Source organism: Kitasatospora sp. NPDC057965, assembly GCF_042887135.1.
In the GTDB taxonomy this organism is placed as follows: Bacteria; Actinomycetota; Actinomycetes; order Streptomycetales; family Streptomycetaceae; genus Kitasatospora.
Genome location: NZ_JBHVPZ010000008.1, coordinates 113105 through 168535, shown reverse-complemented (window position 1 = coordinate 168535; position 55431 = coordinate 113105). Strand labels below are relative to the sequence as shown.

Annotated in this window: 55 protein-coding genes (2 of these 55 only partly in view); 27 read left to right on the top strand and 28 right to left on the bottom strand. The window is 74.2% G+C overall.

Annotated features, from left to right (window positions below):
- Positions 1-1024: the end of a flippase-like domain-containing protein gene (locus ACFVVU_RS13005; protein WP_387789748.1), read on the top strand. The gene continues 1796 nt to the left of window position 1, outside the view; 1024 of the gene's 2820 nt are visible here — the last part of the coding sequence; its start codon lies off the left edge, out of view; its stop codon occupies positions 1022-1024.
- 96 nt (positions 1025-1120) lie between these two features.
- Here the strand turns inward: ACFVVU_RS13005 and moeZ are convergent, their stop codons facing one another.
- From moeZ to ACFVVU_RS12980, 5 genes are all read right to left on the bottom strand, one after another.
- A complete protein-coding gene (gene moeZ, locus ACFVVU_RS13000) occupies positions 1121-2299 on the bottom strand; it encodes an adenylyltransferase/sulfurtransferase MoeZ (RefSeq protein WP_380680566.1) in 1179 nt (392 codons plus the stop codon).
- A gap of 264 nt (positions 2300-2563) precedes the next feature.
- Positions 2564-3562, bottom strand: coding sequence for an NAD-dependent epimerase/dehydratase family protein (locus tag ACFVVU_RS12995; protein WP_387789746.1), 999 nt, complete (start codon positions 3560-3562; stop codon positions 2564-2566).
- A gap of 156 nt (positions 3563-3718) precedes the next feature.
- On the bottom strand, positions 3719-4723 hold the full coding sequence (locus ACFVVU_RS12990) for a hypothetical protein (RefSeq protein WP_387789744.1): 1005 nt from the start codon (positions 4721-4723) through the stop codon (positions 3719-3721).
- Positions 4723-6762 carry a DUF3492 domain-containing protein gene (locus ACFVVU_RS12985; protein ID WP_387789742.1) on the bottom strand — a complete coding sequence of 680 codons (2040 nt, stop codon included), beginning with the start codon at positions 6760-6762 and terminating at the stop codon, positions 4723-4725. Before ACFVVU_RS12985 ends, ACFVVU_RS12990 begins: the two co-directional genes overlap by 1 nt.
- A gap of 452 nt (positions 6763-7214) precedes the next feature.
- Positions 7215-8144: an alpha/beta fold hydrolase gene (locus ACFVVU_RS12980; RefSeq protein WP_380680554.1), complete on the bottom strand. Its 930-nt coding sequence runs from the start codon at positions 8142-8144 to the stop codon at positions 7215-7217.
- Positions 8145-8377: 233 nt separating this feature from the next.
- Here ACFVVU_RS12980 and ACFVVU_RS12975 point away from each other — a divergent pair, with 233 nt between their 5' ends.
- From ACFVVU_RS12975 to ACFVVU_RS12965, 3 genes are all read left to right on the top strand, one after another.
- Positions 8378-9040 carry a TetR/AcrR family transcriptional regulator gene (locus ACFVVU_RS12975; protein ID WP_380680551.1) on the top strand — a complete coding sequence of 221 codons (663 nt, stop codon included), beginning with the start codon at positions 8378-8380 and terminating at the stop codon, positions 9038-9040.
- Between the two features lie 131 nt (positions 9041-9171).
- Positions 9172-9399, top strand: coding sequence for a DUF3107 domain-containing protein (locus ACFVVU_RS12970; protein ID WP_380680548.1), 228 nt, complete (start codon positions 9172-9174; stop codon positions 9397-9399).
- Positions 9400-9557: 158 nt separating this feature from the next.
- A complete protein-coding gene (locus ACFVVU_RS12965) occupies positions 9558-9887 on the top strand; it encodes a hypothetical protein (protein ID WP_380680545.1) in 330 nt (109 codons plus the stop codon).
- A gap of 96 nt (positions 9888-9983) precedes the next feature.
- Here ACFVVU_RS12965 and ACFVVU_RS12960 read toward each other — a convergent pair whose 3' ends face one another.
- A complete protein-coding gene (locus tag ACFVVU_RS12960; RefSeq protein WP_380680543.1) occupies positions 9984-10715 on the bottom strand; it encodes a ferritin-like fold-containing protein in 732 nt (243 codons plus the stop codon).
- Positions 10716-11369: 654 nt separating this feature from the next.
- Here ACFVVU_RS12960 and ACFVVU_RS12955 point away from each other — a divergent pair.
- The 5 genes from ACFVVU_RS12955 to ACFVVU_RS12935 all read left to right on the top strand — a co-directional run bounded on the left by ACFVVU_RS12955 (position 11370) and on the right by ACFVVU_RS12935 (position 16697).
- On the top strand, positions 11370-13130 hold the full coding sequence (locus ACFVVU_RS12955) for a DEAD/DEAH box helicase (RefSeq protein ID WP_387789739.1): 1761 nt from the start codon (positions 11370-11372) through the stop codon (positions 13128-13130).
- Between the two features lie 171 nt (positions 13131-13301).
- Positions 13302-14192, top strand: coding sequence for an alpha/beta fold hydrolase (locus tag ACFVVU_RS12950; RefSeq protein WP_387789737.1), 891 nt, complete (start codon positions 13302-13304; stop codon positions 14190-14192).
- A gap of 371 nt (positions 14193-14563) precedes the next feature.
- Complete coding sequence (locus ACFVVU_RS12945; protein WP_350563393.1) at positions 14564-14710, top strand: hypothetical protein; 147 nt, start codon at positions 14564-14566, stop codon at positions 14708-14710.
- A 387-nt stretch (positions 14711-15097) separates the two neighbouring features.
- Positions 15098-15736 (top strand): DUF6758 family protein, encoded by a 639-nt coding sequence (locus tag ACFVVU_RS12940; RefSeq protein ID WP_355363707.1) that lies wholly within the window; start codon positions 15098-15100, stop codon positions 15734-15736.
- Between the two features lie 100 nt (positions 15737-15836).
- On the top strand, positions 15837-16697 hold the full coding sequence (locus tag ACFVVU_RS12935) for a PHP domain-containing protein (protein ID WP_387789734.1): 861 nt from the start codon (positions 15837-15839) through the stop codon (positions 16695-16697).
- Positions 16698-16730: 33 nt separating this feature from the next.
- Here the strand turns inward: ACFVVU_RS12935 and ACFVVU_RS12930 are convergent, their stop codons facing one another.
- Positions 16731-17372, bottom strand: a complete 642-nt coding sequence (locus tag ACFVVU_RS12930; RefSeq protein ID WP_380680530.1) for a suppressor of fused domain protein — start codon at positions 17370-17372, stop codon at positions 16731-16733.
- Between the two features lie 491 nt (positions 17373-17863).
- Between ACFVVU_RS12930 and corA the strand changes: the two genes are divergently transcribed.
- Positions 17864-18988, top strand: a complete 1125-nt coding sequence (gene corA / locus ACFVVU_RS12925; RefSeq protein WP_387789731.1) for a magnesium/cobalt transporter CorA — start codon at positions 17864-17866, stop codon at positions 18986-18988.
- Positions 18989-19040: 52 nt separating this feature from the next.
- On the opposite strand, the gene ACFVVU_RS12920 is transcribed toward corA, so the two are convergent.
- The gene (locus ACFVVU_RS12920; RefSeq protein ID WP_387789729.1) at positions 19041-19985 is read right to left on the bottom strand and encodes a DMT family transporter; all 945 of its coding nucleotides are present in this window, start codon (positions 19983-19985) and stop codon (positions 19041-19043) included.
- A gap of 151 nt (positions 19986-20136) precedes the next feature.
- Between ACFVVU_RS12920 and ACFVVU_RS12915 the strand changes: the two genes are divergently transcribed.
- From ACFVVU_RS12915 to ACFVVU_RS12900, 4 genes are all read left to right on the top strand, one after another.
- The gene (locus ACFVVU_RS12915; RefSeq protein ID WP_387789727.1) at positions 20137-20697 is read left to right on the top strand and encodes a hypothetical protein; all 561 of its coding nucleotides are present in this window, start codon (positions 20137-20139) and stop codon (positions 20695-20697) included.
- Positions 20698-20885: 188 nt separating this feature from the next.
- Complete coding sequence (locus tag ACFVVU_RS12910) at positions 20886-22205, top strand: magnesium transporter MgtE N-terminal domain-containing protein (RefSeq protein ID WP_387789725.1); 1320 nt, start codon at positions 20886-20888, stop codon at positions 22203-22205.
- A 76-nt stretch (positions 22206-22281) separates the two neighbouring features.
- Entirely contained in the window at positions 22282-22836 is a 555-nt protein-coding gene (locus ACFVVU_RS12905; protein WP_380680596.1) for a DUF1003 domain-containing protein, read from the top strand.
- A gap of 56 nt (positions 22837-22892) precedes the next feature.
- Positions 22893-24053 carry an Mrp/NBP35 family ATP-binding protein gene (locus ACFVVU_RS12900; RefSeq protein ID WP_380680515.1) on the top strand — a complete coding sequence of 387 codons (1161 nt, stop codon included), beginning with the start codon at positions 22893-22895 and terminating at the stop codon, positions 24051-24053.
- Positions 24054-24851: 798 nt separating this feature from the next.
- Here ACFVVU_RS12900 and ACFVVU_RS12895 read toward each other — a convergent pair.
- Both ACFVVU_RS12895 and ACFVVU_RS12890 read right to left on the bottom strand, forming a co-directional pair.
- Positions 24852-26087 (bottom strand): XRE family transcriptional regulator, encoded by a 1236-nt coding sequence (locus tag ACFVVU_RS12895; protein ID WP_387789723.1) that lies wholly within the window; start codon positions 26085-26087, stop codon positions 24852-24854.
- Between the two features lie 147 nt (positions 26088-26234).
- Positions 26235-26612 carry a GntR family transcriptional regulator gene (locus ACFVVU_RS12890; protein WP_387789721.1) on the bottom strand — a complete coding sequence of 126 codons (378 nt, stop codon included), beginning with the start codon at positions 26610-26612 and terminating at the stop codon, positions 26235-26237.
- A gap of 173 nt (positions 26613-26785) precedes the next feature.
- Here ACFVVU_RS12890 and ACFVVU_RS12885 point away from each other — a divergent pair, with 173 nt between their 5' ends.
- The 4 genes from ACFVVU_RS12885 to ACFVVU_RS12870 all read left to right on the top strand — a co-directional run bounded on the left by ACFVVU_RS12885 (position 26786) and on the right by ACFVVU_RS12870 (position 31274).
- Complete coding sequence (locus tag ACFVVU_RS12885; RefSeq protein WP_387789719.1) at positions 26786-27187, top strand: hypothetical protein; 402 nt, start codon at positions 26786-26788, stop codon at positions 27185-27187.
- A 671-nt stretch (positions 27188-27858) separates the two neighbouring features.
- Positions 27859-28158, top strand: coding sequence for a helix-turn-helix domain-containing protein (locus ACFVVU_RS12880; RefSeq protein WP_387789717.1), 300 nt, complete (start codon positions 27859-27861; stop codon positions 28156-28158).
- Positions 28159-29626: 1468 nt separating this feature from the next.
- Positions 29627-29860: a helix-turn-helix domain-containing protein gene (locus ACFVVU_RS12875; protein ID WP_387789715.1), complete on the top strand. Its 234-nt coding sequence runs from the start codon at positions 29627-29629 to the stop codon at positions 29858-29860.
- Positions 29861-30035: 175 nt separating this feature from the next.
- Positions 30036-31274: a tyrosine-type recombinase/integrase gene (locus ACFVVU_RS12870; protein WP_387789713.1), complete on the top strand. Its 1239-nt coding sequence runs from the start codon at positions 30036-30038 to the stop codon at positions 31272-31274.
- Between the two features lie 132 nt (positions 31275-31406).
- On the opposite strand, the gene ACFVVU_RS12865 is transcribed toward ACFVVU_RS12870, so the two are convergent.
- The 4 genes from ACFVVU_RS12865 to sigE all read right to left on the bottom strand — a co-directional run bounded on the left by ACFVVU_RS12865 (position 31407) and on the right by sigE (position 34798).
- Positions 31407-32081: a hypothetical protein gene (locus ACFVVU_RS12865; RefSeq protein WP_380690146.1), complete on the bottom strand. Its 675-nt coding sequence runs from the start codon at positions 32079-32081 to the stop codon at positions 31407-31409.
- A gap of 342 nt (positions 32082-32423) precedes the next feature.
- Positions 32424-32906, bottom strand: coding sequence for a sec-independent translocase (locus tag ACFVVU_RS12860; protein ID WP_387789711.1), 483 nt, complete (start codon positions 32904-32906; stop codon positions 32424-32426).
- A 141-nt stretch (positions 32907-33047) separates the two neighbouring features.
- Entirely contained in the window at positions 33048-34058 is a 1011-nt protein-coding gene (locus ACFVVU_RS12855; RefSeq protein ID WP_387789709.1) for a zf-HC2 domain-containing protein, read from the bottom strand.
- Positions 34055-34798, bottom strand: coding sequence for an RNA polymerase sigma factor SigE (gene sigE / locus ACFVVU_RS12850; RefSeq protein WP_380686370.1), 744 nt, complete (start codon positions 34796-34798; stop codon positions 34055-34057). The genes ACFVVU_RS12855 and sigE overlap by 4 nt, the downstream gene beginning before the upstream one ends.
- A 332-nt stretch (positions 34799-35130) precedes the next feature.
- Here sigE and ACFVVU_RS12845 point away from each other — a divergent pair, with 332 nt between their 5' ends.
- A complete protein-coding gene (locus tag ACFVVU_RS12845) occupies positions 35131-35763 on the top strand; it encodes an O-methyltransferase (RefSeq protein ID WP_380686369.1) in 633 nt (210 codons plus the stop codon).
- A gap of 142 nt (positions 35764-35905) precedes the next feature.
- Here ACFVVU_RS12845 and ACFVVU_RS12840 read toward each other — a convergent pair whose 3' ends face one another.
- Positions 35906-36073, bottom strand: a complete 168-nt coding sequence (locus ACFVVU_RS12840; RefSeq protein WP_014137929.1) for a DUF3117 domain-containing protein — start codon at positions 36071-36073, stop codon at positions 35906-35908.
- Positions 36074-36371: 298 nt separating this feature from the next.
- Between ACFVVU_RS12840 and ACFVVU_RS12835 the strand changes: the two genes are divergently transcribed.
- Positions 36372-37172 (top strand): enoyl-CoA hydratase-related protein, encoded by an 801-nt coding sequence (locus tag ACFVVU_RS12835; RefSeq protein ID WP_380686365.1) that lies wholly within the window; start codon positions 36372-36374, stop codon positions 37170-37172.
- Between the two features lie 3 nt (positions 37173-37175).
- Here ACFVVU_RS12835 and ACFVVU_RS12830 read toward each other — a convergent pair whose 3' ends face one another.
- The gene (locus ACFVVU_RS12830; protein WP_387789707.1) at positions 37176-37769 is read right to left on the bottom strand and encodes a DNA-3-methyladenine glycosylase I; all 594 of its coding nucleotides are present in this window, start codon (positions 37767-37769) and stop codon (positions 37176-37178) included.
- On the bottom strand, positions 37766-38218 hold the full coding sequence (locus ACFVVU_RS12825; protein ID WP_380686361.1) for a DivIVA domain-containing protein: 453 nt from the start codon (positions 38216-38218) through the stop codon (positions 37766-37768). The genes ACFVVU_RS12830 and ACFVVU_RS12825 overlap by 4 nt, the downstream gene beginning before the upstream one ends.
- Positions 38219-38374: 156 nt before the next feature.
- Between ACFVVU_RS12825 and folP the strand changes: the two genes are divergently transcribed.
- Entirely contained in the window at positions 38375-39187 is an 813-nt protein-coding gene (gene folP / locus ACFVVU_RS12820) for a dihydropteroate synthase (RefSeq protein WP_355364020.1), read from the top strand.
- Between the two features lie 13 nt (positions 39188-39200).
- Here folP and ACFVVU_RS12815 read toward each other — a convergent pair whose 3' ends face one another.
- Together ACFVVU_RS12815 and dapE are read right to left on the bottom strand one after the other, a co-directional pair.
- Positions 39201-40010: a TIGR00730 family Rossman fold protein gene (locus ACFVVU_RS12815; protein ID WP_380686359.1), complete on the bottom strand. Its 810-nt coding sequence runs from the start codon at positions 40008-40010 to the stop codon at positions 39201-39203.
- 99 nt (positions 40011-40109) lie between these two features.
- Positions 40110-41183 carry a succinyl-diaminopimelate desuccinylase gene (gene dapE / locus ACFVVU_RS12810; RefSeq protein ID WP_387789704.1) on the bottom strand — a complete coding sequence of 358 codons (1074 nt, stop codon included), beginning with the start codon at positions 41181-41183 and terminating at the stop codon, positions 40110-40112.
- A 136-nt stretch (positions 41184-41319) separates the two neighbouring features.
- Here dapE and ACFVVU_RS12805 point away from each other — a divergent pair, with 136 nt between their 5' ends.
- A complete protein-coding gene (locus ACFVVU_RS12805; protein ID WP_387789702.1) occupies positions 41320-42369 on the top strand; it encodes a hypothetical protein in 1050 nt (349 codons plus the stop codon).
- Between the two features lie 312 nt (positions 42370-42681).
- Positions 42682-43470 carry a hypothetical protein gene (locus ACFVVU_RS12800; protein ID WP_380690284.1) on the top strand — a complete coding sequence of 263 codons (789 nt, stop codon included), beginning with the start codon at positions 42682-42684 and terminating at the stop codon, positions 43468-43470.
- A gap of 110 nt (positions 43471-43580) precedes the next feature.
- On the opposite strand, the gene dapC is transcribed toward ACFVVU_RS12800, so the two are convergent.
- Together dapC and fdxA are read right to left on the bottom strand one after the other, a co-directional pair.
- Positions 43581-44744: a succinyldiaminopimelate transaminase gene (gene dapC, locus ACFVVU_RS12795; protein WP_387789699.1), complete on the bottom strand. Its 1164-nt coding sequence runs from the start codon at positions 44742-44744 to the stop codon at positions 43581-43583.
- Positions 44745-44764: 20 nt separating this feature from the next.
- A complete protein-coding gene (fdxA, locus tag ACFVVU_RS12790) occupies positions 44765-45091 on the bottom strand; it encodes a ferredoxin (RefSeq protein WP_030061559.1) in 327 nt (108 codons plus the stop codon).
- Between the two features lie 265 nt (positions 45092-45356).
- On the opposite strand from fdxA, the gene ACFVVU_RS12785 reads away from it, so the two are divergent.
- Both ACFVVU_RS12785 and ACFVVU_RS12780 read left to right on the top strand, forming a co-directional pair.
- On the top strand, positions 45357-46268 hold the full coding sequence (locus ACFVVU_RS12785; RefSeq protein WP_380685350.1) for a GNAT family N-acetyltransferase: 912 nt from the start codon (positions 45357-45359) through the stop codon (positions 46266-46268).
- 92 nt (positions 46269-46360) lie between these two features.
- A complete protein-coding gene (locus ACFVVU_RS12780; protein WP_387789697.1) occupies positions 46361-47242 on the top strand; it encodes a transglutaminase family protein in 882 nt (293 codons plus the stop codon).
- 13 nt (positions 47243-47255) lie between these two features.
- Here the strand turns inward: ACFVVU_RS12780 and ACFVVU_RS12775 are convergent, their stop codons facing one another.
- Both ACFVVU_RS12775 and ACFVVU_RS12770 read right to left on the bottom strand, forming a co-directional pair.
- Positions 47256-47888: a response regulator gene (locus ACFVVU_RS12775; RefSeq protein WP_380685346.1), complete on the bottom strand. Its 633-nt coding sequence runs from the start codon at positions 47886-47888 to the stop codon at positions 47256-47258.
- Between the two features lie 11 nt (positions 47889-47899).
- Positions 47900-48529 carry a hypothetical protein gene (locus ACFVVU_RS12770; protein WP_387789695.1) on the bottom strand — a complete coding sequence of 210 codons (630 nt, stop codon included), beginning with the start codon at positions 48527-48529 and terminating at the stop codon, positions 47900-47902.
- Between the two features lie 66 nt (positions 48530-48595).
- Between ACFVVU_RS12770 and ACFVVU_RS12765 the strand changes: the two genes are divergently transcribed.
- Positions 48596-49543 (top strand): MerR family transcriptional regulator, encoded by a 948-nt coding sequence (locus ACFVVU_RS12765; protein WP_387789693.1) that lies wholly within the window; start codon positions 48596-48598, stop codon positions 49541-49543.
- A 106-nt stretch (positions 49544-49649) separates the two neighbouring features.
- Positions 49650-50510: a GNAT family N-acetyltransferase gene (locus ACFVVU_RS12760; RefSeq protein ID WP_380685341.1), complete on the top strand. Its 861-nt coding sequence runs from the start codon at positions 49650-49652 to the stop codon at positions 50508-50510.
- Here ACFVVU_RS12760 and ACFVVU_RS12755 read toward each other — a convergent pair.
- From ACFVVU_RS12755 to ACFVVU_RS12735, 5 genes are all read right to left on the bottom strand, one after another.
- Positions 50470-50610 (bottom strand): hypothetical protein, encoded by a 141-nt coding sequence (locus ACFVVU_RS12755; protein ID WP_380685338.1) that lies wholly within the window; start codon positions 50608-50610, stop codon positions 50470-50472. The two genes, ACFVVU_RS12760 and ACFVVU_RS12755, sit on opposite strands and share 41 nt — an antisense overlap.
- 79 nt (positions 50611-50689) lie before the next feature.
- A complete protein-coding gene (locus ACFVVU_RS12750; protein WP_380685335.1) occupies positions 50690-51931 on the bottom strand; it encodes a sensor histidine kinase in 1242 nt (413 codons plus the stop codon).
- An 8-nt stretch (positions 51932-51939) separates the two neighbouring features.
- Positions 51940-52662, bottom strand: a complete 723-nt coding sequence (locus ACFVVU_RS12745) for an ABC transporter permease (protein ID WP_380685333.1) — start codon at positions 52660-52662, stop codon at positions 51940-51942.
- Positions 52659-53645, bottom strand: coding sequence for an ABC transporter ATP-binding protein (locus tag ACFVVU_RS12740; RefSeq protein WP_387789689.1), 987 nt, complete (start codon positions 53643-53645; stop codon positions 52659-52661). The genes ACFVVU_RS12745 and ACFVVU_RS12740 overlap by 4 nt, the downstream gene beginning before the upstream one ends.
- 126 nt (positions 53646-53771) lie before the next feature.
- Positions 53772-55431, bottom strand: the 3' portion of a protein-coding gene (locus ACFVVU_RS12735; RefSeq protein ID WP_387789687.1) for a prolyl oligopeptidase family serine peptidase. Its footprint extends 518 nt past the window's final position; the window shows 1660 of its 2178 coding nt (coding positions 519-2178); the start codon falls outside the window, past its right edge; the stop codon is at positions 53772-53774.

Below are 55431 nucleotides of genomic sequence, written 5' to 3'. Positions count from 1 at the left end.
GCAGGCCGAGGAGGACATCGCGGTCGCCGGCGAGGACCTGCTCAGCCGGATCCGCGCCCAGATCCTGCAGATCGCCCCCGAGGCTCCGATGGAGCCGGCCAAGCTGGAGCGGCTCAAGCCGAAGAGCCTGATCATGGTGGTCGCGCTCACCTTCGCCGCCTACCTGACGCTCACCACCGTCAAGCCGGCGCAGCTGAAGCTCTCCCAGATGAACTGGGCCTGGGCGGCGGTGGCACTCGCCGCGGCCGCGTTCTCCTACGTCGCCGCGTCGATGAGCCTGACCGGCTTCGTCCCGGAGAAGCTGCCGTTCCGCCGCACCGTGGCCGCCCAGCTCGCCGGGTCCTTCGTGAAGCTGGTCGCCCCGGCCGCGATCGGCGGCATCGCGCTGAACACCCGCTACCTGCAGAAGGCGGGCATCCGCTCCGGCCAGGCGGTCGCCTCGGTCGGCGCCTCCCAGCTGGCGGGCCTGGCCGGGCACCTGCTGCTGCTGTTCAGCTTCGGCCTCATCACCGGCAGCCAGACCAACGGCGACCTCTCCGCCTCCCGCGCGGTGATCATCGGGGTGCTGAGCGCCGCCGTGCTGGCCCTGGTGGTCGCGGCGGTCGCCCCGCTGCGGCGGTTCGTGCTCAACCGGCTGCGCTCACTGTTCTTCGGCGTGGTGCCCCGGATGCTCGACCTGATGCAGACGCCCAGCAAGCTGATCACCGGCTTCGGCGGCATCCTGCTGCTGACGCTGTCCTTCACCGCCTGCCTGGACGCCTCGGTGCAGGCCTTCGGCGGCTCGATCTCCTTCTCGGCGGTCGCCGTGGTCTTCCTGACCGCCAACGCGGCCGGCTCCGCCATCCCCACCCCCGGCGGCATCGGCCCGGTCGAGGTCGCGCTGATCGGTGCGCTCACCGTCGCCGACGTGCCGCCGGCCGTCGCCACCCCGGCGGTCTTCCTCTACCGGGCGCTGACCTTCTGGCTGCCGGTGCTGCCCGGCTGGATCTCCTACAACGTGCTCCAGCGCAAGGGCGCGCTGTAGGCGGCCGGTTCCCGCACATGTGAAAGGGCCCGCCGAAGCGGGCCCTTTCACGCGTTCTCACGCGGTTTCACGCGGTTTCACGCGGTTTCCGGATGATCAGTACACCGGCTTGTGCGGCTCGATCTGGTTGACCCAGCCGAGCACGCCGCCGCCCAGGTGGACGGCGTTGGCGAAGCCGGCCGACTTCACCACGGCCAGCACCTCCGCCGAGCGGACGCCCGACTTGCAGTGCAGCACGATCTTCTTGTCCTGCGGCAGCTGCTCCAGCGCGTTGCCCATCAGGAACTCGTTCTTCGGGATCAGCACCGCGCCGGGGATGCTGACGATCTCGTACTCACCGGGCTCGCGGACGTCGATGAGGTAGATGTCCTCCTCGTCGTCCTGCCACTGCTTGAGCTGCTTCGAGGTGATCGTCGAACCGGCGGCCGCGGCCTGCGCCTCCTCGGACACGACGCCGCAGAAGGCCTCGTAGTCGATCAGCTCGGTGACGGTCGGGTTCTCGCCGCAGAGCGCGCAGTTCGGGTCCTTGCGGACCTTCACCTGGCGGTAGTTCATCTCCAGGGCGTCGTAGATCATCAGCCGGCCGACCAGCGGGTCGCCGACCCCGGCCAGCAGCTTGATCGCCTCGGTGACCTGGATCGAACCGATCGACGCGCAGAGCACGCCCAGCACGCCGCCCTCGGCGCAGGACGGGACCATGCCCGGCGGCGGCGCCTCCGGGTAGAGGCAGCGGTAGCAGGGGCCGTGCTCGGCCCAGAACACGCTCGCCTGGCCGTCGAAGCGGTAGATCGAGCCCCACACGTACGGCTTGCCGAGCAGCACCGCGGCGTCGTTCACCAGGTAGCGGGTGGCGAAGTTGTCGGTGCCGTCCACGATCAGGTCGTAGCCGGAGAAGATCTCCATGACGTTGGAGTTGTCGAGGCGCTCCTCGTGCAGGATCACGTCGACGTAGGGGTTGATCTCCTTGACCGAGTCCCGTGCCGACTCGCCCTTCGAGCGGCCGATGTCCGACTGGCCGTGGATGATCTGGCGCTGCAGGTTCGACTCGTCGACCACGTCGAACTCGACGATGCCGAGCGTGCCCACACCCGCCGCCGCCAGGTACATCAGCGCGGGCGAGCCCAGGCCGCCGGCGCCGACGCACAGCACCTTGGCGTTCTTCAGCCGCTTCTGCCCGGCCATGCCCACATCGGGGATGATCAGGTGGCGGGAGTACCTGCGGACCTCGTCAACGGTGAGCTCGTCGGCCGGCTCGACCAGGGGTGGCAGCGACACGGGGACTCCGATGGTCGTCAAGTTCAGGTGGCCAGGGCCAACCTCTAGGGGCTTGTTGCTCCGCCACCGAGGTGGCTCTGCTACGCCAACAGTGTCATGCCGCTCCGGTATTCCGAGACAGCTCGTCCGATGGGCGAGACGGGCCGAGCCGGATGGTGGGACCACGGAACAGGCCCCGGAGCGGCCCCCGTGGGGGCGTCCGGGGCCTGTCGGGGCCCTGCGCGCGGGCCCGCGGGTCCGGCCGGGACCCACGGTGCCGGAGGATCAGACCCGGCAGGCCGTCTCCAGCCAGACGTCCCCCAGCGACTCCTCCAGCGGCACCTGCGTCCGCCAGCCGAGACGGTCCCGGGCGGTGCGCACGTCCGCCTGCCGCCACGGCACCGGCTCGCCCGGGGCCGCCCGTCCCTCGCCCGGCCGCGGCTCCGGACGGTGGCCCGGCAGGTGGTGCGCGAGCACGTGCCCCGGCACGTGCTCGACCGGCCCGCCGGCCTGCGCGGGCAGCACGACCTGCCGGTTCTCCTCCACGATCGCCCCTTCGAACCCGGACGCCCGGACCAGTAGCTGGGCCGCCTCGCGCGCCCGGACGGCGTGCCCGCTGCCGATGTTGATCACCCCCGTCGCCGCCGACACCGCCGCCGCCTGGATCGCCCGCGCGACGTCCCGGACGTCCACGAAATCCCGGTATCCGGACAGGTCCGGCATCCGCACCTGCGACTCCTCGCGCTCCAGCGCCCGCCGCAGGCCCTCCGCCAGGCGCCCGAACAGCGAGGCGGTCGGCGCCCCGGGCCCCACCACGTCGAACACCCGCAGCACCGCCGCGTCCAGCCCCGAGGCCAGCACCAGCTCCGTCCCGGCCAGCTTCGACACCCCGTACGGGCCCACCGGGCGCGGCTCGGCGCTCTCCGACACCGGGACCCCGCCCGGCACCGGCCCGTACTCGGCCGCCGAGCCGACGTGCACCAGCCGGGCGGGCTCCCGGCTGCGCCGGATGCCCTCGCAGACCGTCGCCACGGCGAGCGTGTTGGCCCGGATCAGCGTGCGCGAGCTGCCGTAGGTGGCGCCCGCGCAGTTGATCACCACCTGCGGCGCGACCGCGTCCAGGAACCGGGCCAGGGCCCCCGGACTGCCGGTGGTCAAGTCGAAACGGATGTCGGCGGAATCACGCCGGCCGAGCACCGTCACCTGCAACTCCGGATCCACGAGCAGGCGGTCGGTGACCCGACGGCCGATGAAGCCGTCGGCGCCCAGCAGCAGCACCCTCATCGGGGGTGTCCTTCCACGAAGCCAGACCTGGTGCGGCCTGGCGGGTCCGAGTGAACAACGGGAGATCGAGCGGAACGAACGGACAGAGCGGGACGTGCGGAGCGGGCGGAACGGGCGGGTCGACCGGTCGGCGCGCACGGGTGTGCGCGGGACGGGTCACCGGTGCGCCTCGGGACGGCCCAGCACCGGCCACGCGTACACCAGCAGGGCCAGCGCCACCGCGCCACCCGCGAACGGTGCGGACACCGCCGCGCCCGCCGCCCCCGCCAGCGCGCCCAGCGCGGCCGCCCCCGTCCGGCCGCAGCACGCCAGCAGCACGGTCAGCACCAGCAGCAGGCCGAGCACCCCCTGCCCCGCCCACTGCGCGGGCCCGGCACGCTCGACCGCCAGGTGCAGCAGACCGCCGCCGTGCCCCGGCCCCGGGCGCGGCGCGAGGGCGGTCAGCACGGCGAGCGCCGCGAAGGTCAGCACGGCCAGCACCGCCAGGTGCAGCGCCAGCGCCACCGGGAGCACCGGCCGCATCCGGGAGCGGAACTCGGCCAGCGTCGCCGCCGCCCCCAGATGTCCCCGGCCGACCTGCCGGAACCACCGGGCCGCCCACTGCGCCGACCCGGCCGACAGCGCCGCCGCCAGCACCAGCGCCACCGTCACCCGCCGTTCCCCCGGCCCGCCCGCCGCCACCGCCGGCGGCACCAGCAGCAGCGCCGCCACCCCCGCCCCGCGCAGGCGCCCGGCCGGGCCGGACGGCCCCGCGGCCACCGGCACGAACGCGAGCGGAACGGCCGCCGCCGCCAGAGCGGGCCGGCCCCCGCCGAGGGAAACCGCCGCCGCACAGGGCAGCACGGCCGCCACCGCCGTCCGCACCGCGGCACCGCACCGCCGCTGCCAGCTCTCCTCCGGCCCGGCCGCCGCCTCGGCGGGCGGGCGGCGCGGCACCCGGGCGTACAGCTCCTCGGCGAGCGAGAACAGATCGGCGTGCCGGCACCGGGCCGCGACCGCCGGGCCCAGCCCGGCCTCCTCCAGCCCGGCGGCGATCTCCAACGGGTCGACGGCCCGCTCGCAGAGCAGCCGGTACTCGGCCATCACCTCCCGGACCGGGTCCCCCGACACCTCCCCGAACCGCACCGCCTCCCCCACCCCGGCACCCCCGCCCCCCGCCATCAGACCGCCTCCGCAAACGCCCCGGCCCACCCGGCCGCCCCACCCACCACACCCGGATCGGACCCCCCACCGCACGGACGCCCCGCCGCCCCCACTCCCCCGGAGCGGTCCACGGCAGCAGCAACGCCCACCGCGCACCCCACCACCCCGGCGGAAGCACCCCCCAGCCCCGAACCCACGACGGCACCCACAACGCCGGGCTGCCGCACACCACCCGCCACGCACCCCACCACCCCGGCAACACCAACGCGCGCACCGGCGGCAACACCCCCCACCCCACGGCTCCCGCTCGACGAACCCGCCGAGGCCGGCGCGGCACCGGCCTGCGCCGCGCTGGCGGGGCCGGCAGCCGGGGCCGGAGCCGGAGTCACAGGACCGGAGCGGGCGGTCGCGGCTGCCACCGGGGAACGGCCGCCCGGGGCCGGGGCGGGACCACGACGACCGGCCGAACCGCTGTCCGGCACCGGCGGCCCCGCAGCGGAGCGGGCGGTCACCGGGGATCGGCCGGCGGAACCGGTGTCCTGTGCGGGCGGCACCGGACCGGAGCGGGCGGTCGCGGCTGCCGCCGGGGAACGGCCACCCGGGACAGGGGCAGGGCCGCGGTCGGTGAGCCAGTACTCGGCGGGGCGGGTGAAGGGGCGCGGGGCAGGGGCCGGGGTCGGGGTCGGGAAGGCCGGCCAGTGGGAGACGAGTTCCAGGTAGATCTCCCGGAAGGCCCCGGTCACCGGCTCGACGGCGAAGCGTTCCTGCGCCCGGAGGCGGCCGGCCAGCCCCAGGCGGGCCCGACGCTCCTCGTCGCGCAGCAGGGCGAGGCAGGCCCCGGCCAGGGCCTGCGGGTCGCGGGGCGGGACGAGCAGCCCGGCGGGGCCGAGCACCTCGCGGGCCACCCCGACGTCGGTGGCGACCACCGCGCGGCCGCTCAGCATCGCGTCGGCGAGCGGCCCGGGCCGGCGCTGGGAGAGCGCGGAGAAGACGACGACGGTGCCGTCGGCCCAGACGTCGGCCACCGAGCGCGGCCGGCCGGCGAACTCGACCGCCCCGGCCACCCCGAGCCGTTCGGCGACGGCCGCGCAGTGCGCCCGGTAGCCGGGGGCGGTCTCCTCGCCGTGGACGACCAGGCGCGCGGCGGGCAGCTCGGCGCGGACCCCGGCGAGGGCGTGCAGCGCGAGTCCGGGGTCGCGGCCCGGTTCCAGGGCGCCCGCCCAGGCCAGGGTGGGTGCCGCCGGTTCGGGGCCGGCGGCGGGGCGGTCGACCGCCGGGGTGCCCTCGTACACCACCCGGGTGCGCGCCGGATCGGCCCCGCAGCGCACCTGCCACTGCTGGTCGTGGACGCTCCCGGGGGTGAGTATCGCGGCCTGCCGGTAGGTCTCCTCGGTGAGCGCCCGGAAGAAGGCGAGCAGCAGCGCCCGCACCGGCCACCCGTGGCGGGCCTCGTGGTGGTCGAGGTACCGCTCGCGCAGGTGCTGCCCGTGCTCGGTGACCACGAACGGGACGCCGTGCAGCTGCTTGGCGACCAGCGCGGGCAGCGCGGCCGGGCCGCCGCCGACGACGTGGCAGAGGTCGGCGGCGCCCAGGCCGCCGGGGGCGGCGCCGTACCAGGGGGCGGACAGCGGGCGCAGGCACTGTTCGAGGAGGTCGGCGGCGACCAGGACGTCGCGGACCAGGGGCCGGCCGGCGGAGGTGTCGGCACCGGGCGCGCGCCAGACCCGCTCCAGGACGCGGCGGGCGTGGGCGGAGACCAGGAAGGCGGGCAGGGCGCGGTCGGCGCGGGCGAGGTCGGCGAGCCGGTACAGGCCGGGGCCGAAGGCGGCGCGGTCGGCGGGGTGCAGCAGGGCGCGGACGAGCTGCTCGTAGGCGGCGGCGCAACGACGGCCGCGCAGCGCGCCGGGGGTCCGGCCGGCCGGACGCGGCACCCCGACGGCGACGTCGTACCGCTCGAAGTCGTGCTCGCGCAGACCGTCCACCAGCCGGTCGCACCAGCCGCCGGTGCCACGCGGGGCGTGCGGGCGCACACCCTCGGTGAGCAGTGCAACGCGCACGGGGGACCTCCAGAGCAGAGCGGATCGACGGGTGGCTGGGCGGACCTGGCGGATGTGGAGGGCTGAGCGGGCCGAGCGGGCGACGCGTCGGGCGCGTGCTCCGCGGGGGCGGTCCGGGGGAGGGCGGTCCGTCGCAGGGCACCGCGACCGGGCCGGCGACCGCCACCGGCTGCCGGAGTCCCCCGCGCGGCCGCCCTCCGGGTTCTCCGGCGGCCGCGGCTCCCCCACACCTGTTCGGTCCGACAGCAGAAAGGTAGGTCCGGCCCGGGGCAATCCATCGGTCACATGCCTGGCTGCCACCTGAACGAGTGAACCGGAGTGACCTCGTCCCGATCACGGCGTTAACGCCGGCCGATCACGGGGTGTCCGTCGGACCCCGCCGTCGGGCCCCACCGTCGGGCCCCGCCGTCGAGCCCCACCGTCGGGCGGGGCGGTTCTGCCGGGCGCGGGCGTCAGACCCGCCGGAGCAGTTCGCGCACGGCGCGGGCGACCGCGTCGGGGTGCTCGATCATGGCGACGTGCCCGGACTCCGGGAGCACCAGCAGCCGGGAGTCCGCGAAGGCCGCGCAGGCCCGGCGGGCGGAGCGGTAGGAGACGAGCTTGTCGCGCAGCCCGTAGACCAGCAGGACCGGGGCCTCGACCCGGGTGGCCTGCCGCCACAGCGCCTGGTCGCCGCGCTCGGTGTAGGCGGAGACGATCCCGCGCACCGAGCCGACCAGCGCCGGCAGCGCGTGGGGCAGCTCGATGCGCCGCCGGTACTGGGCGACGGCCTCGGCGCGGGAGGCCGCGGAGAGCCCGTCGGGGTCGCCGTAGACGAGCCGGAGCAGATCGTCGGTGGCCTGCTCGGGGCCGCGCCGGCCGGCGGGCAGTCGGCGCAGCAGCGCGGGCAGGCCGGGGACGGCGAGCAGCCCGGTGGACCAGGCGGTGCGCTGCGGGGGCAGTTCGGGCAGGGCCGGCGAGACCAGGGTGAGGCTGCGGACGAGGTCGGGGCGCAGGGCGGCGAGCCGGACGGCGACGGCGCCGCCGAGCGAGTTGCCGAAGAGGTGGACGGGGCCGCGGCCGGCGGCCTCCAGGTAGCCGATGACGGCGCGCACGTGCCCGGAGAGGCCGAGGTTGCCGTCGGCGGGCGGGGCGGAGTCGCCGAAGCCCGGGAGGTCGACGGCCTCGGCGTCGAGCTGTCCGGCGAGCCGGGCCATCAGCTCCGTCCAGTTGGCGGCCGAGCCGCCGAGCCCGTGCACGAACAGCGCCGGCGCCCGCCCGCCGTCCGGGGCAAGGTCCCCGGCGGGCCGGTGCACGGCCAGGGTGGCGCCGGGCACCTCGACGGTGCGCAGTGGCGCCAGGGCGGCCGGGGCCGGGAGTATCTGCTGCTCAGCGCTGTCCATGGGGGACGATGGTAATGAGCCGGTCCCGCCGCGGCCCCCCGGGCCGCCCGGGGCCCCGGGGTCCCCATTCAGGGCTCCTCGGCACTGCCGACGGCCGTGGTGGGCGCCGTATTGTGGGCTCCTGACAAGGGGGATCGCCGCTTTTCTCGTGCCTGGCAAGCGCGAACGCGGTTACCCGAAAGTAGAATCGGTCATCTTGCCGACCCCGTACGACCCGTGAAGTGAGGAGCGCCGTGACGGCCATCCAGGAGGCGCAGGAGCGCCCGCGCGGTGCCCGCCTGCCGCGAAGCGCCCGCCGTGAACAACTGCTCGGTGCCGCCCAGGAGGTGTTCGTCGCGCAGGGTTACCACGCGGCCGCCATGGACGACATCGCCGACCGTGCCGGGGTGAGCAAGCCGGTCCTGTACCAGCACTTCCCCGGGAAGCTGGAGCTCTACCTGGCGCTGCTGGACAAGCACTGCGACGCCCTGGTCGACTCGACCCGGGAGGCCCTGGAGACGACCACCGACAACAAGCTGCGGGTGGCCGCGACGATGGAGGCGTACTTCAACTACGTCTCCAGCGAGTCGGGCGCGTTCCGGCTGGTCTTCGAGTCGGACCTGACCAACGAGCCGGCCGTGCGCGAGCGGGTCGAGCGGGCCGCCGAGGCCAGCGCGACGCTGGTCAGCAAGGTGATCCAGGAGGACACCGACCTGCCGGAGGCGGAGTCCAAGCTGCTGGCCGCGGGTGTCTGCGGACTGGCCCAGATCACCGCCCGCTACTGGCTGTCGCAGGGCCTGGAGATCCCGCGCGACGAGGCCGTGCGGCTGGTCGCCAGCCTGGCCTGGCGCGGGCTGAAGGGCTTCCCGATGCACCCGAACGGCGACGCCCCGGAGGGCTCCGCGGCGGACCGGTGATCCACCGGCCTTCCTCGGGGTGCCGATCCGGTGCTCTATGGTGAAGCCGTACGGCGCGGTCGCCGCGACCGCTTGTCCCAGGCGGTGCGGTACCGCGCGTGGATGGCTGCAACCCCGGAGGGACGGAAGCCGTGGAGGTCAAGATCGGCGTGCAGAACGCGCCGCGCGAGATCGTGATCGAGAGCTCGCAGACTGCCGATGAGGTCCAGAGCGCGGTCGCGAAGGCGCTGGAGGGCACCGAGAAGGTGTTCTCCCTGAGTGACGAGCACGGCCGCCGCATCATCGTCCCGGCCGACCGCCTGGCGTACGTGGAGATCGGTGAGTCGGCCGCGCGCAAGGTCGGCTTCGGCACGCTCTGAGCCACGGGCCTCGGCCGGTGCCCCGTTCCCTCCGCCGTGAGGGAGCGGGGCACCGTCGTTTCCGCACCGGCCGGGCCGGGTGTACGGGTGGGGCGGCCGGGGTACGGCGACAGTACGCCCGGCCGCGCGCCGGACGCCCGTCCCCCGGGGAGGCATCCTTGTTGGTCGAGACGTTCGCCTTCGCCCTCGTCGGCGTGGTCGTCGGCGCCGCCGCGCTGCTGTCGTGGCCCGCGTACTTCCGCGCCGGGCGGCCACTGACACTGGGCACGGCCCTGGGTTCGGCGCTGCTCACCGGGGTGATCGCGCACTTCACCCTGGACGGCCGCTACCCGGCGGCGAGCATCGCGGTCTCGGCCCTCGCCTCGGCGCTGCTCACCTCGGTGCTGGCCCGGCCCGACCTGGCCGACGGACGGGCACCGGCCCACCGGCACCGTCCGCAGCACCGCCCGCACCGGGCGGGCGCGCACCGGCGCCACCGGCACGCCTGAGCCGCCCTGCCCGCCCCGCACGCGCTGCTCACGCCGCACGCGCCGTCCGCGCCCGCTGCGCGCCGCCCGGCCGCCCCGGCCGCCCCGGCCGCCGGGTCAGGACGCCAGGCCGAGCGCCGCCATCCGGCGCGTGTGCGCCTCGGTGATCCGGTTGAACATCTTGCCGACCTCGACCAGGTCGAAGCCCTGCACCCGGACGCCGCCGACCAGCAGGTTGGAGAGGGCGTCGCGCTCGGCGACCACCCGCTGCGCCTGGCTGAGCGCCTCGCCCATCAGCCGCCGGCCCCACAGGGCGAGCCGGCCGCCGGCCCGCGGGTCGGCCTCGATGGCCTGGCGGACCTTGTCGACGGCGAACTGCGCGTGCCCGGTGTCGGACATGACGCCGAGGACCAGGTCGCGGGTGTCGTCGTCGAGCCGGACGGCCACCTCGCGGTAGAAGTCGGTCGCGATGGCGTCGCCGACGTAGGCCTTGACCAGGCCCTCCAGCCAGTCCGAGGGCGCGGTCATCCGGTGGAAGAGCTCCAGCGGCTCGACGAACGGCCGCATCGCCTCCTGCGGGTCGGCACCGATCTCGGCGAGCCGGTCGTGCAGCCGCTGGTAGTGCTGGAACTCGGCGGAGGCCATCCGGGCCAGCGCCGCCTTGTCCGACAGGTCGGGCGCGAGCTTGGCGTCCTCGGCGAGCCGCTCGAAGGCGCTCAGCTCGCCGTACGCGAGGGCGCCGAGCAGGTCCAGTACGGCGGCCCGGTACCCGGGGTCGGCCGAGCAGGCCGCCCAGTCGCCGATCGAGCCGGCCGCCACGTCGTCCTGCGTCTCACCACGGTTCTCCATGACCCGCCACCTTAGTGCCGCTCCGTCCCCGGGCACCGCTTCCACCGCTCCGACCTGCGATGTCGCCCGCGTCACGTGTTCGAGTCGTCGGGTGACTGTATGGTGGTACGGAGGCCCGTCGTGCTCGCACGGTGTCACCGCCGTCTCGGTGCCCCGGGCAAGCCCGCTCCGCAGCGGCTCCGTCCCCTCGGACGCGCCGCACGGAAGCCGGGTTCTCAACGTACGCGGATGCCCGGTCGGAGAGCCGATCGGCTCCGACCAGGGTTTGGACCTCAAGCCTTGGCACCGCATGTGGCCGAGCGAGGGCCGCCGAGACCGCGCCAGTCGGCGCAGGTCCCGCGCAGGTCCCTCACGGGAATCCTCCCCGACGCCGCCGGCGACGCGCCCCCTTGACCGGGCCGCGCGCACCGGCCGGCCGCAGGGACCGGCGCGGTTGTGCGTCCGCGCAGCTGTATTCGGGGCCGTCCAGGCCCGTACGCAGCCGCGCGGCTGCCCGCCCGCCGCTCGCTCTCGGCCCCTCCACACGGAAGAGGCAGCACCCTGTCCACCACCGCTGAACCCACGAAGACCACCTTCCGGGACCTGGGAATCCTCCCGGAGACCGCCGAGGCCCTCGAGTCCGTCGGCATCGTCCACCCCTTTCCGATCCAGGAGATGACCCTGCCGGTCGCGCTGACCGGCCACGACGTCATCGGCCAGGCCAAGACCGGCACCGGCAAGACCCTCGGCTTCGGCCTCCCGCTGATCGAGCGGGTCGTCGTGCGGGCCGACGTCGACGCCGGCCGGGCGCAGGAGGAGCAGCTCTCCGACTGCCCGCAGGCGCTGATCGTCGTCCCGACCCGCGAGCTGTGCACCCAGGTCACCAACGACCTGCAGACCGCCGGCAAGGTCCGTGATGTGCGCGTGCTCGCCGTCTACGGCGGCCGCGCCTACGAGCCGCAGGTCGAGGCGCTGAAGAAGGGCGTCGACATCGTCGTCGGCACCCCCGGCCGTCTGCTCGACCTGGCCGGCCAGAAGAAGCTGAACCTCTCCAAGGTCCGCGCGCTGGTCCTGGACGAGGCCGACGAGATGCTCGACCTCGGCTTCCTGCCGGACGTCGAGAAGATCATCACCATGCTGCCCGCCAAGCGGCAGACCCTGCTGTTCTCGGCGACCATGCCGGGCCAGGTCATCAGCCTCGCCCGCCGGTACATGAGCCAGCCGACGCACATCCGCGCCGCCGCGCCGGACGACACCGGCACCACCGTCGCCAACATCGAGCAGCACATCTTCCGCGCGCACTCGCTGGACAAGGTGGAGATGGTCTCGCGCATCCTGCAGGCCGACGGCCGCGGGCTGGCGATGATCTTCTGCCGCACCAAGCGGACCGCCGCCGACGTCGCCGACCAGCTGACCCAGCGCGGCTTCGCGGCCGGCGCCGTGCACGGCGACCTCGGGCAGGGCGCCCGCGAGCAGGCGCTGCGGGCGTTCCGCAACGGCAAGGTCGACGTGCTGGTCTGCACCGACGTCGCGGCCCGCGGCATCGACGTCGAGGGCGTCACGCACGTGATCAACTACCAGTGCACGGACGACGAGAAGACCTACCTGCACCGGATCGGCCGCACCGGCCGGGCCGGCGCCTCGGGCACCGCCGTCACCCTGGTCGACTGGGACGACATCCCGCGCTGGCAGCTGATCAACAAGGCGCTGGACCTGCCGTTCAACGAGCCGGAGGAGACCTACTCCACCTCGCCGCACCTGTACGAGCTGCTGAAGATCGCGCCGGGCACGAAGGGCATCCTGCCGCGCTCGGAGCGGACCCGGGCCGGGCTCGGCGCGGAGGAGGTCGAGGACCTCGGCGAGACCGGCGGGCGCGGTTCGCGCTCCGGCGGGCGCGGACGCGGCGGGCGGAGCGGCTCCGGCCGGGCTGCGGCCGCCACCGAGCCGGCCGCCGCAGCCGAGGAGAAGCCTGCCCGTCAGCCCCGTGAGCGCCGGCGCACCCGCCGGGGCAGCGCGGTGGACGGGGTCGCGGCCGTCGTCGACGGGGCGCCCGACGCACCTGTCGCGCCCGGCGCGCCGCAGGCTCCGGCCGCCGTCGAGGGCGCCGAGGGCGAGGGGGCGGCGCCGCGCCGCCGTCGCCGCCGCTCGCGCGGTTCGGCGTCGGGCGAGGGTGCGGCGGCCGAGGCCACCACCACCGTCGCGGAGGCCGCCGTCGTGGAGGCCGTCCCCGCCGAGGCCGCGACCGAGGCCCCGGCCGCCGAGAAGCCGAAGCGCACCCGCACCCGCTCGCGGGCGAAGGCCGAGGCTCCGGCCGAGACCGTGGCCGCCGAGGCCGCCGAGGCCGCCGTCGAAGCTCCGGCCGCCGAGAAGCCGAAGCGCACCCGCACCCGGACCCGCCGCCCGGCGGCCGCCCCCGAGGCGACCCCGGAGAGCTGACCCGCATCCCCCGCGCGAAAGGGGCGGCCCGGACCCCCGGGCCGCCCCTTCGGCGTTCCCGGGAACATCCCGGTCCTGTCCTTCGGATCGCATCCGCCCGGCATGACCCGGAGGAGAGGATCTAGGCTCGGGGTTACCCGCCAGTTCGCCCCGGTCGCCGGAGGTCCGTTCATGAGCACGCCGCCGTTCCTCGCCCTCCCGCCCTGTGCGCGCGCGCTGCGGGTGGTGACGGCGCGCGGGGAGTTCGCGGCGCTGCGGGCCGAGCCCGCCGGGGCCGTGCGCGGCTCGGCGCTGCTGGTGCCCGGGTTCACCGGCAGCAAGGAGGACTTCATCGCGCTGCTGGAGCCGCTCGCCGCGGCCGGCTACCGGGTGACCGCCGTCGACCAGCGCGGGCAGTACGAGACGGGCGGGCCGGACGACCCGGCCGCCTACGAGCCCGCCGCGCTGGGCGCGGACGTACGGGCGCTCACCGCCGCGCTGCTGGCCGAGGACGGTGCCGGGCCGTTGCACCTGCTGGGCCACTCCTTCGGCGGCCAGGTGGTCCGCGAGGCCGTTCTGGCGCAGGCCGCGGCAGGCGGCGCGGCACTGCCGTGGGCCTCGCTGACGCTGGTGTCCACCGGTCCCGGGGCGATCGACCCGGCCGAGGCGGAGCGGACCCGGCTGCTGATCGGCGTCCTGCCCACGATGGGCCTGGAGGAGATCTGGCAGCTGATGCAGGAGATCGAGGAGGGCGGCGGGGACCGCGCCCGCCGCCCGTCCCCCGAGGTGGCCGCCTTCCTGCACCGCCGCTGGCTGGCGAACGTGCCCCAGGCGCTGATCACCACCGGCGGCCACCTGGTCACCGCACCGGACCGGGTGGAGGAGCTGGCCGCCGTGGTCGCCGCCGGCCTGCCCGCCCTGGTGCTCTCCGGTGTCCGGGACTACGCCTGGCCGGTGCCGGAGCAGACCGCGATGGCGCGGCGGCTGGGCGCCCGCCGGGTCGTGGTGGCGGACGCCGGGCACTCCCCGAACGCCGAGCGGCCGGCCGCCACCGCCGAGGCCCTGCTGGCCCTCTGGGGCTGACACCCGGGCCCGTTGGGGCCGACCGCGGGGCCCCACCTCGACGGTTCCCTGAGGTTCCTGGTACAAGGGGGGCGACAAAATTCGTTAGTTGCGGTAATATTTGATTCGGTCCTGGAAACATCGTCGACAGTGCCGTCGGCGTTCCGTCGACGCGATCCATCCGAAACCAGGACTTCACGGACGGGCAACGACCCGGTAGCAGCGCCACCGCAGCGTGGTTCACGAGGGACCACACGCCTTTGGCGAGCAGGGGGGAGCCCTCTTTGTCGCGACAGCGGTCGGCCGACGAACCGACCCGACGGACCCCGAACAGGCTGATACCGACTCAGCCACGACCGCCCCGCCCGGCGGGGTCAGAAAAGGACAGGCCCATGCGCTTCGAGATCCTCCGACTGGACGACGCCCACGGCACCGCCACCGACCGCCTCATCGCCGACGCCGAGACCGTCCGCGAGCTCGTCCAGGCCGCCGCCCGCACCGGCGAACGCCTGCTCATCCGTCCGTGCCCGACCGTCTGACCGGGCGCGGCCCCCGGGAGCCCGAACGCTCCCCGGCCGCCGACGAGCCCGGCCCGTCCGATCCGGACGTTCCGATACCCGACTGACGCCCCGTCATCGCAGCAGCGACAACGGGGCGTCAGTGCTTTCCGGGCCCCGGCGGCGGCGCCGCGCCCCCCGCGCACGTCAACGCGGTACGACGCGCCGTACGCCGTCCGGAGGGCGCACCCCGGCGCACACGGCCGACGTTTGCCGCCGCTCCGCACTGGACATTTCCCAACAGGAGCCGCCCGCACGCGCCCACCCCGCGCCGCGCGGGCACCCGCCGCCGACAGGTGCCGCCGAGCCGCCCTCCGTACGGGTGATCGTCCTTGACGCGGCGGTCCGGAGGGAGGAGCGTTGACGGCTATGAGGGGCGAGCCAAGCTGCCCGAGGTGCGCCGGTCGGGTCCGCGCCCCCGGTCTGTTCTCAGACACGTGGCAGTGCGACCGGCACGGCGCCGTGCACCCGATGCAGCCGGTGCTGCCCCCGAGCGTGGAGGCGCTCGGCGTCGCCGTCGCCCGCTCCCAGGTCCCCGTCTGGCTGCCCTGGCCGCTGCCGGTCGGCTGGCTGTACACCGGGATCGCGCACGTCGGCGACGACGTCTCGGGGGCCCGGGCCACCGCCGTCGCCTGTTCCGGACCGGCCCCGCTGGGCGGTTTCGGCGAACTGGTGCTGGTCGCCGAGGAGCTGGGGGTGGGGCTCGGCGCCCGGTACGCGGGGCTGTCCGGCCCCGACCCGGGCGACTCCGTCGGCCTCTACAAGCCCGCCGACGCCAAGCTGATGGCGGCCGGCCGGCCGACGCCGATGTTCCACGTGCCGGACGCCCCGGCGGACCGGGCGGTGTTCGTCGGCGAGGCCCGCGGCCTCTGGCTCTGGGCGGTGGCCTGGCCGGAGCAGTCGGCCCTGGTGATGTACGACGAGCTGGTGCTGACCGATCTGCGGGATGCCGGCGCGGAGCTGGACCTGCTGCCCTGCGGGGCCCTGTCGCCCCAGCTGCTCGGCTGAGCGGTTCCCCGCCGCGGTCGCACTATCCTGGGCGTCACCCCGCCGGCAGGCCGTGCCGGCGACAGCGCCGCCCGCGCCGACCCCGAGGGAGCCACCACCCGTGCGCATCGACCTCCACGCCCACAGCAACGCCTCCGACGGCACGGACAGCCCGGCCGAGCTGGTCGCGGCGGCCGTCGGGGCCGGGCTGGACGTGGTGGCGCTCACCGATCACGACACCGTGGCGGGCCATACCGAGGCGGCCGACGCGGTGCACGCGCTGCCCACCGGCACCCGGCTGACGCTGGTGCCCGGCGCGGAGCTGTCCTGCGTGGTGGACGGCATCTCGATGCACCTGCTCGCCTACCTCTTCGACCCGGCCGAGCCCGGCTTCGCGGCGGAGCGCGAGCTGGTGCGCACCGACCGGTTCCGGCGCGGGCGGGCGATCGTCGAGCAGTGCCGGACGCTGGGCGCGGACATCAGCTGGGAGCAGGTGCAACGGATCGCCGGGGAAGGGTCGGTGGGCCGTCCGCACATCGCCAGCGCGCTGGTGGAGGCGGGCGTGGTGGCCACGGTGTCGGACGCGTTCACCGCGGACTGGCTGGCCAACGGCGGCCGGGCGGACGTCCGCAAGCACGAGACCGACCCGGTGACGGCGGTCCGGCTGGTCCGGGCGGCCGGCGGGGTGCCGGTCTTCGCCCACCCGGGAGCGGTCAAGCGCGGGCGGACCGTCTCCGACGAGGTCATCGCCGACCTCGCGGCGGCCGGGCTGGCCGCGCTGGAGGTCGACCACATCGACCACGACGAGCCGACCCGGGATCATCTGCGCGGCCTGGCAGCCGAGTTGGGGCTTTTGGTCACCGGGTCCAGTGACTACCACGGCAGCCGCAAGACCGTCCGCCTCGGCGAGTTCACCACCGACCCGGCCGCCTACGAGGCGATCGTGGAGCAGGCGACCGGCGCCAAGCCGATCGGCGGCTGAGCGCCCCGGCCCTCGCGGCGCCGTGACGCCGGGTCAGTCCAGCCGCACGCCCCGGCGTTCCGGGTCGCGCAGGTCGGTGCCGTGCTGGAGCCAGCGCTCCTGCAGCGCCGCCGCGCCGTGCACCCGCTTCCAGCCCGCCTCGTTGGGCGTCATCGGCAGCACCGGCAGGAAGCGCACCGGGTCGGCCGGCCCGTCCAGCTCCAGGTCCTCCACCAGGCCGCCGGGTTCGGCCGCCAGGACGGAGGTGAACGGCGCGCCGTCCCAGAGCGGGGCGCCGAGGTCCAGCGAGCCGCCGGGGGCCACCACCAGGCCCTCCACCTGGGGCGTCGCGGCGAAGGTGGCGAGCGCGCGGAGCACGCCGTCGCGTCCGCCGCGGATCGTCAGGACCAGCTCGGCGCGCGGGCCGCGGACCTGGTCGACGACCGTCGCGGTCGGGTCGGCCATCGGCGCGGCGGACATCCCGAGCGTCGCGTAGCGCACCAGGCCCTCGGCGTCCGGGCCGAAGCGCAGCACCTCGATGCGGTCGGCACCGAGGAAGGTGACGGCGGCACGGCCGTTCGGCTCGCCGAAGACGGTGAGCAGCCGGGCCTCGACGGCGGCCAGCACCGCGGTGCGGGAGGGGCCGTGCGGGCTGCCGCCGGAGGGGTCGCCGAAGAGCGGGAAGTCGTGGGCCATGCCGGTGAGCGTAACCCGCGGACCGCGGGGTGTTGGCACGGCCTTTACGTGAACGCGGGCGCGGTAAAGGCGGATCGGATGTTAGTGTGAGCGACTGGCTACCGGGGATTCCGTCCTCGGGGCAGCGGCGCGAAGGAGGTGGTTGCGGTGGATACCAGCCGACCATGCAGTACCGGCAGCTCTACCCGGCCCGATCGCCTTCCCCGTACCCCTCGGAACGCGGGCTGAAACAGCGGGCCTGAGAGCCTCGGCAGCCGCCGGGCCTCCCCCCAGCACCGCGGACCCCAGCCTCCCCGTGCCGACGCGCGGCGGAACTCCGGTCCGGCCGGGAGAGCACCCCACCGACGTCCGGTCGTTCCGTTCCCCGTGCCCCGGCAAGGCACTCAGGGACGGCCGCAGGCGCCGGAGTCCATCGGTGTTCCTCCGCCGTCGCACCGCGGCCACCCGTTGCCGCGTCACCGTGCGTCGGTCCCTGCCCAAGGGAGCCTGCCATGTCGATGATCAGCAGCCTGCGCGCAGCCGTCCGCACCAACCGCCGCCGTTCCGCCGCGGCCCTGTTCGACTCCATCCACCCGGGCCAGACGCCGTCGGCGGTCGTCGACTGCGCGGTCTACCAGCACGGGAAGCGCCACGGCGAGACCTGCAGCCCGCGCGAGGCGGCCCGGCTGGTCAAGGCCTCGAAGCAACTGCCCGACGGGGATGGCTCGTTCAGCTGGATCGGGCTGCACGAGCCGACCGAGGCGGAGTTCGCGGGCATCGCGCAGCGGTTCGGACTGCACCCGCTGGCGGTCGAGGACGCGGTGCACGCGCACCAGCGGCCGAAGGTCGAGCGCTACGACGACGTGCTGTTCGCCGTCTTCCGGACGATCCGGTACGTCGACCACGACCAGCTCACCCCGACCAGCGAGGTGGTCGAGACCGGCGAGCTGATGGTGTTCGCCGGGCGGGACTTCGTGATCACCGTGCGGCACGGCGGGCACGGCTCGCTGCAGGAGCTGCGGCACCGGCTGGAGACCGACGCCGACGGCGCCGGGCTGCTCAGCAAGGGCCCGTCGGCGGTGCTGCACGCGATCGCCGACCACGTGGTGGACAACTACCTGCTGGTCGCGGACCAGTTGCAGACCGACGTGGACGAGATCGAGTTCGAGGTGTTCTCCAACCGCGGCGGCCGGGGTGCCGACGTCGGGCGGGTGTACCAGCTCAAGCGCGAGGTCCTGGAGTTCAAGCGGGCGGTGGCGCCGCTGCTGCGGCCGATGCAGCAGCTGTCGGAGCCGCTGCAGCGGCTGGTCGACCCGGAGATCCAGAAGTACTTCCGCGACGTCGCCGACCACCTGGCCCGGGTCACCGAGCAGGTGCACGGCTTCGACGAGCTGCTGAACTCGCTGCTCCAGGCCAACCTTGCGCAGGTGTCGGTGGCGCAGAACGAGGACATGCGCAAGATCACCGCGTGGGCGGCGATCTTCGCCGTGCCGACCATGATCACCGGTGTGTACGGGATGAACTTCGAGTACATGCCCGAGCTCCAGTACAAGTACGGCTATCCGATGGTGCTCGGCAGCGTGGTGCTGATCTGCGTCGGGATGTACCGGGGCTTCCGCCGCAACGGCTGGCTCTAGTGCCCAGGCGTCGCCCGGCAGGCGGGGGTTCGAAGACGGGCCCCGGGGCCCGCTAGCGCCGGTCGGCGCGGGCCACCAGGACCAGGCCGGCCAGGATCAGCAGCACCGCCGGGTAGGCGGCGGCCGGGGGCCACTGGCCGAGCCAGAGCGCGGCGATCAGCGCGGCGCCCGGGGTCTCCAGCAGGATCGCGGTCGAGGTGACCGAGGGGCCGAGGGTGCGCACCACCCGGTTGCTGAGCGAGTGGCCGAGCAGCTGGGCGGTGACCATCAGCAGCACGATCTGCCACCAGGCCCCGGCGGGCCAGCCGGACAGCGGCGTCCCGGCCGCCAGGCAGACCGCCAGCAGCACGACCGCCGTGGTGGCGTAGCAGACGAGCGTGTACGCGGTGGTGCTGACGGTGCGCCGGACCTCGGCGCCGAGCAGCAGGTAGCCGGCCGCGGCGAGGCCCGCGCCGAGCGCGAGGGCGTCGCCGGCCAGGGCGCGCGGTGAGAGCGAGAGGTCCACGCCGGTGAGCACCAGGACGCCGGCGAAGGCCACCGCCGTGCCGAGCCAGACCATCCGGGGCGCCCGCACCCCGAGCAGCCGCATCAGCACGATGGTCCACAGCGGGGTGGTGGTGACCAGGGCGGTCGCGGAGGCCACCGAGGTCATCCGCAGGCTGGGCATCCAGAGCGCGAAGTGGACGGCGAGCAGCACGCCGGCCGCCATGGCCAGCAGCAGCGCCCGGCGGGGGACGGCGCGCAGTTCGGCGCGGTGGCGCAGCACGGCGTAGGGGCCGAGCACGCCGACCGACATGAGGTTGCGCCAGAAGGCGATGGCCAGGGCGGGCGCGGCGGTGGCGCTGATCAGCGGGGCGGAGAGCGAGATGCCGGTGACGGAGACGGCGAGCAGCAGCAGGTCCGTCCTGGGGAGCGGGCGTATCGGGCCGGCGGCTGCGGCGGGTGCGGGTGCGGGGACCGCGACGGGGGCGGCGATCTCGGACCGGGTGGCGGGCACGGCGCTCCTCGGTTCGGCGGGGCTGGGCTGGGCGGGCGAGCTGAGCTGGGCGGGCTGGGCGGCTCCTACGGTAAGGCCCGTGTGCCGTCCACGGAACTGTCGCCCGAACCGTGGACGATCGCCGCACCGCACAGGCCGTACGCTGTGCGCCATGGACCGTACGCCTGCCGCAGCCGCGACCGCCGACGACTTCCTCGACCGGGCCCTGCTGGAGGAGGCCGCGAAGAAGTCCGGCCTGCTCTGGGTCCGGGCGGACGGCCAGGAGCACGCGCGGGCGCTCTGGCACGCCTGGCACGACGGCGCGGTGGTGGTGGTCGGCGACGGCGCCGAGCAGCCGCTGCACGGGCTGGTCGGCGGCGCGGGCGCGACGGTGACCGTCCGCAGCAAGGACAAGGGCGGCCGGCTGACCGGCTGGCCGGCGCGGGTGGTCGAGCTGACCCCGGGCGGCGAGGCCTGGCTGGGCGCCGTCGAGGAGCTGAAGGGCAAGCGGCTGAACGCGCCGGACACCGACGCCATCGCCGACCGCTGGGCCCGCGAGTGCCGGGTGCTGCGGCTGGAGCCGGCCGGCACGGCGGGCGCCGAACTCGCCGAACGGCCCGGCGCGATGCCGGAGGACTCGCACGTCGCGGCCCCGCTGCCCACCCCGGCCACCACCCGCCGTCCGATCCCGGCCGGCCTGCCGAAGCTGCTGCTGGGCCGCCGCAAGGGCTGACGCCCCGCCACCCGTCCCGCCCTCCGCCTCGCCCGTCCCCCTCGTCCCTCCCCCTCGCCCCCTCCCCCGCCGACCGATTCGCCCGGCTTTCGCCGAGCCCGGGCGGAGATGCCCGAGTACGCTTGGCCGCGGGGCGTGCCCGCGCGCCCGACCAGGCGTCGAGCGAAGCGAGGGGAGTCCAGGAGTCCATGGCAGGGCCAGGCAACCGGGTCTTCATCTCGCACCTCTCCGGCATCGCGGTCTTCGACCCCAACGGCGACCAGGTCGGCCGGGTCCGGGACGTCGTGGTCGCCCTGCGGATCGGCGGACGCCCGCCCCGGGTGCTCGGCCTGCTGGTGGAGGTGGTCGGCCGGCGCCGGATCTTCCTGCCGATGACCAGGGTGACCAGCCTGGAGTCCGGCCAGGTGATCACCACCGGTGTGATCAACATGCGGCGCTTCGAGCAGCGCCCCGCCGAGACGCTCGTCCTCGCCGAGCTGCTGGACCGCACCGTCACCTGGACCAAGACCGGCCAGGACGTCACCGTCCTGGACGTCGCGATGACCCAGACCCGGCTGCGCGAGTGGGAGATCGGCAAGGTCTTCGTCCAGGTCGGCCGGGTCGGCCGGCTGCGCAAGGCGCGCGGCGAGACGCTCACCCTGGACTGGCAGGACGTCACCGGCTTCGCGCTGCCCGAGGAGAACCAGGGCGCCGCCAACCTGCTCGCCACCTTCGACCAGCTGCGCGCCGCCGACCTCGCCAACGTCATGCACCACCTGTCCGCCAAGCGCCGCGCCGAGGTCGCCGCCGCGCTCGACGACGAACGGCTCGCCGACGTCCTGGAGGAGCTGCCCGAGGACGACCAGGTCGAGATCATCGGCAAGCTGAAGGACGAACGGGCCGCCGACATCCTGGAGGCGATGGACCCGGACGACGCCGCCGACCTGCTCTCCGAGCTGCCCGGCGAGGAGGCCGAACGGCTGCTCCAGCTGATGGAGCCGGACGAGGCCGAGCCGGTGCGCCGGCTGCTGACCTACGAGGAGAACACCGCCGGTGGTCTGATGACCACCGAACCGATCGTGCTGGAGCCGGACGCCACCGTGGCCGAGGCGCTGGCCCGGGTGCGGGTCTCCGACCACAAGCCGGCGCTGGCCGCGCAGGTCTTCGTCTGCCGCCCGCCGAACGAGACCCCGACCGGCAAGTACCTGGGCACCGTGCACTTCCAGCGGCTGCTGCGCGAGCCCCCGTACACCCTGGTCGGCTCGCTGGTCGACGACGACCTCGACCCGCTGCCGCCGGACACCCCGCTCTCGCTGATCACCAGCTACCTGGCGACGTACAACATGGTCGCCGCGCCGGTCGTCGACGACGCGGACCACCTGGTCGGCGCGGTCACCGTGGACGACGTGCTCGACCACCTGCTGCCGGAGGACTGGCGGGAGGCCTCGCTGCACGGCGAACCCGCCGCGAGCCCCGCCGAAGGGCCGGCCGACGGCCGCGACGAGAAGGAGGTGACCGGTGGACGCTGACCGCAAGGGCCGGCGGGACGAGTCCCCGCGCCAGCGGCTCCAGGGCGAGCTGCGGGAGCTGCGCCAGCTGCGCGAACTGCGGGCCCGCGAGGGCGGCGCCCGGGACCGCCGCACCGAGCCCGCCACCGGCAGCAGCCCGGTCGCCCGCAGCCGGCTCGACCAGCCGCGCACCGCCCGCCCAGGGCTGATCACCCTGCCGGCCTACGACCCGGAGGCCTTCGGCAAGCTCTCCGAGCGGATCGCCCGCTTCCTGGGAACCGGACGGTTCATCGTCTGGATGACCGTGGTGATCATCATCTGGGTCGCCTGGAACACCCTGCTGCCCGACGCCGCCCGCTTCGACGACTACCCCTTCATCTTCCTGACCCTGGTGCTCTCCCTGCAGGCCTCCTACGCGGCGCCGCTGATCCTGCTGGCGCAGAACCGGCAGGACAACCGGGACCGGGTCAACATGGAGCAGGACCGGGCCCGCAGCGACCGCAACATCGCCGACACCGAGTACCTGACCCGCGAGGTCGCGGCGCTGCGCCAGGGCCTCGGCGAGGTCGCCACCCGGGACTTCGTCCGCTCCGAACTCCAGTCGCTGCTCAGGGAGATCGACGAGCGCCGGGAGGCTTCCGGGGTGCTGTGACCCGCAGCACGCTACCGACCGGTTATGCACCCCGCGCGGCGCCGTACCATCAAGGCATGGCCAACGAGACAGAGGTCGCGGCCGGCGCCACGGAGGAGTCCGTGCGCCAGGCGCTGGCGACCGTCAACGACCCGGAGATCAACCGTCCGATCACCGAGATCGGCATGGTGAAATCGGTCGAGATCGGCGAGGGCGGCGCCGTGCGGGTCGCGGTCTACCTGACCGTCTCGGGCTGCCCGATGCGCGACACCATCGTCACCCGGGTCCGTGAGGCCGTCGGTCGCGTCCCCGGCGTGACCGGCGTCGAGGTCGAGCTCGACGTGATGAGCGACGAGCAGCGCAAGGAACTCTCCCAGCTGCTGCGCGGCGGCGCCCCCGAGCGGGAGATCCCGTTCGCCAAGCCCGGCACGCTGACCCGCGTCTACGCGGTCGCCTCCGGCAAGGGCGGTGTCGGCAAGTCCTCGGTGACCGTCAACCTGGCCACCGCGATGGCCGCCGACGGCCTGAAGGTCGCCGTGGTGGACGCCGACATCTACGGCCACAGCGTGCCGCGCATGCTGGGCGTCGAGGGCCTGCCCACCCAGGTCCAGGACATGATCATGCCGCCGCAGGCGAACGGCGTGAAGGTCATCTCGATCGGCATGTTCACCCCGGGCAACACCCCGGTGGTCTGGCGCGGCCCGATGCTGCACCGCGCCCTGCAGCAGTTCCTCGCCGACGTGTACTGGGGCGACCTGGACGTCCTGCTGCTGGACCTGCCGCCCGGCACCGGCGACATCGCCATCTCGGTGGCCCAGCTGGTCCCCAACGCGGAGATCCTGATCGTCACCACCCCGCAGATGGCCGCCGCCGAGGTCGCCGAGCGGGCCGGCACCATCGCGGTGCAGACCCACCAGAAGATCGTCGGCGTGATCGAGAACATGTCCGGCATGCCCTGCCCGCACTGCGACGAGATGATCGACGTCTTCGGCACCGGCGGCGGCCAGACCGTCGCGGAGGCGCTCACCCGCACCGTCGGCGCCACCGTCCCGGTGCTCGGCTCGATCCCGATCGACGTCCGGCTGCGCGAGGGCGGCGACGACGGCCGCCCGGTCGTCCTGGCCGCCCCCGACTCCCCGGCCGGCGCCGCCCTGCGCGCCATCGCCGGCAAGCTCGGCGGCCGCCAGCGCGGCCTGTCGGGCCTGTCCCTCGGGCTCACCCCCAAGAACAAGTTCTGATCAAGCACCGGGCTGGTCAGCGGCTGGGCACCCGCCCACCCCGCTGACCAGCCCGTTTGCCGTCATCACCTGTCAACGTTGGTCGACCTCGGTAGACCTCGCACGGCCCACCGACGGCCCGAAGCGCTCATGCCTCAGGGACGCTGGTCTAGCCGCTCTGGCGACCTACGGCGTGCGCCTCACGCGCGGCTGCCGCCCCACCCCCAGAACTTCCCGAGAAGGCCGATCGCCGCGTGGCAAACGGCGGGGATCGCACGCGCAGGCATGCGAATAACCACGACGATAACGATCACCGCCGTGGGCCAAGCGAGGGACTGAAGGGTTGACAGGTCCTCTGGAGCGGGCATCATGCTCAAGGTGATGACATTCCTTTCTGGGCGTCGTCATTAGCCCGTCTACGCCGCGCTTGGTTTCCAGACCCCAGCGGCGTGGGCGGGCTTCTTGCTACCCCCTACTCTGAGGCGTGCGCTGGCGTCCTACCACGTGGCGCACCCTGGCGAAAGGTGGCGATCCCTCGTGAACGGTGGCGCAGCCCTGGCGAATCGCTCCGGGGTAAATAACCTTCAACTTCACCTGAAGTAATACGCGAGTTGCTTAGAAGTTAGGCACAAGCTTTCAGCACCCAAAGCTCACTCGCAGCGCAGAACAGAGTCGATTGCAGTAGCTGTGATTACATAGGCGGAGGGGCTGCGGAGTTGATCCGCAGCCCCTCCGCCATCTGAGCTGTTGCCGTCGACAGTTGTATTGTCGGTCGACCTTGAGACTCCCACACAGCCCCGGAGACGGCCCGGACCGGCCTTACGCGCCGACCCTGGCCAGGGTGTTCAGGTGGTCCAAGTACGAGCGGGTCTCCGGCACTCCGGCGTAGTCCCTGCCGACTACCGAGGCCAGCTCGCGACTGACCGCGAGGATGGACGGCAACGACTGGCGCTCTCCCCGAAGCGCCCACTCGCCGTAGTTCACCGCGCCTTCGAGGTCGCCTTCCCGGGCCGCGACCACCCCGAGCGTCAGCCGGGCCTCTGCGATCCGCATGGGCGACCGCTCGGTTCCGTCGTAGTCGGTGCTAGCCCGGATCACCTCCTCGGCCAGAGTCCGGGCGAGCCGGTTCTCTCCGAGCAACCGGTAGCAGTCCATGGTGTAGAAGTCGTACTTCGCCGGATCCACTACGAAGTGGTTGTCCAGGTTGTCGGGGTAGGGCAGCCCTTCCAGCAGCCGCCGGCCACGGTCCAACGCCACCTCTGCCTGCCGGCGGTCGCCCAACCGCGCCCACGCCTTCGCTTCCTGGGCGGCCAGTTGCACCGCTACACCCTGGTGAGCAGCTACCTCAGAGCCCGCGTTCGACGCTGCGAGCACGCCGCGGTAGTCCCCTGCCGTGACCGCGAACCAGGCCCGCATCTCGTGCGCCCAACCCTGAATTCCGGCGTGCTCGGCTTCAGCCCCGAGGGATAGCGCCGCACGACGGGTGGACTCGGCCGCACGGCGGTCACCCATGTCGTACTCGACGCACCCCACCAGCAGTGCCAGCCATCCGGCCTGAGCCAGCACCTCCCGATGCTGGGCCAGGGTCAGCCGCTGCGACTGGAGAGCCACGACCCGCTTGAGCCACTGCCGGCCTTCGATCGCCAGTTGGTCCGGCGGGAGCTGGGCGTACTCCGAGCAGAGCCGATCGGTCGTGATTCGGAGCGCATCCAAGGTGGCGCCGTCCACGTCCGACGCCTGCAGTCGACTGACGATGTCGAGCGTCTCCATGCCGCTGGCCAGGGCAATCTCCGCGTTGCCGTCCCGCCGGCCGCTAATGGGGAACAGCGCGTGCGTCACCGTGCCGAAGGTGGCGGCGATGATCGGCTGGTAGAAGTCGCTCGGCATGACCTCTCCCGACTCCCAGCGCTTCCACTGCCGAAGCAGGCTCGCGTTGGCCGGCAGTTCCTCAGGCGCGTGTGCCCGCAGCGCCTTGATCGCATCCGTCTGCGACCACTCTCGCGCCTCCCGCTCCGCCGTCATGCGTCGCGCCCACGGGGGCCTGTCCAAGCTCATGGTGCCCTCCCTAAGGGGTGGTGCCTGTGCTGAGTCTCGCACTGCAAAAGCCCTGGACAGCAGGGGGTGACAGGGCAGTGACACCAGCCCTGTCACCAGTGACTCCCCGCTTGCGTCACTAGTCACACACTCACAGCTACCCGATGGTTAGTCAGGAACGGATGGCCCGGCCCCGAGGCGCTCAAGCTCCTCGACCCGAGCCACCAACTGCTCCACCTGGGAGGTGAGGTGTTCAAGCCGAGCGTGGATGTCATCCTCGGCTCGCGACGCTCCGGCAGCAACGGCCGACAGGTCCACATCGCTACGGACGAAGGTCCCGCGCCCCGGGCTGGACACGATGAGCCCCTCTTCCCGAAGCACGCGCAAACCGGACTGCACGGTCATATCGGCAATGCCGAACCGCTCCGCCAGCTTCTTCACCGAGGGCAGCTTGGCCCCCGGCCGATGCTCCCCCGAAGCGATCTCGGCCCTGAGGGTATCGGCCACCTGCACATATGGCGGTCTCTCGTCCTGAACCAGAGTCATGTCTTCAGGCTACCCCCCCAAGCACACTAACACACCTAGGTCGATCGCTTGACAGGCTAGAGCAACCTAGAGCACTCTAGGTCTCGCAAGGAGAACCCAGCAGAAATGCAGGGAGCGGCGCCCTAACCGCCAAGTCAGTCGCCGCTCCATGCCCCAGTGAAGGGACTTCCATCATGCACGCTTCGCTCGCCACCCAGCACCTGACCGTCGGCCCCATCCGCTCCCAGGTGAGCGTGTTCGGCGACCCGGACGACGGCGAGACCGCCCCGCGCGTGGCGGTCCAGATGACCCTGCACCTGTCGTTCGAGGAGATCCTCGGCCGCCTGCTGTTCACCCCGCACGCGGTGCTGATGCAGGAGGACCTGGAGCCCGGCAACGAGTCCACGGTCATCGAGTGCCTGTGGTTCGCCATGGCGCAGACCACCGTGGACACGGCCAACAGCTACGCCGAGATGGCCATGGACATCTACACCGGCCGCCGCGCCTCCAACCTCCACGACTTCGCGGTGAGCCTCGGAACCACCATCACCCACATCTTCGGCGTCACCGCCCCGCAGACCGCGCCCGTGGGGTGAACACCCCCGGCCGGTGGTGAGCGCTCACCGGCATTCACGAGCGCTCACCACCCCACACGCCCCGCCGCCCGACCGGCCCGGTTTCAACCGCAGTCGGCCGACCTTCAGGGGCACGCGCGGGGCGGTGAACACCCGGGCGCTCACCATCGCTCACGGGCGCTCGCGACCGGTTCGCCCCGGCTGGCCGGCGGGCCCGTTTCACCCCCGGCCCGCCGACTTTCAGGGGCACCTGCGGAGCGGCGAACGTCCGGCCGTTCACCGGTGAACCTCCCGGCCGCTCACCGGTGAACGCCCCGCATTCCAGCCCGACTCCCGACCCCTGAGAAGTGGCCGTGACCAGCCACAACAGCGCCGACTCCCGCGCTCCCGAAACGTCGCCGCCCGGACCTGAAGCCCGGCCGCCGCCGCTGAAACGGGCACGGGCGGACCTGGAACCGGGCCCGCCCGTGAGCGGTGAACGCGGCGTCGTGAGCGCCGTCCGGCCGGGTGTTCACCGCCCCGTTCGCCCCGCCGCCGAAACGGCCGCCCGCGTGGCTGAAGCCGTGGCCGGCGGACCCGAAACCCACCCGCCCGTGAGCGGTGAACGCGACGCCGTGAACGCCGGTGAGCGTCGGCAGGCACTCGACCCGACCCCGCACCCGACCCACACCAACCGATCGAGGAGACCCCGCATGAACATCCAGCAGCCGACCACCGACCCGGCCCCGCTCCCGGACCCGACGAACTACCTCACGGTGCCCCAGGTGGCCTACGCCCTGAAGCTGTCGCAGGAGACCGTCTGGCGCATGGCCCGCAGCGGGCGCCTGGACTCCTACCGGGTCGGCAACGGCCGGGGGCAGGTCCGCATCCCCCGCGACGCCTTCCGCGCCTACCTGGCCGCCACCGGACTGCCCGCCGGCCTGTCCGCCGTCGCCGCCGCAGCTCCCTCCAGCAGCCGGGAGCGCTCCCCCTGGGCCAAGCCCCGCAGGTGACCGACCCCTCCGCCCGCCCGGTCAGTGGCCGCCGTGTCCAGAAAACTGGACACGGATCCTCGGGGCCCGGCCCGCACGCGGTAACGCTCCGCGCTCACATTCACACGCCGACTCCGTGCATCCGGGGGTTCCACGTACGCGTACACGCGTACGCGCGAGGAACCCCCGGGCCGTCACGGAGCGCGACACCCCGACCGGAGGCCCGATGACCGACGACGCCGCCGTGGGCGAGGACCCGCCGCCGCCCGGCACGCCGACCCTCGCCCCGCCGGACACCCCGACGCCCCGCCCCCGGGCGGCGGCAAGGGGCCCGGGAAGCGGCACCACAGCCCACCTGACGGCCACTCAGGTGGCGGCGGCAGTCCGGGGGCCGGTCGGGTCCGTGAGGCCCGCCAAGCCGCCCAGGAAGGCCCGGCGCTCCGGGCCAACACCCCACCTCGGGGCGGAAGCTCTCCCCGGCCCCCAGGAACCAGGCGGGACGCCCAGGGCCGGACAAGCAAGAAGAGCACCGGGCTCCCCCGGTGCCGGGTGCTCCTCTTGCTGTTCGGCGAAGCCGCCAAAGGTCGTGCCGCGCAGCGGCTCCTTCATCACGCCCTGAGGGCCACGCCCACTACAAGAACAGCCCCCCCTTTTTTCCTAAGAAGGGAAGCTCTGCGTCACCGCGTCACCCAGAGCCGAAAAATGGCCTCTGACCAGGGACAACACGGGTGACGCAGACGGCATCCTCTGCGTCACCGCTGCGTCACCGCGTCACCCCCTCGACGCAGCCCGCGTCACCCGGTGACGCAGGGATCCATCCCGAAAGGTCGCTGCGTCACCCCAAAACACCAGGTCAGAGACACCGGGTGACGCTGATGTCGCAGTGACGCAGAAATCCGCAGCTAGGACAACTCGCGAGCGCCGCGCGGTCCTCTGCGCCATGCGGTGACGCAGCGATGACGCAGCCCCCGGCCACTGCGTCACCCGAAACCGCAGGTCAGGGGCCCGGGTGTCGCAGGTGACGCGGTGACGCAGAAATCCGTGCCTCGGACAACACGCCCGCCCCGAGAAGCCCCGAACCCTCCCCACCCCGCCCCAGCCGGACCCCGGGGCGGGCTCCAGACCTAGCCTCCGCCCTCGCTAGACCTAGCGACACCGCTAGCGAGCAAACCGGCCCCCGACCAGCCACCTAGCAGCCAACGCCACCCCACCGTGACACCCCGAAAACCGCCCCCAGCGCACGCCGGCACCCCCGCAAGTCGCTAGCGCTAGACACCGCGCCCAGCACCACCCCCGCCGCCGCCTGACCCGCCCGGCCCGGCCCTGACGCGTCAGACGCGTCGGAAACCCCTGACGCCAAAGGGCCCATTTCCCCAGGTGACGCGTGCACGCGAGGGGTGTCAGACGCGTCTGACACCCCCACCTGACGCTTCTGACACCCCACCCCCGCACCGCTCTGACACCCCGCCCTCACCCACAGGAGAGGCCCATGGCCAACCGCCGCGAACCGGCCGACACCCCGCCCACTGTCGTGCCACTACCCGCCCGCTTCCTCACCCCCGAAGACATCGCCGCGATGTTCGGCGTCCCGCTGGAGACCGTCTACCAGTGGCGCCGCAAGCGCACCGGCCCGCCCGCCTTCCGCGTCGGTCGGCACCTCCGCTACCACCCCGACGCCGTCGCCCAATGGGTCACCGACCAGACCCACCAGACCGCCGCCTAACCCGACTGTCAGGTGACAGGCGCCAGTCAGTGACTGTCACCCAAGGCCGATTTCCCCACGTAACGCGTGCGCGCGAGGGGTGACAGTCACCGACTGGCACCCCTCTGTCACCCCCGCTGGCACCTGATCTTGAACCCCCCTTACCTCCCCCTGCGACCACCCAAGGAGCGGCCATATGGCCGGACACATCCAAGACCGCTGGTACAAGACCGAGACCGACCCCGACGGCAAGCCACGGCGCGTCCGCACCGACCGCTACGGCACCGGCAAGCGCTACCGCGCCCGATACATCGGCCCCGACGGCACCGAGAAGAGCAAGAGCTTCCCCGACCGCCAGAAGCGGCGGGCGGACCAGTGGCTCGCCCAAATCGAGGCGGACATGGCGCGCGGCCAGTACCTCGACCCGAACGCCGGGCGGGTGACCGTGAAGCAGCACGCGGAGAAGTGGCTGGCGTCGCTGAGCATGGACCCGCAGTCGTTCGTCAGCACCGAGCAGCGGATTCGGCTGCACGTGGTGCCGCACCTGGGGGCCCGGCCGCTCAGCTCGCTCCGGCCGTCGGACATCCGCGAGTGGTTGGTGACGCTGGCCGGGCAGGGGCTCTCCCCCGCCTCTCAGCGGGTCGTGTTCGCCAACCTGGGGACCATGCTCACGGCGGCGGTGGAAGACCAGCTGATCCCGAACAACCCGTGCCGGTCGACGTCGGTCCGGGCCCCGAAGCTGGCCCCGCGCCGCCTGGTCCCGTGGGTCCGGGAACGGGTGCTGGCCGTGCGCGCGACGTTCCCGGAGAACTACCGGCCGATGGTCGACCTGGCCGGCGGCTGCGGTCTGCGGCAGGGGGAGATCTTCGGCCTGGCCGTGGGCGACGTCGACTTCACCGAAGGCGTGGTGCACGTGAACCGGCAGGTCCGGCTGATCCGGAACCGCCCGGTGTTCTCCCTGCCGAAGGGCAACAAGACCCGCAAGGTGCCGTTGCCCGCCTCGGTCGCGCGGGCCCTCCGTGCGCACCTCGCCGCACACGCCCCGGTCCCCGTCACGCTTCCGTGGCGCGACACCGACGGGCCGCCGACCACGGCGGAGCTGCTGTTCACCGACGGCAAGGGGCGGCACCTCAACCGCAACCGCTTCAACCGGGACGTCTGGCACCCGGCCCTCACCACGGCCGGCGCCCAGCCCGGCCGCGAGAACGGGATGCACGCGCTGCGGCACTTCTACGCCTCGGTGCTGCTGGACGCCGGGGAGAGCATCAAGGCCCTGAGCGAGTACCTGGGGCACCACGACCCGGGCTTCACGCTCCGGACCTACACCCACCTCATGCCGAGCAGCGAGAAGCGCACCAAAGAGGCTGTCGACTCCGCCTTCGGAGAGGGCCCCGAGACGGCCGACGGCCCGGAGACGGCCCACGGGACCGACTAGGGCCTCATAGCAGCAAGTCAGAGGCCATCTGGGCTGACTTGAACAAGTTCTGACGCGCCGCCAACGGACACGCGCAGGGGCCCGCCGGATCGTCCGGCGGGCCCCTGCGCACGTCCGGCGCCGTGCCAGGGCCTAGGGGCGGGTGTAGGCGGTCAGGTCGGGGACGGCGGTGAAGCCGGCGCCGTAGGCGCTGACGCCGCGGCCGTAGGCGCCGAGCAGGACGCCGCGGGCCTCGCCCGCGAGCACCCAGCCGTACTCGGACTCGCGGTAGCGGAACGGCTGCGGCAGACCGTTCACCGGGAGGCTGAGGGTGGACCAGCAGGGGCCCTCCAGGTCGTCGGCGAGGTCCCAGGCGAGCGTGGACTGCTGGTCCAGCCAGTCCTGGCGCCGCGCGCGGTCCAGCTGGCCCGGCCAGGTGGCGGCCAGCAGGCCGGAGCTCGCCAGCCAGGCCGCGGAGGAGGCGGAGGTCGCCTCCAGGGTGCCGGTGTTGTCGGCGCTGCGGCGGCTGTCCCGGCGGGCGACGGTGACGACGACGGCGAACTTCCGCACGTCCCGCGGCTCGAACTGGCGGGCCGGCTCCTCGCCGTGGCCGAGGCTGCCGTAGTCGACGGTGCCGTGGGCGCCCGCCCGCGGGCCGCCGAAGCCGCTCGGCAGCAGGAAGCGGCGGCCGGTCCAGCCCTCGTCCAGGCCGTACCAGGGGAAGTCCGCGGACAGGTACGGCACCAGCGGGTCCGCCGGGCCGGCCTGTCCGCCGACCACGGGTCCGCCGGCCGTGGCCGTCCCCGCCGCCTGACTCGTCGCGTCCATCCCCGGGCCTCCTCAACGACGTGTGCCTGCCGTGGCGCGCTCCCATCGTGGCGTACCGCGGCCTCCCCGCCGACCGTCTTCGGCCCGGAAAGGGCCGGAAAGTGACAGACGGCACAGCGGGAACAATCAGCACAATAGCGGCGCACACGCCACCGCCCCGCTCAACCCCGGGGTCGGCGCCCCGATTCCTCCCGCCTCGGTACGGGCCGCAGGCCACCGCCCCTAGCCGAAGGGGCGCGCCGGTGCCGAAAGGGAGGAGCGACAAGCGACTGACGAAGGAGGGGGTGCCGGAGCGAGGAGCGTCGGCGCCGGCTCGAAGCGCCCCGGAGGCGAGCGGGCGAGTTACGTCGCGTCGGGGTCGAACGGGGGGCGCTCGCCGGGGGCGAGCGGGGCGGCGGAGGCGCCGGCCGGGGCGGCGGAGGCGCCGGCCGGGGCGGCGGAGGCGGGGGCCGGGGCGGCGGACTTGTCGAAGGAGACGCTGCCCGTGCGGCCGGTGCCGTTGACCACGGCGGCCGGCTTGTCGTCCAGCACCGAGCGGATGTCCAGGGTGTCCCGCATCTCCTTGAGGCCCAGCGGGTCCTCCTCGCCACCCATCAGCTGCTTGCGCACGAAGGTCTTCGGGTTGAGGTCCTCGAACTCGAAGTCCTTGAACTCCGGACCGAGCTCGCTGCGGATGTCCTCCTTCGCGGTGTCCGCGAAGGACCGGATCTTCCGGATGAAGCCCATGGTGTCCTGGATCAGCTTCGGCAGCTTGTCCGGACCGAAGATCACGATGGCCATGATGGCCAGGGTCAGGATCTCCAGTGTGCCCACGTCGCTGAACACCAAAGCTCCCTAAGCTCGCGATCGGATCGGACGGACGCTCCTCACAGGGTAATGGCCATCGACGGGTCCATGACCCCCGGTGTGATGAAGCCGTGGTGAAGACCCGCCGATGATCTCTGCCGCGAGGGGCCTGTGCTGCGGCTATCTGTTCTCGTGGTGCAGACCGGCGACGCCGGAACTCGGCGACCGTTCCGGCAAGTCGTACGGCGGGACCGCGCCCCGGGTGACCGCCACCGGGCGCAGCGGCAGGTCCACCGCCGGCACCTGGGCGTTCATCGGGACCATCCCGCCCCGGCCGCCGCCCGCCGGGCTGACCGTGGTGCCGTGCTGCTCGTCGCCCGGGCCGGCGACGCTGCCGACGCCGCCGAGCGTCACCGCGGCGACCGAGAAGGCGCCGGCCGCGGCGAAGACGAAGCGCCGCCCGCGGGCCGGGACCTGCCGGGCCACCGGGGCGGCCGCGGCCGCGGCGGCCGCCAGCGGCTGGACCGGGTCGACCGGACGGGCCGAGCGCCGCCCGATCAGCGGGCGCAGCACCGAACCCCGGCCGAACGCCCGGGGGTCGACGCCGGGTACCGGCGTATCGGCGCCGAGCGCGCCCGCGCCGAAGGAGGCGCCGGCACCGCGGCCGAACGAGCCGCCGTCCAGCCGGCTGCCGCCGAGCGTGCCGGCGGACGGGACACCGCCGCCGGGCAGGTCGTCGTCGTCCCGGCGCGGCGACTCGGCGCGCGGCTGGGAGTCGTCCTCCGGGAGCGCTCCGACGGCCAGCAGCCGGGCCATCAGCCCGGCGGACGGGCCGGGCGTGCCGGTGCGGGTGAGCAGGTGCTTGACGTTGCGGCCCTCGTCGGCCTCGGCGAGGCACTGCGGACAGGTCGCCAGGTGGGCCTGGACGCGCTCGCGCGAGTCGTGGCCGAGTTCACCGTCGACGAAGGCGGACAGCCGGTCCCCGAGGTGGTGCTCCTCGGCGGCGGGCTCGACGGCCCGTACGGCCACGGCGCGCAGCGCCGGCTCGCCCGGGGGTGCCGGCTGCGGCGCGGGGTCGGCCGCGGTGCCGTCCTGGCCCCGGCGGCCCAGGGCGGGCCAGCCCGCGCGGCGGGTGGTGGTGCGGCCGGGCGTCTCCGGGTGGCCCGGTCCCGATCGGCCGGTTCCGCTCACGATCGCCTCCGTCCGCGCCCGCCCGGTGCGACCGCGGCCCCGCCGGCGGCGGCGCCGACCGGCACCGGCAGCTCCTCGGCACTGCCGCCGCGGCGCTCACGGCCGGGGGCCGAGCCGGGGGCACGGTGCTTGAGCGCGGCGCGCAGGTGCGAGCGGCCGCGGTGGATGCGGCTGCGGACGGTGCCGAGCTTGACGCCGAGCGTGGCCGCGATCTCCTCGTAGGAGAGGCCCTCGATGTCGCAGAGCACGACGGCGGCGCGGAACTCGGGCGCCAGGGTGTCCAGCGCGTGCTGGACGTCGGCGTCGAAGTGGGTGTCGCTGAAGTGCTGGGCCGGGCTCGGCTCGCGGGAGGCGAGGCGCTCGGCCGCGTCCTCGCCGAGCGCGTCGAAGCGGATGCGCTGGCGGCGGCGGACCATGTCCAGGAACAGGTTGGTGGTGATCCGGTGCAGCCAGCCCTCGAACGTGCCGGGGGTGTAGGTCGACAGCGAGCGGAACACCCGCACGAAGACCTCCTGGGTGAGGTCCTCGGCGTCGTGCTGGTTGCCCGTCAGGCGGTAGGCGAGGCGGTAGACGCGGGCGCTGTGGGCCTCGACGATCTCCTCCCACGTGGGGGGAGTCCAGGTCTGCGCGTCGGGTCCCTCGGCGAAGGTCGCGAGGGCGGGAGCCTCGGCGGTACCGGCGGCCGGCGCCTGGTGCGCGGGGGCCGGCTGGTCCAGGGTGGAGTGCGCAGGCTGGTTCATCACGGGCTTCGGCGTACGGGTCGACGCGGTGCCGCGGGAGTGCCGCCGCACAGGGACGTCGCCCTCGGCCACACCTCCTCGGTCGGCTCTTCTGCCCAGCAGGGCCACCACCATATCCACCTCGCCCGTCAAGCCCGGATAAGAAGCGTCCGGGACCGGCCGACCCGGATGACCCGGTCCGGAGGGTGTCCGGGAGGTCACGTTCCCCCGGTCCCTGCTCGACCAACGGCCCGCCGCCGTACGCGGTTCCCGTCCGGCCAGTAATCTGTGGCAGGAAATATCGACATCCGCTCCGCGCCGGGCCGTCACCCGGGGCTCCGAAAGAGGCAGCCATCAGCGAGTTCGGGCCCGCGCGCGCGGCCCTCGCCGACACCTACGTCGGCGAGGACGCGGTGCTGACCTACGCCCGGGCACAGTCCGCGCGGACCGGGATACGGGCGATCGGGCCGAGCGGCGGGGCCTGCCTGCGCCTGCTGGCCGCGGCGTTGGACGCCAAGGCGGTGGCCGAGATCGGCACCGGGACGGGCGTCTCCGGGGTGTACCTGCTGCGCGGGATGCGGCCGGACGGGGTGCTCACCACCGTCGACTCCGAGCCGGTGCGCCAGCAGCTGGCGAAGGAGGCCTACCAGGCGGCCGGGTTCGCGGCCAACCGCTCGCGGTTCATACCGGGCCGGGCCCTGGAGGTGCTGCCCCGGCTCGCGGACGGCCAGTACGACCTGGTGTTCTGCGACGGGGACCCGGCGGAGTCCCGGGAGTACCTGTCCGAGTCGCTGCGGCTGCTGCGGCCGGGCGGGATGGTCTGCTTCGAGGGCGTGTTCCAGGAGGGCCGGCTGGCCGAGCCGGAGTTTCAGGACCCGCAGACCCAGTCGGTGCGGGACCTGGTCCAGGCCGTCCGGGAGAGCGACGCGCTGCTGCCCGCGCTGCTGCCGGTCTCGGACGGGCTGCTCTGCGCCGTGAAGCGCTAGGAGCGCCGGAAGGGCCGGAAGGGCCGGAAGCGCCGGAAGGGCTTTCCGGCGGCGTCCGGAAAAGTACGGGGCCCGGGCCGACACGATGGTCGTACCCGGGCCCGGCAGCACATCTCCAGGAGATGGCGAGCACCTGCTGCGGTCAGCCGCAGGCCTTCTTCAGGGCCTCGCCGAGGGCGTCGGCCTCGTCAGGCGTGAGCTCCACCACGAGGCGTCCGCCGCCTTCGAGCGGAACGCGCATGATGATGCCCCGCCCCTCTTTGGTGACTTCGAGCGGGCCGTCACCCGTCCGCGGCTTCATGGCCGCCATGCTCGTTCCCCTTCCTGCAACCGCTCAGCTACGCACCGGCAGTCCGTCCACCGCCGGTATCGAACGCATTGATCGGAAGCCATTATCCCGCATGCCACGGCCTGATGACCAACATCACTCTCGGCGCAACCACGTCCGGACCACCGCAATCCCGCACATTTTCCGGCATAAGCCCCGGCGCGGCGCCGGTCCGCGGGGCGCCGAAAGGTGCGATACCTCACACTCCCCAGGCGCCCGGGGACTCCGGCATCCTGGCAGCGACGATCAGAGCCGATCACGAGCAGGGGAGCCCTCACCCATGTCCGATTCCGTGCTGTACGAGCTGGACGGCGGCCTGGCCGTCATCACCCTCAACCGCCCCGAGGCGATGAACGCGCTGGACGTGGCGACCAAGGTGGCGCTGCGCGACACCGTGACCGCCGCCGCCGAGGACCCGGCGGTGCGGGCGGTGCTGCTGACCGGCGCGGGCGACCGGGCGTTCTGCGTCGGGCAGGACCTCAAGGAGCACCTGGGCCTGCTGAAGCGGGCCGAGGAGACCGGCGAGGGCGCGCTGAGGACCGTCGCCGAGCACTACAACCCGCTGCTGCGGGCGCTGGCCGGGATGCGCAAGCCGACGGTGGCGGCGGTCGGCGGGGTGGCGGCCGGCGCGGGCGCCTCGCTGGCCTTCGCCTGCGACTTCCGGATCCTCGCGGACACCGCCGGTTTCAACACGGCGTTCGCCGGGATCGCACTGACCGCCGACTCCGGTGCGTCCTGGACGCTGCCGCGGCTGGTCGGGCACGCCAGGGCGACCGAGCTGCTGATGCTGCCGCGCACCGTGAAGGCGGCCGAGGCGATGGAGCTGGGCCTGGCCACCAAGGTCGTACCGGCCGCCGAACTGGCCGCCACCGCCCGGGTGTTCGCCAAGGAGCTGGCCGAGGGCCCGACGGTGGCGTACGGCGCGATCAAGGAGTCGCTGGCGTACGGCGCCGCGCACTCGCTGAGCGAGCTGCTCGACAAGGAGGACGAGCTGCAGACGCTGGCCGGCGAGAGCGAGGACCACCGGATCGCGGTGCGCGCCTTCATCGCCAAGGAGAAGCCGAAGTACCTCGGGCGGTAGGCGCTATCCCCGGAGGGCGGTCCGGACGTGGCAGTCGGCGAGGTGGTCGTCGACCAGTCCGCAGGCCTGCATCAGCGCGTACGCGGTGGTCGGGCCGACGAACCGGAAGCCGGCCTTCTTCAGGGCCTTGGCCAGCGCCGTCGACTCGGGCGTGACGGCCGGCACCTCGCCGAGCGTGCGGGGCGCCGGCCGGTCCGGGTCGCCGGCGAACTGCCAGATCAGCGCGTCCAGTCCGCCGTCGAGGTCGCGGGCGACCCCGGCGTTGGCGATCGACGCCTCGATCTTGGCCCGGTTGCGGATGATGCCGGTGTCGGCGAGCAGCCGCTCGACGTCGGCCGCGCCGAACTCCGCCACCTCGGCGATCCGGAAGCCGGCGAAGGCGGCCCGGAAGCCCTCCCGGCGGCGCAGGATGGTGATCCAGGACAGGCCGGACTGGAAGGCCTCCAGGCAGACCCGCTCGAACAGCGCGTCGTCGCCGTGCACCGGGCGGCCCCACTCGGTGTCGTGGTAGACCCGGTAGTCGTCCGTCGAGTCTCCCCAGCCGCAGCGGCGCAGCCCGTCCACGCCGAGGACGGCGCCGCCGGGCTCGGCGCTCACTCCCGGCCCTCGGGCTCGGCGTCCGCGGGCCTCGCGCCCTCGGGGCCCGGTGCCGCGGCGGCCTTGGTGAGGGCGACGGCGGGCTCGACGACCCGGGCAAACTCCTCCAGGCCGGGCAGCGGCTCGGCCCCGGGCTCCGGGCGGTCGTCGGCCACGACGGCGCCGCGCACCGCGGCCAGCGCCTCCAGTTCGGCGATCCGCTCGTCGCGGTGGGCGAGTTCGGCACCCAGCCGGTCGAGGACGTCGTCCACCTCGTCCATCCGGTAGCCGCGCACGGCCATCGGCAGGCGCAGCGCCTCGACGTCGCCCTGGCCGAGCGGACGGTCCTGCGGCAGACGGGCGGAGATACGGTCCTGCACGGCCTCCGGCAGCGAACCGCCGCCGCCCAGCGCCACCAGCGCGGCACCGCCGACCACCACGGCCATCGCCGCCACGATCACCCAGAACACGAGCGGTCCTCCCGATTTTCCGGCCGGCCCCGACAGGAGTGGGATCATGGTCCCGATGGGCCGGGGGACATCATCGCACCCGCAGCAGCTGTGGAGGAGACATCGGTGGCACTGCGCCTGGGACCACGGGAATTCGGCGACGACGAGCTGGTGATCATGGCGATCGTCAACCGGACGCCCGACTCCTTCTTCGACAGGGGCGCGACCTTCGCCGACGAGGCCGCGTTCGCCGCGGCCGACCGCGCGATGGCCGAGGGCGCCGCGATCCTGGACATCGGCGGGGTGAAGGCCGGCCCCGGCGACGAGGTGACCGTCGAGGAGGAGCTGCGGCGCACCGTGCCGTTCGTCGCGGAGCTGCGCAAGCGCCACCCGGAGGCCGTGATCAGCGTCGACACCTGGCGGCACGAGGTCGGCGAGGCGGTCTGCGAGGTGGGCGCGGACCTGCTGAACGACGCCTGGGGCGGGGTGGACCCGCGGCTGGCCGAGGTGGCCGCCCGCCACGACGCCGGGCTGGTCTGCACCCACGCGGGCGGCGCCGAACCGCGCACCCGGCCGCACCGGGTCGGCTACCAGGACGTGATGGCGGACATCCTGCGGGTGACCGTCGGGCTGGCCGAGCGGGCGGTGGAGCTGGGCGTGCGGCGGGACGCGGTGATCATCGACCCGGGGCACGACTTCGGGAAGAACACCCGGCACTCGCTGGAGGCGACCCGGCGGCTGCCGGAGATGACCGCGACCGGCTTCCCGGTGCTGGTGTCGCTGTCCAACAAGGACTTCGTCGGCGAGACCCTCGACAAGCCGGTGGACGAGCGGCTGCTCGGCACGCTGGCCACCACGGCGGTCTCCGCCTGGCTGGGCGCCCGGGTGTACCGGGTGCACCAGGTGGCGGAGACGCGGCAGGTGCTGGACATGGTCGCCTCGATCCGCGGCACCCGCCCCCCGGCGGTCGCCCGCCGGGGACTGGCCTGAGGGGCAGAAGGAGCTAGATCTCCTCCGCCGGGCGGCGGGCGTCGGCGAGGATCTTCATGACCTCGTCGATCTCGTCGGTGACGTGGAACAGCTCCAGGTCGTGCGGGGCCGCCTTGCCCTGCGCGACCAGGGTGTTGCGCAGCCAGTCGACCAGCCCGCCCCAGTAGGCGCTGCCGAAGAGGATCACCGGGAAGCGGGTGACCTTCTTCGTCTGCACCAGGGTGAGCGCCTCGAACAGCTCGTCCAGCGTGCCGAGTCCGCCCGGCAGGACGACGAAGCCCTGGGCGTACTTCACGAACATCGTCTTGCGGACGAAGAAGTAACGGAAGTTCAGCCCGAGGTCGACGAACTCGTTGAGCCCCTGCTCGAAGGGCAGCTCGATGCCGAGCCCGACGCTGAGCCCGCCGGCGTCCGAGGCGCCGCGGTTGGCCGCCTCCATCGCGCCCGGACCGCCGCCGGTGATCACCGCGTACCCGGCCTCGACCAGCGCCCGGCCGATCGCCACCCCCGCCGCGTACTCGGGCGAGTCGACCGCGGTCCGGGCGGAGCCGAAGACGCTGACCGCGGGCGGGAGTTCGGCCAGCGCGCCGAAGCCCTCGACGAACTCGGAGGTGATCCGCAGCACCCGCCACGGGTCCGTGTGCAGCCAGTCGGTGGGACCGGTGGTGTCCAGCAGGCGCTGGTCCGTGGTGCTCTCGCCGACCTGGTCCCGGCGCACCAGCACCGGGCCCTTCTGCTTCTCGGGCCACGCCTTCTTCACGCGCGGCTCGCCCACCTGCTCGGGGCCGTGCCCGTAGCGCTTCTCGTCTCCAGTGCCTGTCATGACGAAACCCTACGCCCGCCTCTCCCCTTTTTCAGGCAACGGTGGAAGGTCGGTTGGACGACCGGAAGATGGCCTGCCGCCGATGGCCGGACGGCCGGCTCAGGCCGTCAGCCAGGCGCGCAGCCGCTCCTCGGTCCGCGCGATGGCGCTCAGCGAGCAGTGCTCGTCCCGCTTGTGCGCCATGTTGGGGTCGCCCGGGCCGTAGTTGACCGCCGGGACGCCGAGCGCGCTGAACCGGGCCACGTCCGTCCAGCCGAACTTGGCGCGGGCGGTGCCGCCGGTCGCGGCGAGGAACGCCTGCGCGGCCGGCTGGTTGAGGCCGGGCAGCGCCCCCGGGGCGAAGTCGGTGACGGTGACCTCGAAGCCGTCGAAGACCTCGCGCACGTGCTTCTCGGCGTCGGCCTCGTCACGGTCCGGCGCGAAGCGGAAGTTGACCGTCACCACGCACTCGTCGGGGATGACGTTGCCGGCCACGCCGCCGTCGATGCGCACCGCGTTGAGGCCCTCGTGGTACTCGAGACCGTCGATCTCGACCAGGCGCGCCCGGTACTCGGAGAGCCGGCGCAGCACCTCGCCGGCCTTGTGGATGGCGTTGTCGCCGAGCCAGCTGCGGGCCGAGTGCGCGCGGACGCCGCCGAGCCGGATCTGCGCGCGCAGCGTGCCCTGGCAGCCGCCCTCGACGACCGCCCCGCTGGGCTCCATGAGCACCGCGAAGTCGGCGGCGAGCCAGTCGGGGTGGACCCGGGCGAGGTGGCCGAGGCCGTTGCGGTGGGCCTCCACCTCCTCGCAGTCGTAGAAGACGAAGGTGAGGTCCCGGTTGGGCTCGGGCAGGGTGGCGGCGAGCCGGAGCTGGACGGCGACGCCGGACTTCATGTCCGAGGTGCCGCAGCCGTGGAGCAGGTCGCCCTCGGCCCAGGAGGGCACGTTGTCGGCGATCGGCACGGTGTCGATGTGGCCGGCCAGCACGACGCGCTCGGCGCGGCCGAGGCCGGTGCGGGCGACCACGTTGTTGCCGTACCGGTCGACGGTCAGGTGCGGGTAGGCGCGCAGGGCGGCCTCGATCGCGTCGGCGAGCGCCTGCTCGTCGCCGCTGACGGAGGGGAAGTCGACCAGCTGGGCGGTCAGCGCGCCGCCGTCGAGGGTGAGGTCCAGGGGCGTCTTCGGGCTGCTCATGGTTGCCCAGCCTAGTCGGGTCGCCGGCACCCCCTGTGGCAGTGCTGTGACAGGGCCGGAGGCAACCGTCCGTCACCGCACACCCGTCCGACTGGGTACGGTGTCGGTTCGGAGTGCTCGGCGGAGAGGGGCGGCGGTGGCGAGGCGAGAGGGCGGCGGCGGGGGCGAGGACGCGGCACCCCGGCGGCGCCGCAGGCCGCTGCGGGTGGTGCTGATCGGTCTGCTGGTGCTGGCCGTGGTCGCGGGGGCGCTGTTCTGGCTGCGCGACAACAAGCTGCTGACCCCCGAGGGCTGCTCGGTGAAGACGCCGGCCGGCGAGGGCACGCTGGAGGTCCCGCAGGCGGCCAACGCGGCGACCATCGCCGCCGTGGCGCACGCCCGCGGCCTGCCGGACCGGGCGGTGACCATCTCGCTGGCCACCGCGATGCAGGAGTCCAAGATCCGCAACCTGGCCGGCGGCGACCGGGACTCGGTGGGCCTGTTCCAGCAGCGGCCCTCGCAGGGCTGGGGCACCGTGCAGCAGATCATGGACCCGGTCTACGCGACCAACAAGTTCCTGGACGGCCTGGTCAAGGTGCCCGGTTACACCCGGCTGCCGCTGACCGACGCGGCCCAGCAGGTGCAGAAGAGCGGCTACCCGCAGGCCTACGCCAAGCACGAGACCAAGGCCACCCTGCTGGCCTCCGCGCTGACCGGCCGCGAGGCGGCCTCGCTGAACTGCGTGGTGCACGACTTCGCCGAGCCGGACACCGACGAGGAGAGCGCGGCCCCGGCCGCGCCGGCCGGGGCCGCGCCCGCCTCCGGTGCCGCGCCCGCCTCCGGTGCCGCGACGCCGGCCGGCCCGGACCGGGCCCAGGTGCTGAGCGACCGGGTGCGCCGCGAGTTCGGCCGCACGGTGACCCCGGCCACCGGCTACTCCTCCACCGTCAAGGGCGCGGAGAACGCCGTCTCGCTGACCCCGGACCCGACCGCGTCCACCGACTCCGGCCCGGACGCCGAGCGGCAGAACGGCTGGGCGGTGGCGCACTGGGCGGTGACGCAGGCGCAGAAGCTGGGCATCGAGACCGTCGCGTACGACGGGAAGATCTGGCGGAAGGCGAAGTCCGAGGACGGCTGGAAGCCGCAGCCGACCGGCACCTCGACCAAGCTGGTGCTGGTCTCGCTGGCCGCCCCCGCGAAGGGCTGACGGCCGCCGGAGGCGGCGGGCCCGGGGCGTTGACGCACTGGTGTCCGGGTTGCCGCCGACCGGGTGATTCGCGTCAATCGCGGTGGACGGCGGGCCGGCCGGGGCGGACGGGGCGCAGAACCGTCACTCCCCTTGGCCCGTCGCGGGCGCTCACCTCCGGTCCGGGACCCGGCGCACCCTCCCAGCGGTCCTACCATCCGATCGTCGACCCGGCGTTTTCCTTGCACGGGCCGAAACCTTCTGGCTTCTCAAGCGGTAACAACGTCGTCCGCCCGGCGGACGGGACGGACCCAGACCCCTCCGAGGAGCCCCATGTCTCACCCCCTCACGCGCCGGATCGCCCAGGCCGCGCTGCTCGTGGCGGCCGGCGCGACCCCGCTGGTCGCGGCCGGCTCCGCGTCCGCCGTCGACGCCCTGCTGCCGAAGGGCGACCTGGCCGCGCCGCTGGGCCAGCTCACCAACACCGACGCCGGGTCCACCCTCCAGCACACCACCCACCAGCTGGGCCAGGCGGCCGGGAACACCGGCGCCGCCACCGTCGCCTCGGGCGTGCCCGCCGCGGCCGACGCGACCGGCAACATCGTCGCCCAGCAGCTGCCCGAGGCGAACGAGAAGGCCGGCTCGCTGACCGCCCCGGTCGACCAGACCGCCGCCACCACCGGCGAGCTCTCCCGCGTCGCCCCGAAGGTCGCCCAGGCGCTGGCCGGCAAGCTCGGCGAGGCCGTCACCGGCAAGAGCGCCACCCCGCAGCGCAGCTCGCACGCCGGTCTCGGCCCGGTCGGCGAGCTCGCCCCGGCCGCCGGCACCGTCACCGGCGCCGTGCCGGGCGGCAGCGGGGTCGCCCAGGCGATCCCCAGCACCACCACCGTCACCGACGCGCTGCCGCTCGGCACGGTCACCCGGGCGCTGCCCGCCGACCTGCCCGGCGCCGACGTGCTGGGCCTCGCCGAGCACGGGTCGGCCAACCGCCTCGGCGGTGCCGACCTCGGCGCGAACAGCCCGCTGAACGGCCTGGGCGGCCTGACCAGCGCGCTCGGCCCGCTCAGCGGCCTGCTGGGCGGCCTCAACGGCGGTTCGCTGGGCGGCCTGCCGATCGGCTGAGCCCGCACCGGCACCGGCCGAGCGCACACCGGCCGGACCCGCCCGCACAGCGGCGAGGGGGCCGGCGTCCGGAAACCCGGACGCCGGCCCCCTCGCACGCGCGCCTCCGGCTACCGCGCCCCGGCCGCCGCGCGCAGCCGCTCGACGGCCGCCGCGACCCGCTCGTCGGTCGCGGTGAACGCGACCCGCACGAACCGCCCGCCGGCCGGACCGTAGAAGTCCCCGGGCGCCACCAGGATGCCCAGCCCGGCCAGCTCGGCCACGGTCTCCCAGCACGGCCGGTCCTGGGTCGCCCACAGGTAGAGGCTGGCCTCCGAGTGCTCGATCCGGAAGCCGTACGCCTCCAGCGCCGCCCGCAGCGCCGCGCGCCGGGCCGCGTAGCGCTCCCGCTGCTCGGCCACGTGCGCGTCGTCCCCGAGCGCGGCGGCCGTGGCCGCCTGCACCGGGGCCGGCACGATCATGCCGCCGTGCTTGCGCACCTCCAGCAGCTCCCTGACCACCACCGGGTCGCCCGCCACGAAGGACGCGCGGTAACCGGCCAGGTTGGAGCGCTTGGACAGCGAGTGCACCGCGAGCAGGCCCTCGTGGCCGCCCTCGCCGCACACCTCGGGGTGCAGCACGGACACCGGCTCGGCCTCCCAGCCGAGCTCCAGGTAGCACTCGTCGCTGACCAGCAGCACCCGGTGCTCGCGCGCCCACTCCACCGCGCGGCGCAGCTCCCGCGCACCGAGCACCCGCCCGGTCGGGTTGGACGGCGAGTTGACCCACAGCAGGCGCACCCGGGAGCCGTCCAGCTCGTCCACCGAGTCGTACTCGACCGGCTCGGCGCCGCACAGCCGCGCGCCCACCTCGTAGGTCGGGTAGGCCAGCCGCGGGTAGGCGACCTGGTCGCCGGGGCCGAGGCCCAGCTGGGTAGGCAGCCAGGCGACCAGCTCCTTGGAGCCGACGGTCGGCAGGACGGCCTGCGGACCGATCTCGGCGCCGAGCCGGCGGTGCAGCCAGCCGGCGATCGCCTCGCGCAGCTCGGTCGGCCCCCAGACGGTCGGGTAGCCGGGTGTGTCGGTGGCGGCCGCGAGGGCCTTCTGGATCACCTCGGGCACCGGGTCGACCGGGGTGCCGACGGAGAAGTCGCAGAGCCCGCCGGGGTGGGCCAGCGCCGTCGCCTTGTACGGCTCCAGCTTGTCCCAGGGGAACACCGGCAGCAGGTCGGAAACGCGGCGCGCCGCTCCCGGGTGGCCCGGGAACGGCGCGTGCGTGCTGTTCTTGGTAGTCACAGCTCAGTTGCCACCAGTCGTCAGTGGTCGGCGTTCTGCGGCGGCAGAGCGGCGATGAACGGGTGGTCGCGCTCGATCAGGCCGAGCTTCGAGGCACCACCGGGCGAACCGAGGTCGTCGAAGAACTCGACGTTCGCCTTGTAGTAGTCCTTCCACTCCTCCGGCGTGTCGTCCTCGTAGAAGATCGCCTCGACCGGGCAGACCGGCTCACAAGCGCCACAGTCGACACACTCATCCGGGTGGATGTAGAGCGATCGCTCGCCCTCGTAGATGCAGTCAACCGGGCACTCTTCGATGCACGCCTTGTCCTTGACGTCGACACAAGGCTGCGCGATGACGTAGGTCACGCTGTCGTTCCTCCTCGGAAGGGCTCGGCGGCCCATTCTGTTTTCTCGCGTGCGCGGGTGAGCGCGGCGTCGTCGATGCCCGCCCCTAGTATCGCGGGTCGGAGACCGCAAATGCACAGGAGGTGCCCAGATGGCCGCCGAAGGGCCGGTTCAGGACCGTCCGGAGGTCCGGATAGATCGCTCTGACGTGGGCCGCCGGGTCAGTGTTCGACGGCTCGCCGGGTTCGCCGACGACAACCGGCCAGTGTTCCGCGATGTGATCGGTGTGCTCGCATCCTGGGACGCCGACGGGCTCACGGTGGTGCCGCGGTCCGGCGATCCGGTCTCCTTCGACGAGAAGCTGCTGGTCGCGGGCAAGGCCGTGCCGCTCTTCCCGGCCCGGCGCGCACCGCTGCCGCCGACCGGTCCGGCCGAGCTCCAGCGGATCGCCGCCCGCGGCTGGCCCGCCGTCGAGCAGGAACCGCTGGGCGCCTGGACGCTGCGTGCCTCGGCCGGGTTCACCCGGCGCGCCAACTCCGTGCAGGCGCTCGGCGACCCCGGCATGCCCCTGGACGAGGCGCTCACCACCGCGCGCCGGTGGTACGCGGCGCGCGGCCTGCCGGCCTGGGTGGAGGTCAGCACCCCCGGCTCGCCGGACGCGCTGCGCGCCGAGCTGGACCGGCTGGGCGCCGGGTACGCGCCGACCCTGGTCCGGACGGCCGGGCTGGCGCCGCTGACCCGGCTCGGCGACCCGGCCGGCCGGGACCGGGTGCGGCTGGCCCGGACCGCCTCGCGCGACTGGATGTCGCTGTACCGGCGGGTGACCGACGACCCGGCGGTGGAGCGGGCCGCCCGCACGGTGATCCACGGCGGCCCCTCGGTCTGGTTCGCGACCGTGCACGACACCCGCGGTACCGGGAGCGGGGAGGGCGGCACCCCGCCGGTCCTCGCCGTCGGACGCTGCGTCATCGACGGACCGTGGGCCTGCTTCGGCGCCATCGAGGTGGCACCGGCGGCCCGCCGCCGGGGACTCGCCACGGCGGTGATGGCGGTGCTCGCCGCCCGGGCCGCCGAGGAGGGCGCGAGCGGCGCGTACCTGCAGGTGGAGGCGGAGAACGCCGGGGCGATCGCGCTCTACGACCGATTGGGCTTCACGACCAGTCACACTTACCACTACGCGCTCCTGCCCCAGGGGTAGGGCGCCGCCGCCGGAACCCGGGGCCCCGGGAGCTGGTACCCGGAACCCGCGACCGCCTGTCCGCCCGCCCTACGAAAGCCGCCGCCACCGCCGTGACCGAGCAGAGCAGAGCACGCTTCCGGACCGAGGCCCGGGCCGAGCAGCCCGATCCGGTGCTGCTCTGCCTGCTCGCCGCCGCCGAGCACACCCCCGGCCCCGACCCCGCGGACCCCGACGACCCCCAGGGCCAGCCCTCCGTCGACGCCCTGCTCGCCGCCTGCTCGGCGGCCCTGGAGCGGCACGCGGCCGCCGTCCGGCACGCCGTCGCCGAGCGGGCCCCGGCCGGTCCGGAGGAGACCGCCGCCCTGCTGGCCGCCGTCCTCGGCGGGCGGGAGCGCTTCCACGGGCGCACGTCCGACTACCGGCGGCTGGAGTCCTCGCTGCTGCCCGACGTGCTGCGGCGCCGGCGCGGACTGCCGATCATGCTCGCGCTGGTCTGGTCCGCCGTCGCCCGCCGGGCCGGACTCACCGTGCACGGCATCGCCCTGCCCGGCCATTTCATCGTCGCGGTCGGCGGGCCCGCCGGCGGCGAGGAGTACGTCCTGGCCGACCCCTTCCACGGCGGCCGGCTGCTCGACCTCGACGACGTGGCCCGGCTGGTGCGCGCCGCCGGGCAGGAGTTCACGCCCGAGCTGCTCACGCCCGCGCAGCCGCTGGACGTCGTCCTGCGGGTGCTCGGCAACATCCGCACCTGGGCCGCCGACCGCCCCGAGCACGCCCGCACCCAGCTGTGGGCCACCGAACTCGCCCTGCTGCTCCCCCGCCACCCGGCCCAGCTCCGGCTCGAACGCGCCGAGCTGCTGGTGCGCACCGGCGACTTCCTGGGCGGGGCGAAGGAGATGGACGAGTACGCCGGAATCCTGGACGCCTTCGACCCGGACGCCGCCGCCAAGGTCCGCCAGGAGGCCCGGGCCGCCCGCCACCGGCTGAACTGAGCCTCCCCGGACCCTAGAGCCAGCCCTTCTCCCGGGCGATCCGGACCGCCTCGGCGCGGTTGCGGGCCTCGGTCTTCTGGATCGCCATCGAGAGGTAGTTGCGCACCGTGCCCTCCGACAGGTGCAGCCGCGCGGCGATGTCCGCGTTCACCGCGCCGTCCGCCGCGGCGGCCAGCACGTCCCGCTCGCGGGCGGTCAGCGGGTTCGCCCCCTCGGCCAGCGCGGCCGCGGCCAGCACCGGGTCGATCACCCGCTCGCCGCGCAGCACCCGGCGGATCGCCTCGGCCAGCTCGGCGGCCGGGGCGTCCTTCACCAGGAAGGCGTCCGCGCCCGACTCCATCGCCCGCCGCAGATAGCCGGGCCGGCCGAAGGTGGTCGCGATCACCACCCTGGTCTGCGGCCGGTGCGCGCGCAGCAGCGCCGCCGCCTCGATCCCGGTCATCCCCGGCATCTCGATGTCCAGCACCGCCACCTGCACGTCGTGCGCGACCGCCGCGTCCAGCACCTCGTCGCCGCGGCCCACCTGGGCGACGACGTCGATGTCCCCCTCCAGCCCGAGCAGCGCGGCCAGCGCCTCCCGGACCATCCCCTGGTCCTCCGCCAGCAGCACCCGCACCGAGGGCCGGTCCTTCCGAATCTCACTCATGGCGCCCGACCCTACGGCGTCCCGGCCGGGAGCGGCCGGACCAGGAGCACCCCCGGCTCCGGGCCGACGACGGTCAGCCGGATCTCGGTCCCGTCCACCACGGTCGGCCGGGCCGGGGGCTGCTTCGGCTCCTCCGTGAACCGCGCCACCAGCCACGCCCGCTGCGGCGCCGGCAGTTTCCCGTCCAGGGCGAGGTCCGCGGCCTCCGCGAGGTCGTTCGCCGCCGCCGCCGACATGCCGCCCCGCACGGTGAACAGCACGTGCCGCGACCGGCCGGCCGGGTCGGCCTGGATCAGGAACAGCAGCTGGTACCCGCCGGGGCGCGTCGTCATCCCCTCGTACTCGGTGTGCGGCGGCACACCGGTCGCCGGCGGGGGCGACGGCCGCACGCTCGAATGGACCTCGAAGCCCCACCGCGTGCGCAGCAGCCCCGCCGGCTCCCCGGCGATCGGGCCCGGCAGCGCCTCCCCGTCCCAGTGCGGGGTCGGCGTGGGCGTGGTCCTGACGCTCGCCGCGGCCGGGGTCGTCGGCGGTGGCGCGGCCTTCGGCCCCGTCCAGCCGCAGCCCGCCGCCCCCGTCAGCACCGCCACCAGCAGAACCCCCGACAGCCCGGCGCGCCGGGTCCGTTCGTCCACCCCCATGCCGCCGCAGCCTACTCACCGCGGCCCCTTGAGTCTCCCCCGGGGGGAGACGCCAAGCTGGGGGCCATGCGGGACGACGAACTCGACAACACCCTGTACTCCATCGGCGAGTTGGCCCGGCGCACCGGACTGACGGTGAAGGCCGTCCGGTTCTACGCCGACTCCGGGCTCGTCCCGCCCACCGCCCGCACGGCGGCCGGCTACCGCCGCTTCGACGTGCGGACACTCGCCCGGCTCGACCTGGTCCGCACCCTGCGGGAGCTGGGTCTCGACCTGGCCACGATCCGGCGGGTGCTGGACCGTTCCGCCCCGCTGCGCGAGGTGGCCGCCGCGCACGCCGACGCGCTGGACGTGCAGATCCGCACGCTCCGGCTGCGCCGGACGGTGCTGCGGGCGATCGCCGAACGCGGTTCCACCACCGAGGAGATGAGACGCATGCACCAGCTCGCGAAGCTGTCCGACGCCGAACGCCGGCGCCTGGTCAACGACTTCATCGACGCCGCCTTCGGCGGCCTGGACGCCAATCCGGAGTTCGTCGCGATGATGCGCTCCGCGATGCCCGGGCTGCCGGACGAGCCGTCGGCCGAACAGATCGACGCCTGGGTCGAATTGGGCGAACTCGTGCAGGACGAGGACTTCCGCGCCGCGGTCCGCCGGATGGCCGCCCACCAGGCGGCCGAGCGGGCGGCCGGCGACGACACCGGTCTGCACGGCGCCCTCTCCGAGACCGTCCGCACCACCGTGGCCGCCGCCCTCGCCGCCGGCGTCGCCCCCGACTCCCCCGCCGCCGCCCCCGCCCTCGACTCCCTGACCGCCGCCTACGCCTCCACCTTCGGCCGCCCCGACGACGCCGCCCTGCGTGCCTGGATCCTCGACCGCGTCGAGACCGCCGACGACCCCCGCGCCGAGCGCTACTGGCAGCTCCTCGCCATCATCAACGGCTGGCCGGCCCAGGAGAGCCTCCATGACGTCTCCGCCTGGTTCACCACCGCCCTGCGGGCCTCGCTGGAGTAGGAAGTCGGACCGGCCGACTTCCTGCTCCACGCCGGCGTAACTCGGTTGCACCCGCCGCGCTTTCGGAGTGGCATGCGGGGAGGATCCGAGAGGAAGGCGGTCGGGGATGGGCGTGGAGTGGCGGGAGATGCTCCCGGACAGCGAGGCGGCGGCGGTCCTGGCGGTGGTGCGGCGGTGCCTGGCGGTGGACGGGGGGCTGCCGGTGGCGGGCGAGCCGTCCTTCGTCGAAGGGCGGTACGGCGGCCCGGGGGCCGTCCGGATCGGGGCCTACGAGGACGGGAGGCTGGTGGCCTGCGGGGCGGCGCGGCCCCACGCCGGCCGCTGGTCGCTGGTGGGGGCGGTGGATCCGGACTTCCGCGGCCGCGGGCTCGGCGGGGAGCTGCTGGACCGGCTGATGACGGCGGCGCCGGCTGTCGGCCAGGTGGAGACGGAGGCGCTGACGCCCGCCGCCGAGCAGCTGTTCCGCTCGCGGGGGCTGCGGCAGGTGTTCGCCGAGGACGTCCTCCGGCTCGGCTCCCGGGTGCCGCTGCCGGCGGTGCCGTGGCCGGACGGGGTGCGGGTGGAGGAGTGGGGGGAGGCGAGCAGGGGGGCGTTCTACGCGGCGTACTGCGCGTCGTTCGCGGACCGGCCGGGCTTCCCCGGCCTGACGCTGGAGCAGTGGGTGGGCTGGCTGGTCGAGGACGACTTCCGGCCCGACGCCTCGCTGGTGGCGCGGGACGGGGCGGGCACACCGGTCGGGTTCGCGGTCTGCGCCGAGGGGTTCCTGGTCCAGCTCGGGACCGCGCCCGGGTGGCGGCGCCGGGGGCTCGGACGGGCGCTCGCCTCGGCGGCGCTGGATCGCCTGCGGGCGGCCGGGGAGGTGGACGTGTTCCTGGACGTGAACGTGGACAACCCCGCGTCCGCGGCCCTGTTCCGGGGGCTGGGCTTCACCGGGGCCGGTCGGCGGGCCCGGTTCGGCCGCCGGTAGGAGCCGTTCCGGCACCGGGGCCGCCGGCCTCGGTGAAGGCGGCGCAGGGGATCAGCGAGAGGAGCAGGACGACGAGCACCAGTGCGGCGGGCTTCGGCATGCCCGTCATGCTGCCCGCGACCGGGACCGGCGGCACCACGCCGGTGCGGGGAGGGCGGAGAGTTCCTCCGCGCGGACCACTAGGGCGTCGGGACGGAGGCCGTGCGCAGCGGCACCGCGGCCCGCAGCCGGAAGCCCCTGCCCCGCTCCCCCGGCCCGGTCTCCAGCCGGCCGCCGACCAGCGCGAGCCGCTCCGCCAGGCCGGAGAGCCCGTTGCCCGGGTGGGACTTGCCCGGACCGGGGCCGTCGTCGGTGATCTCCAGCACGGCGTAGCGCTCTCCGTCGCCTTCCCAGGCCTCGTCGGCCCGGACGGTGCAGACGGTGGCGCCCTCGCCGTGCCGGACGACGTTGGTGACCGCCTCGCGCAGCGCCCAGGCGAGCGCGCCCGCCTCCTCGGCGGCCAGGCCCGGCCAGGCGTCCGGCAGGTCCGGCGCGGCGTCCAGCCTGACCTGGGCGGCCGCCAGCGCGGTGCGGGCGGCGGCGAGTTCGACCGGCAGGGTGGGCCGGCGGAAGCCGGTGACGGCCTCCCGGACGTCGATCAGCGACTGCCGGGCGACCGTCTCGATGTCGGCGACCTGCGCCCGCGCCGCCTCGTCCTTGCCCGCGTCCATGAGGCGCCCGGCCAGCTCGCTCTTCAGGGTGATCAGCGACAGCGAGTGCCCCAGCAGGTCGTGCAGGTCGCGGGCGAGCCGCAGCCGCTCCTCGGAGGCGGCCAGGTGGGCGACGGCGGCGCGGGCCTCGCGCAGCTCCTTCATGGTGGCGACCAGGCGCTGCAGCCCGCTCATCGCGGCGCCCGCGAGGAAGGCGCTGAGCGTGAAGGTCCACACGCTGTCCATGTCGGCGTGGGCCAGCAGGCCGACCCCGGCGGTGAGAGCCGCCATGGCGAGCAGCGCGCGCAGCACGTACCGCGCCGGTGTGATGATCGCGACGCAGACCGAGGCGTAGATGAACAGGGACAGGAAGGCGGTGCCGAGGACGAAGGTGGACGTCACGGCGAGCCCGACCATCCCCGCGACGACCGCCCGGCAGGTCCGCGGCCGCATCCCGGGCATCGAGCGGAGGACCACCAGCAGGACGTAGCCGACGACGAAGGCCACCAGGCAGACCCAGCCGAGCACGGTGGCGCCCGTGCCGTGGCCGCCGTTCAGCAGGTCGCCCACCGGGTAGGCCAGGTAGATCATCCACAGCAGCATCCAGGAGACCTTGACCAGCAGCTGCCGCCCGGTCTCCACCGGGGCACCGGGGACGTTCATGAACGACACCCGCGCCACCCCCGCCTCCGGCTGTTCGTCGGCGGGGCGGGTCGGACGCGGATCGCTCATGTCGATCATCATGCCTGCCGGGTGTCGCGGCGGTACAGCGCCGCCGCGGCGGCGGCGAACACGGCGAGGAAGGCGGCCAGCCCGGCGACGGCGGCCATGTCCAGGGTGTGCCCGGGCCGGGTGAAGCCCGCCAGCTCGTTGTAGAGGTACACCGGGTTGAACCGGGCGAAGCGCTCCAGCGAGCCGCTCACCGGGAACCAGGTGCCGCCGAACAGCGCCATCACCATGTAGGTGATCATCACGATCGTCTGCACCGAGTCCGGCGCGGCCGCGTAGCCGAGCGCCACCCCGAGCGCGGCGAACACGAAGCTGCCCAGCCAGAGCGCGAGCGCCAGGCCGATCCACTGCCCCGCGCCCAGCGAGACGCCCTGGCTCGCGCCGACTGCGAAGACCACAAGGATCGCGGGCAGCGTGGTCACCGCACTGGCCGCGATCTTGCCGAGGGTGTACGCGCGGCCGGGCAGCGCGGTCAGCCGCAGCTGGCGCACCCAGCCGCTCTTGCGCTCCAGCGAGATCCGCTGGGCGCTGCCGGTCAGCACCGCGCCGACCGCGCCGAAGGTGGCCATCGAGACCATGAAGTAGGTCTTCACCGGCAGGCCGCCGGCGAGGTCGGTGGTGCCGTAGGCGTGGATGAAGAAGAAGTACATCAGCGCCGGGTAGGCGACGGTGAAGAGCAGGTAGCGGCGGTTGCGGAAGGTCCGCAGGATCTCCAGGCGGATCAGGGTGGTCATCGCGCACTCTCCAGGGCGGTCTCGGCGGACGAGGCGGACTCGGCGGACTCGGTGGACGAGGCGGCGTCCTGCTCGCCGGTGATGGTCAGGAAGGCCTGCTCCAGGCCCAGCCCGGTGACCTCCAGGCCACGCGGGTACAGGCCCGCCCGGTAGAGGGCGGCGACGGCGGCGTCCGCGTCGGCGGCCCGGATCCGCACCGTCCGCACGCCGGGCACCCGGGCCGTGGTCTCCAGCCCCTGGACGCCGGGCAGCAGGCGCAGCGCGGCGTCGTCGAACGCGCCGTCCGCCTCGTGCAGCTCGAAGGCGATCCGGCGGACGCCGGCCCGGGCCTTGATCTCGGCGGAGCTGCCGTCGGCGATCAGCCGGCCACGGTGCAGGACGAGCACCCGGTCGGCGATCGAGTCCGCCTCCTCCAGGTAGTGGGTGGCGAACAGGACGGTGCGCCCGGCGTCGGCCTGCGCCCGCATGCTCGCCCAGAAGGCCTGCCGGACCGAGACGTCCATGCCGGTGGTGGGCTCGTCCAGGACGATGAGGTCGTTGGCGCCGGCGACGGCGAGGGCGAAGCGGACCCGCTGCTCCTGGCCGCCGGAGAGCCGGTCGACGCGGCGCTCGGCGAGGTCGGTGATGCCCGCGTCGGCGAGCACCTCGGCGACGGCCCGGCCGCGCGGGTGGACGTCGCAGGCGAGCCGCACCAGTTCGCGGACCTTGACGTCGGCCATCAGGCCGCCGCTCTGCAGCATCGCGCCGACCCGGCCGGCCGTGATCGCGGCCCGCGGGGCGCCGCCGAACAGCGTGACGCTGCCGCGGTCGGGCTCGCGCAGGCCGAGCAGCAGGTCGAGGCTGCTGGACTTGCCGGCCCCGTTCGGGCCCAGCAGGGCGACGGTCTCGCCCGGCCGCAGGACGAGGTCGAGGCCGTCCACGGCCCGCACCCGCCCGTAACTCTTGCTGACGCCCCGGAAGGCGGCGACTTCTCCCGCACCCATGGCCCTGGTCCTCCCTGCTGGTCCCGTGCTTGCCCCATCAGGGTCCCGCCGGGCCGGGGTGCGGCGGCAGTGGCCGCCGTCGTGCGTTCGGCATGACGGATGTCATGCCGAACGCACGGACCGCCGTCAGATCCCGAGCGACTTCTTCACGAAGTCGACCTGGAGCAGCAGCAGGTTCTCCGCGACCTCCTCCTGCGGCGTCATGTGGGTGACGCCGGAGAGCGGCAGCACGGTGTGCGGGCGCCCGGCGGCGAGCAGCGCCGAGGACAGCCGCAGGGTGTGCGCGGCCACCACGTTGTCGTCGGCGAGCCCGTGGATGATCATCAGCGGGCGCTCCAGGCCGGCCGCGTAGCCGGTCAGCGAGTTGGCGTCGTACACCTCGGGGTGCTCGGCCGGGTGGCCCAGGTAGCGCTCGGTGTAGTGGGTGTCGTACAGCCGCCAGTCGGTGACCGGCGCGCCCGCGACCGCCGCGTGGAAGACGTCGGGGCGGCGCAGCACGGCGAGCGCGGCGAGGTAGCCGCCGTACGACCAGCCGCGGATGGCGACCCGGCCGAGGTCGAGCGGGAACTCCTCGGCGAGCGCCCGCAGCGCGTCGGCCTGGTCGTCCAGGGTGGCCCCGGCGAAGTCGTGGTGGATCGACTTCTCCCAGGCCGGCCCGCGCCCGGGGGTGCCGCGGCCGTCGGCGACGACGACCGCGAAGCCCTGGTCGGCGAACCACTGCGAGTTGAGGTGCGGGTTGTGGGCCTGGACGACGCGCTGGCCGTGCGGGCCGCCGTAGGGGTCCATCAGCACCGGCAGCAGGCCGTCCCGCTCGCGGTCGTAGCCGGTGGGCAGGAAGACCGCGGCGGGGATGCGCCGCTCGCCGGCGAAGCGGAACACCGGGCGGGCGGTGATCACCGGGGTCTCGGCGTACGAGGCGATCACGGCGACGTCGTCCACCACGACGCCCTCCGGCAGGTCCCGGGCGACCTGCACCAGGGTGCCGGGCAGGTCGGGCTCGGCGGTGGCCCGCACGGTGACGCCGGCCGCGTGCACGGCGGTGGTGACGGAGGTGAACGGGCGGCCGTTCGCGGACTCCCAGGAGAGCCGCTTGCCGTCGTGGCTGATCCGGCCGACGGCGACCCAGCCGGGCTCGGGGTCGGTCTCGGCGGCGCCGCCGGAGGCGGTGAAGAAGACCTCCTCGGCGGTGACCGCGAGCACCGAGCGCAGGTGCAGGTCGGGCCCGGTGGCGGTGTGGTCGCCGATGACCAGCGACCGCGCGCCGGACTCGTCGGAGATCCGCACCAGCCGGCCGTCCGGGGTCCAGGCCGGGACGCCCTGGAACAGCTCCAGCCAGACGTCGTCGCGCTCCTCGTGCAGCACCTCGGTGGCGCCGGTGGCGACGTCCAGGCCGAGGGTCCGCTGGACGCGCTGGTCGCGGGACTGGACGAGCAGCAGCGGCACGCCGCCCTTCGACCAGTGCGCCCGGGCCAGGTAGGGGAAGGCCTCGCGGTCCCAGACGACCTCGGTGCGGGTGCCGTCCAGGCCGAACAGCCAGAGGCCGACCTCGGCGTCGGCGGTGCCGGCGGCCGGGTAGGCGACCTCGGCGGGCTCGCGGTCCGGGTTGGCCGGGTCGGCGATCCACCAGCGGTGGACCGGGGTGTCGTCGGCCCGCTCGACGAGCAGCCGATCGCCGTCCGGGGACCACCAGTGGCCGCGGTCGCGGCCCATCTCCTCCTGGGCGATGAACTCGGCCTGGCCCCACGTCACGTTCGGCCCGTCCGGCCGGGCGAGGGCGCGGTCGCCG

What these genes read in the sequence shown, in the direction of transcription:
- ACFVVU_RS12995 (WP_387789746.1), bottom strand. Translation starts at nt 3,562, where the DNA reads ATGAGGGTGCTGCTGCTGGGCGCCGACGGCTTCATCGGCCGTCGGGTC.
- ACFVVU_RS12990 (WP_387789744.1), bottom strand. Translation starts at nt 4,723, where the DNA reads ATGGCGGGGGGCGGGGGTGCCGGGGTGGGGGAGGCGGTGCGGTTCGGG.
- ACFVVU_RS12980 (WP_380680554.1), bottom strand. Translation starts at nt 8,144, where the DNA reads ATGGACAGCGCTGAGCAGCAGATACTCCCGGCCCCGGCCGCCCTGGCG.
- ACFVVU_RS12960 (WP_380680543.1), bottom strand. Translation starts at nt 10,715, where the DNA reads ATGGAGAACCGTGGTGAGACGCAGGACGACGTGGCGGCCGGCTCGATC.
- ACFVVU_RS12955 (WP_387789739.1), top strand. Translation starts at nt 11,370, where the DNA reads ATGACCCTGCCGGTCGCGCTGACCGGCCACGACGTCATCGGCCAGGCC.
- ACFVVU_RS12950 (WP_387789737.1), top strand. Translation starts at nt 13,302, where the DNA reads ATGAGCACGCCGCCGTTCCTCGCCCTCCCGCCCTGTGCGCGCGCGCTG.
- ACFVVU_RS12945 (WP_350563393.1), top strand. Translation starts at nt 14,564, where the DNA reads ATGCGCTTCGAGATCCTCCGACTGGACGACGCCCACGGCACCGCCACC.
- ACFVVU_RS12940 (WP_355363707.1), top strand. Translation starts at nt 15,098, where the DNA reads ATGAGGGGCGAGCCAAGCTGCCCGAGGTGCGCCGGTCGGGTCCGCGCC.
- ACFVVU_RS12930 (WP_380680530.1), bottom strand. Translation starts at nt 17,372, where the DNA reads ATGGCCCACGACTTCCCGCTCTTCGGCGACCCCTCCGGCGGCAGCCCG.
- corA (WP_387789731.1), top strand. Translation starts at nt 17,864, where the DNA reads ATGTCGATGATCAGCAGCCTGCGCGCAGCCGTCCGCACCAACCGCCGC.
- ACFVVU_RS12915 (WP_387789727.1), top strand. Translation starts at nt 20,137, where the DNA reads ATGGACCGTACGCCTGCCGCAGCCGCGACCGCCGACGACTTCCTCGAC.
- ACFVVU_RS12910 (WP_387789725.1), top strand. Translation starts at nt 20,886, where the DNA reads ATGGCAGGGCCAGGCAACCGGGTCTTCATCTCGCACCTCTCCGGCATC.
- ACFVVU_RS12900 (WP_380680515.1), top strand. Translation starts at nt 22,893, where the DNA reads ATGGCCAACGAGACAGAGGTCGCGGCCGGCGCCACGGAGGAGTCCGTG.
- ACFVVU_RS12895 (WP_387789723.1), bottom strand. Translation starts at nt 26,087, where the DNA reads ATGAGCTTGGACAGGCCCCCGTGGGCGCGACGCATGACGGCGGAGCGG.
- ACFVVU_RS12890 (WP_387789721.1), bottom strand. Translation starts at nt 26,612, where the DNA reads ATGACTCTGGTTCAGGACGAGAGACCGCCATATGTGCAGGTGGCCGAT.
- ACFVVU_RS12885 (WP_387789719.1), top strand. Translation starts at nt 26,786, where the DNA reads ATGCACGCTTCGCTCGCCACCCAGCACCTGACCGTCGGCCCCATCCGC.
- ACFVVU_RS12880 (WP_387789717.1), top strand. Translation starts at nt 27,859, where the DNA reads ATGAACATCCAGCAGCCGACCACCGACCCGGCCCCGCTCCCGGACCCG.
- ACFVVU_RS12875 (WP_387789715.1), top strand. Translation starts at nt 29,627, where the DNA reads ATGGCCAACCGCCGCGAACCGGCCGACACCCCGCCCACTGTCGTGCCA.
- ACFVVU_RS12870 (WP_387789713.1), top strand. Translation starts at nt 30,036, where the DNA reads ATGGCCGGACACATCCAAGACCGCTGGTACAAGACCGAGACCGACCCC.
- ACFVVU_RS12865 (WP_380690146.1), bottom strand. Translation starts at nt 32,081, where the DNA reads ATGGACGCGACGAGTCAGGCGGCGGGGACGGCCACGGCCGGCGGACCC.
- sigE (WP_380686370.1), bottom strand. Translation starts at nt 34,798, where the DNA reads ATGAACCAGCCTGCGCACTCCACCCTGGACCAGCCGGCCCCCGCGCAC.
- ACFVVU_RS12840 (WP_014137929.1), bottom strand. Translation starts at nt 36,073, where the DNA reads ATGGCGGCCATGAAGCCGCGGACGGGTGACGGCCCGCTCGAAGTCACC.
- ACFVVU_RS12835 (WP_380686365.1), top strand. Translation starts at nt 36,372, where the DNA reads ATGTCCGATTCCGTGCTGTACGAGCTGGACGGCGGCCTGGCCGTCATC.
- folP (WP_355364020.1), top strand. Translation starts at nt 38,375, where the DNA reads ATGGCGATCGTCAACCGGACGCCCGACTCCTTCTTCGACAGGGGCGCG.
- ACFVVU_RS12815 (WP_380686359.1), bottom strand. Translation starts at nt 40,010, where the DNA reads ATGACAGGCACTGGAGACGAGAAGCGCTACGGGCACGGCCCCGAGCAG.
- dapE (WP_387789704.1), bottom strand. Translation starts at nt 41,183, where the DNA reads ATGAGCAGCCCGAAGACGCCCCTGGACCTCACCCTCGACGGCGGCGCG.
- ACFVVU_RS12800 (WP_380690284.1), top strand. Translation starts at nt 42,682, where the DNA reads ATGTCTCACCCCCTCACGCGCCGGATCGCCCAGGCCGCGCTGCTCGTG.
- ACFVVU_RS12775 (WP_380685346.1), bottom strand. Translation starts at nt 47,888, where the DNA reads ATGAGTGAGATTCGGAAGGACCGGCCCTCGGTGCGGGTGCTGCTGGCG.
- ACFVVU_RS12770 (WP_387789695.1), bottom strand. Translation starts at nt 48,529, where the DNA reads ATGGGGGTGGACGAACGGACCCGGCGCGCCGGGCTGTCGGGGGTTCTG.
- ACFVVU_RS12765 (WP_387789693.1), top strand. Translation starts at nt 48,596, where the DNA reads ATGCGGGACGACGAACTCGACAACACCCTGTACTCCATCGGCGAGTTG.
- ACFVVU_RS12760 (WP_380685341.1), top strand. Translation starts at nt 49,650, where the DNA reads ATGGGCGTGGAGTGGCGGGAGATGCTCCCGGACAGCGAGGCGGCGGCG.
- ACFVVU_RS12755 (WP_380685338.1), bottom strand. Translation starts at nt 50,610, where the DNA reads ATGCCGAAGCCCGCCGCACTGGTGCTCGTCGTCCTGCTCCTCTCGCTG.
- ACFVVU_RS12750 (WP_380685335.1), bottom strand. Translation starts at nt 51,931, where the DNA reads ATGAGCGATCCGCGTCCGACCCGCCCCGCCGACGAACAGCCGGAGGCG.
- ACFVVU_RS12745 (WP_380685333.1), bottom strand. Translation starts at nt 52,662, where the DNA reads ATGACCACCCTGATCCGCCTGGAGATCCTGCGGACCTTCCGCAACCGC.
- ACFVVU_RS12740 (WP_387789689.1), bottom strand. Translation starts at nt 53,645, where the DNA reads ATGGGTGCGGGAGAAGTCGCCGCCTTCCGGGGCGTCAGCAAGAGTTAC.